The sequence below is a fragment of the Enterovibrio qingdaonensis genome (assembly GCF_028683135.1).
GTDB lineage: Bacteria > Pseudomonadota > Gammaproteobacteria > Enterobacterales > Vibrionaceae > Enterovibrio > Enterovibrio qingdaonensis.
The window spans coordinates 230,685-288,355 of sequence record NZ_JAJUBB010000002.1 but is presented as its reverse complement, the minus strand read 5'-3'; the positions used below and the strand labels follow the sequence as shown (position 1 = coordinate 288,355).

At 44.6% G+C, this 57,671-nt stretch carries 43 protein-coding genes and 1 pseudogene (2 of these 44 cut by a window edge); 18 read left to right on the top strand and 26 right to left on the bottom strand.

Features of this window, described 5'->3' with window-relative positions; all coding sequences use genetic code 11:
- The 5 genes from LRP49_RS25355 to LRP49_RS04180 all read left to right on the top strand — a co-directional run.
- Positions 1-2,519, top strand: the final stretch of a protein-coding gene (locus LRP49_RS25355; RefSeq protein ID WP_274140450.1) for a non-ribosomal peptide synthetase. 15,055 nt of this gene lie to the left of the window's left edge; the window shows 2,519 of its 17,574 coding nt (coding positions 15,056-17,574); its start codon lies beyond the left edge, outside the window; its stop codon occupies positions 2,517-2,519.
- A gap of 21 nt (positions 2,520-2,540) precedes the next feature.
- On the top strand, positions 2,541-7,394 hold the full coding sequence (locus LRP49_RS04195) for an HAD-IIIC family phosphatase (RefSeq protein WP_274140449.1): 4,854 nt from the start codon (positions 2,541-2,543) through the stop codon (positions 7,392-7,394).
- A gap of 17 nt (positions 7,395-7,411) precedes the next feature.
- A complete protein-coding gene (locus LRP49_RS04190) occupies positions 7,412-8,182 on the top strand; it encodes a thioesterase II family protein (RefSeq protein ID WP_274140448.1) in 771 nt (256 codons plus the stop codon).
- Between the two features lie 76 nt (positions 8,183-8,258).
- Entirely contained in the window at positions 8,259-9,812 is a 1,554-nt protein-coding gene (locus LRP49_RS04185; protein WP_274140447.1) for a pyridoxal-dependent decarboxylase, read from the top strand.
- A 25-nt stretch (positions 9,813-9,837) separates the two neighbouring features.
- A complete protein-coding gene (locus LRP49_RS04180; protein ID WP_274140446.1) occupies positions 9,838-10,575 on the top strand; it encodes a 4'-phosphopantetheinyl transferase family protein in 738 nt (245 codons plus the stop codon).
- Between the two features lie 240 nt (positions 10,576-10,815).
- On the opposite strand, the gene LRP49_RS04175 is transcribed toward LRP49_RS04180, so the two are convergent.
- On the bottom strand, positions 10,816-12,012 hold the full coding sequence (locus tag LRP49_RS04175) for an acetate/propionate family kinase (protein ID WP_274140445.1): 1,197 nt from the start codon (positions 12,010-12,012) through the stop codon (positions 10,816-10,818).
- 233 nt (positions 12,013-12,245) lie between these two features.
- Positions 12,246-12,707, bottom strand: coding sequence for a TetR family transcriptional regulator (locus tag LRP49_RS04170; RefSeq protein WP_274140444.1), 462 nt, complete (start codon positions 12,705-12,707; stop codon positions 12,246-12,248).
- 471 nt (positions 12,708-13,178) lie between these two features.
- Here LRP49_RS04170 and LRP49_RS04165 point away from each other — a divergent pair, with 471 nt between their 5' ends.
- Together LRP49_RS04165 and LRP49_RS04160 are read left to right on the top strand one after the other, a co-directional pair.
- Entirely contained in the window at positions 13,179-14,825 is a 1,647-nt protein-coding gene (locus LRP49_RS04165; RefSeq protein ID WP_274140443.1) for an AMP-binding protein, read from the top strand.
- Positions 14,826-15,029: 204 nt separating this feature from the next.
- Positions 15,030-15,326, top strand: coding sequence for a DUF406 family protein (locus LRP49_RS04160; RefSeq protein ID WP_274140442.1), 297 nt, complete (start codon positions 15,030-15,032; stop codon positions 15,324-15,326).
- Between the two features lie 52 nt (positions 15,327-15,378).
- Here the strand turns inward: LRP49_RS04160 and LRP49_RS04155 are convergent, their stop codons facing one another.
- Positions 15,379-19,440 carry a hybrid sensor histidine kinase/response regulator gene (locus LRP49_RS04155; protein WP_274140441.1) on the bottom strand — a complete coding sequence of 1,354 codons (4,062 nt, stop codon included), beginning with the start codon at positions 19,438-19,440 and terminating at the stop codon, positions 15,379-15,381.
- A gap of 252 nt (positions 19,441-19,692) precedes the next feature.
- Between LRP49_RS04155 and LRP49_RS04150 the strand changes: the two genes are divergently transcribed.
- The gene (locus LRP49_RS04150) at positions 19,693-20,571 is read left to right on the top strand and encodes a DMT family transporter (protein ID WP_274140440.1); all 879 of its coding nucleotides are present in this window, start codon (positions 19,693-19,695) and stop codon (positions 20,569-20,571) included.
- Between the two features lie 35 nt (positions 20,572-20,606).
- On the opposite strand, the gene LRP49_RS04145 is transcribed toward LRP49_RS04150, so the two are convergent.
- The 3 genes from LRP49_RS04145 to LRP49_RS04135 form a co-directional block, all read right to left on the bottom strand.
- Entirely contained in the window at positions 20,607-21,215 is a 609-nt protein-coding gene (locus LRP49_RS04145) for a DNA-J related domain-containing protein (RefSeq protein ID WP_274140439.1), read from the bottom strand.
- A 365-nt stretch (positions 21,216-21,580) separates the two neighbouring features.
- The gene (gcvT, locus tag LRP49_RS04140) at positions 21,581-22,699 is read right to left on the bottom strand and encodes a glycine cleavage system aminomethyltransferase GcvT (RefSeq protein WP_274140438.1); all 1,119 of its coding nucleotides are present in this window, start codon (positions 22,697-22,699) and stop codon (positions 21,581-21,583) included.
- A gap of 70 nt (positions 22,700-22,769) precedes the next feature.
- Positions 22,770-23,402 carry a helix-turn-helix domain-containing protein gene (locus tag LRP49_RS04135; protein ID WP_274140437.1) on the bottom strand — a complete coding sequence of 211 codons (633 nt, stop codon included), beginning with the start codon at positions 23,400-23,402 and terminating at the stop codon, positions 22,770-22,772.
- 558 nt (positions 23,403-23,960) lie between these two features.
- Here LRP49_RS04135 and LRP49_RS04130 point away from each other — a divergent pair.
- The 4 genes and pseudogenes from LRP49_RS04130 to LRP49_RS04115 all read left to right on the top strand — a co-directional run bounded on the left by LRP49_RS04130 (position 23,961) and on the right by LRP49_RS04115 (position 30,143).
- Complete coding sequence (locus LRP49_RS04130; RefSeq protein WP_274140436.1) at positions 23,961-25,361, top strand: L-serine ammonia-lyase; 1,401 nt, start codon at positions 23,961-23,963, stop codon at positions 25,359-25,361.
- A 99-nt stretch (positions 25,362-25,460) separates the two neighbouring features.
- A complete protein-coding gene (gene gcvH, locus LRP49_RS04125) occupies positions 25,461-25,838 on the top strand; it encodes a glycine cleavage system protein GcvH (protein WP_274140435.1) in 378 nt (125 codons plus the stop codon).
- A gap of 15 nt (positions 25,839-25,853) precedes the next feature.
- Entirely contained in the window at positions 25,854-28,718 is a 2,865-nt protein-coding gene (gcvP, locus tag LRP49_RS04120) for an aminomethyl-transferring glycine dehydrogenase (protein WP_274140434.1), read from the top strand.
- A gap of 304 nt (positions 28,719-29,022) precedes the next feature.
- Positions 29,023-30,143: pseudogene (locus tag LRP49_RS04115) on the top strand (IS3 family transposase).
- Positions 30,144-30,344: 201 nt separating this feature from the next.
- On the opposite strand, the gene LRP49_RS04110 reads toward LRP49_RS04115, so the two are convergent.
- From LRP49_RS04110 to LRP49_RS04090, 5 genes are all read right to left on the bottom strand, one after another.
- Complete coding sequence (locus LRP49_RS04110; RefSeq protein WP_274140433.1) at positions 30,345-31,448, bottom strand: hypothetical protein; 1,104 nt, start codon at positions 31,446-31,448, stop codon at positions 30,345-30,347.
- A 108-nt stretch (positions 31,449-31,556) separates the two neighbouring features.
- Positions 31,557-32,153 carry a condensin complex protein MksE gene (locus tag LRP49_RS04105; protein WP_274140431.1) on the bottom strand — a complete coding sequence of 199 codons (597 nt, stop codon included), beginning with the start codon at positions 32,151-32,153 and terminating at the stop codon, positions 31,557-31,559.
- Positions 32,140-33,570: a hypothetical protein gene (locus tag LRP49_RS04100; protein ID WP_274140430.1), complete on the bottom strand. Its 1,431-nt coding sequence runs from the start codon at positions 33,568-33,570 to the stop codon at positions 32,140-32,142. The genes LRP49_RS04105 and LRP49_RS04100 overlap by 14 nt, the downstream gene beginning before the upstream one ends.
- Complete coding sequence (locus tag LRP49_RS04095; protein WP_274140429.1) at positions 33,563-36,478, bottom strand: DUF1749 domain-containing protein; 2,916 nt, start codon at positions 36,476-36,478, stop codon at positions 33,563-33,565. The genes LRP49_RS04100 and LRP49_RS04095 overlap by 8 nt, the downstream gene beginning before the upstream one ends.
- 10 nt (positions 36,479-36,488) lie before the next feature.
- Positions 36,489-37,253 (bottom strand): Wadjet anti-phage system protein JetD domain-containing protein, encoded by a 765-nt coding sequence (locus LRP49_RS04090; protein ID WP_274140428.1) that lies wholly within the window; start codon positions 37,251-37,253, stop codon positions 36,489-36,491.
- 141 nt (positions 37,254-37,394) lie between these two features.
- Between LRP49_RS04090 and LRP49_RS04085 the strand changes: the two genes are divergently transcribed.
- Positions 37,395-38,270, top strand: coding sequence for a BrxR family helix-turn-helix transcriptional regulator (locus LRP49_RS04085; RefSeq protein WP_274140427.1), 876 nt, complete (start codon positions 37,395-37,397; stop codon positions 38,268-38,270).
- A 363-nt stretch (positions 38,271-38,633) separates the two neighbouring features.
- Here the strand turns inward: LRP49_RS04085 and tnpA are convergent, their stop codons facing one another.
- Positions 38,634-39,068: an IS200/IS605 family transposase gene (gene tnpA / locus LRP49_RS04080; RefSeq protein WP_274140426.1), complete on the bottom strand. Its 435-nt coding sequence runs from the start codon at positions 39,066-39,068 to the stop codon at positions 38,634-38,636.
- Between the two features lie 349 nt (positions 39,069-39,417).
- Here tnpA and LRP49_RS04075 point away from each other — a divergent pair, with 349 nt between their 5' ends.
- Positions 39,418-39,777, top strand: coding sequence for a hypothetical protein (locus tag LRP49_RS04075; RefSeq protein ID WP_274140425.1), 360 nt, complete (start codon positions 39,418-39,420; stop codon positions 39,775-39,777).
- Between the two features lie 150 nt (positions 39,778-39,927).
- On the opposite strand, the gene LRP49_RS04070 is transcribed toward LRP49_RS04075, so the two are convergent.
- The 11 genes from LRP49_RS04070 to LRP49_RS04020 form a co-directional block, all read right to left on the bottom strand.
- Positions 39,928-40,167, bottom strand: a complete 240-nt coding sequence (locus LRP49_RS04070; RefSeq protein WP_274140424.1) for a hypothetical protein — start codon at positions 40,165-40,167, stop codon at positions 39,928-39,930.
- A 68-nt stretch (positions 40,168-40,235) separates the two neighbouring features.
- The gene (locus tag LRP49_RS04065; RefSeq protein WP_274140423.1) at positions 40,236-40,565 is read right to left on the bottom strand and encodes a hypothetical protein; all 330 of its coding nucleotides are present in this window, start codon (positions 40,563-40,565) and stop codon (positions 40,236-40,238) included.
- A 78-nt stretch (positions 40,566-40,643) separates the two neighbouring features.
- The gene (locus LRP49_RS04060; RefSeq protein ID WP_274140421.1) at positions 40,644-41,036 is read right to left on the bottom strand and encodes a VOC family protein; all 393 of its coding nucleotides are present in this window, start codon (positions 41,034-41,036) and stop codon (positions 40,644-40,646) included.
- Between the two features lie 177 nt (positions 41,037-41,213).
- Positions 41,214-41,591, bottom strand: a complete 378-nt coding sequence (locus LRP49_RS04055; RefSeq protein WP_274140419.1) for an SEL1-like repeat protein — start codon at positions 41,589-41,591, stop codon at positions 41,214-41,216.
- A gap of 101 nt (positions 41,592-41,692) precedes the next feature.
- Positions 41,693-41,944 (bottom strand): hypothetical protein, encoded by a 252-nt coding sequence (locus LRP49_RS04050; protein WP_274140418.1) that lies wholly within the window; start codon positions 41,942-41,944, stop codon positions 41,693-41,695.
- A gap of 534 nt (positions 41,945-42,478) precedes the next feature.
- A complete protein-coding gene (locus LRP49_RS04045) occupies positions 42,479-43,090 on the bottom strand; it encodes a hypothetical protein (protein WP_274140417.1) in 612 nt (203 codons plus the stop codon).
- Between the two features lie 130 nt (positions 43,091-43,220).
- Positions 43,221-43,721 carry a GNAT family N-acetyltransferase gene (locus tag LRP49_RS04040; protein ID WP_274140416.1) on the bottom strand — a complete coding sequence of 167 codons (501 nt, stop codon included), beginning with the start codon at positions 43,719-43,721 and terminating at the stop codon, positions 43,221-43,223.
- Between the two features lie 132 nt (positions 43,722-43,853).
- Positions 43,854-44,213: a DUF2750 domain-containing protein gene (locus LRP49_RS04035; protein ID WP_274140414.1), complete on the bottom strand. Its 360-nt coding sequence runs from the start codon at positions 44,211-44,213 to the stop codon at positions 43,854-43,856.
- A gap of 280 nt (positions 44,214-44,493) precedes the next feature.
- A complete protein-coding gene (locus LRP49_RS04030) occupies positions 44,494-45,639 on the bottom strand; it encodes a sulfotransferase domain-containing protein (RefSeq protein WP_274140412.1) in 1,146 nt (381 codons plus the stop codon).
- Between the two features lie 439 nt (positions 45,640-46,078).
- Positions 46,079-47,611: a maltose/glucose-specific PTS transporter subunit IIBC gene (gene malX / locus LRP49_RS04025; protein ID WP_274140410.1), complete on the bottom strand. Its 1,533-nt coding sequence runs from the start codon at positions 47,609-47,611 to the stop codon at positions 46,079-46,081.
- Positions 47,612-47,654: 43 nt separating this feature from the next.
- Complete coding sequence (locus LRP49_RS04020) at positions 47,655-49,409, bottom strand: class I mannose-6-phosphate isomerase (protein WP_274140408.1); 1,755 nt, start codon at positions 49,407-49,409, stop codon at positions 47,655-47,657.
- 205 nt (positions 49,410-49,614) lie between these two features.
- On the opposite strand from LRP49_RS04020, the gene LRP49_RS04015 reads away from it, so the two are divergent.
- From LRP49_RS04015 to LRP49_RS04000, 4 genes are all read left to right on the top strand, one after another.
- Entirely contained in the window at positions 49,615-50,610 is a 996-nt protein-coding gene (locus LRP49_RS04015; protein WP_274140406.1) for a LacI family DNA-binding transcriptional regulator, read from the top strand.
- Between the two features lie 136 nt (positions 50,611-50,746).
- Positions 50,747-51,205: an exoribonuclease R gene (locus LRP49_RS04010; protein ID WP_274140404.1), complete on the top strand. Its 459-nt coding sequence runs from the start codon at positions 50,747-50,749 to the stop codon at positions 51,203-51,205.
- Positions 51,206-51,700: 495 nt separating this feature from the next.
- A complete protein-coding gene (locus tag LRP49_RS04005) occupies positions 51,701-52,258 on the top strand; it encodes a hypothetical protein (RefSeq protein WP_274140402.1) in 558 nt (185 codons plus the stop codon).
- A gap of 409 nt (positions 52,259-52,667) precedes the next feature.
- Positions 52,668-53,117: a GNAT family acetyltransferase gene (locus LRP49_RS04000; RefSeq protein WP_274140401.1), complete on the top strand. Its 450-nt coding sequence runs from the start codon at positions 52,668-52,670 to the stop codon at positions 53,115-53,117.
- A gap of 69 nt (positions 53,118-53,186) precedes the next feature.
- Here LRP49_RS04000 and LRP49_RS03995 read toward each other — a convergent pair whose 3' ends face one another.
- The 3 genes from LRP49_RS03995 to LRP49_RS03985 all read right to left on the bottom strand — a co-directional run.
- Positions 53,187-55,718, bottom strand: a complete 2,532-nt coding sequence (locus LRP49_RS03995; RefSeq protein WP_274140399.1) for an FG-GAP repeat domain-containing protein — start codon at positions 55,716-55,718, stop codon at positions 53,187-53,189.
- Positions 55,719-56,123: 405 nt separating this feature from the next.
- A complete protein-coding gene (gene sigZ / locus LRP49_RS03990; protein ID WP_274140397.1) occupies positions 56,124-56,663 on the bottom strand; it encodes an RNA polymerase sigma factor SigZ in 540 nt (179 codons plus the stop codon).
- A gap of 63 nt (positions 56,664-56,726) precedes the next feature.
- Positions 56,727-57,671, bottom strand: partial view of a glutathione synthase gene (locus LRP49_RS03985; protein WP_274140395.1) — the 3' portion only. The gene runs 516 nt beyond the window's last position; the window shows 945 of its 1,461 coding nt (coding positions 517-1,461); the start codon falls outside the window, past its right edge — the gene reads right to left on this strand; the stop codon is at positions 56,727-56,729.

Here is a 57,671-nt window from a genome sequence, read left to right as displayed (position 1 = left end):
GCGATAACATTCTTTTTAATTTGGACGAAGCCCTCTCTGCGTCATTGAGAAAACTGGCGGTAGATAATGAAACAACGCTTTACACTGTATTGCTTGCGGGCTTTGCTAACATGCTCAAAACGTTGTCTGGCCAGTCCGACTTTGTTGTAGGCACACCTTCAGACAATCGCGATCACCCGCAGTTGCACAACCTGATCGGTTTCTTCGTAAATACGTTGCCACTTCGCATCTCTGTTGCGGAAGAAACTTCAGCACGTGCGCTCATCGGTGCACTCCACCATACGTTAGGTGAAGCCAAATCACATCAAGCACTGCCGTTTGAAAAATTGGTAAGCGCGTTAAATGTGCCTCGGGACACATCCAGACATCCGTTGTTCCAAACAATGTTCAGTTTGCAGTCGTTTGGCCGTCATTCAGGAAATCATGGCGACAGTCAGTTTGGACAAATCATTCCAACGGGTTCATCGACTGAATCGGTCGCCAGATACGATCTAAGCCTGTTCATGGATGACAGCGAATCAGCCATTCAAGGACGGTTTAACTTTGCCGAATCGCTTTTCCGCCGCTCGACGGTTGAACACTTCGCACAGCTGTTCGTTGAATCGCTAAAAACCCTCGTTCACAGCCCTGACTCAAGTTTGTCTCAGCAGGCTGTTTTAACGGGCTCTGACAAAGAGATCGTTTTCCAATATCAGAACGCTTCCGCTAAAACTGAGTACTCTTCTTCGTTGAAAGCAAGATTCGAAGAAATGGTCGCGGAAAACCCTGACGCCCCTGCAGTGGTTACCTCCGAAGGAACCTTGTCATACGGACAATTGAACGAGAAAGCCAATCAGTTGGCGCATACGTTGATTGAGGCAATGGCATCTGAGAAGCAAGCGTCGAGATTGGTTCCTCTTATGCTTTCACCAGGCGCAGATGTCCTCATCAGCATCATTGGCGTGTTGAAAGCAGGTTGTGCCTATGTGCCCGTCTCTCCCGATTATCCGAAAGAGCGAATCGCATTCATTTTGGCGGATACGGGCGCAAGAACCATCGTCACTGAGTCATCATTTGAAACGCTGTTGGCGTCAGTGTCAGATTCCACGACGCTCACAACAATCTTGATGGACGACCATCGTCGAGACACTGCCTCTAAGGTAAACCCTGATTGCAGCCTGCAAAGCGATGATCTCGCTTATGTCATTTACACCTCAGGTACCACTGGGAAACCTAAAGGCGTTATGGTCGAGCACCGCAATGTTGAGAACTACCGTCAGGCTGTCTCTCCATGGATGAGCACCGTGAACAATGTAGATTTCTCTACCAACTACTGCTTCGACTTAACGGTGACGACAACACTCATCCCTCTTCTGAGCGGCAAATCAGTTTGTGTCTACACAGGCGATATATTGGACACCAAGGCTTACCAACACCATTTGATGGCCAACCGGATTGAGATGGTAAAGACCACGCCAAGTCTGGCAAAAGCCTTGCTAAATGAGTATGACGGACAGCCTCTTTCCGTTCTCATGCTCGGTGGTGAAGCACTTGAAACCTCGACGCTGGAGAGCTTATCAGCGACAGCTAAGCTAATTCTCGATGAGTATGGACCAACAGAGACAACCGTTGGCGCGATGATTTCTCAGGTCCATCCGAAAAAAGATAAAGGCATCGGGTTTGCGTATCCGAATGTCAGTCTGCATAACCTCTCTCCATCAGGCATGCCTTTGCCAGTCGGTGCAAGGGGCGAACTCTATATCGGCGGAGCATCTGTCACCCGAGGCTACTTGAACCAGAAGACGCTGACAGAGAAAAGCTTCTCAATGCATCCTGTTGGTAAGGATGGCGGCATGGTCAAGCTCTACAAAACAGGTGATGAGGTTTCTTGGAACAAGGATGGATCGCTGCGTTATCTCGGTCGTGTTGATGAGCAGGTAAAACTGCGTGGTTATCGGGTAGAACCTGCTGAGATTTCTGCTCACATACTTGCTCTTAAAGAGGTCGAAGATGCCGTTGTAATGCCTATTGGCAACCCAGCCAGCCATCTCGCGGCATATATCGTCAAATCGCCAGAAATAGGTTTATCGGAAGATCGCCTAAAACAGGTGCTTCGCGATGCGCTCCCAGAATATATGGTTCCAACATCCTTCGTGTTTATGGATAACCTGCCAAAAACGGCTAACGGGAAGTTAAACAAGACGGCTTTACCTCAGCCTTCAAGAATCCAATCCCGAGGCCTGGTGCACCCAGTTACAGAAACCGAGAAAAACATCGCGCCTATTTGGCAGACGTTATTGAAATTGGAGGAAGTCTGCATTGAAAGCAACTTCTTTGAACTTGGCGGACATTCACTCCTTGCTGTTCAATTGGTCAATGAAATCAACAATGAACTGTCGCTTAGCCTATCGGTTAGAGAGTTCATTGAACGTCAAACCTTGCAGGACGTTGCTAAACGGGTCGATGAGCTACAACTGGCAAATGCGTTAGAGCGCGATCTAGACGATCAAGACGTCTTCACGGAAGAAGATTTCTTCTAACCGCAGGTTTAAAGGATAGTTATGAATATTGCGCAACACATTGAACAATGGCGAAAAGCAGGGATAGTGCTATTCGTCAAGGATGGAAAATTGGGTGCTCGGTCTAAACCGGGTGCCATGACGCCAGACATTTCGCAACACATAAAGGCGAATAAAGACGCCATCATTCTGTTTTTAGAACAACTTGATACGGAGAAGTTGCTGTCTTTTGACGCTTCAGATGAGCTGCATGCCGTCGCATCTTTTGCACAGCAACGTTTCTGGTTGCTCCATCAAATTACAGGGGGTAGCCCTCACCACAATATGGCGTTTACACTCCCACTGGCCAGCGATACACAACTGCCCTTGGTTAAAGAGGCGATAAGCATTTTGGTCTCGCGACACGCCAGCCTTCGGACATATTTCTACGCCGAGGAGGATACGCTGTTCCAAAAGATTGATGATCATTGTGTCCCAGGGCTAACCATCAGAACCGTGAGTAATGACACTGCGCTTTTTTCAGCCGTGAATGCTCACCATCAAACCACGTTTGACTTATGTCAGGCTCCGCTCATCAACTTGGCATTGTTTAAATCTGACGAAGGTCGAATCCTACTCTCGGTAGTCATGCATCATGCCATCGGGGATGACTGGTCAACGGCAATCCTCGGCAAAGAGTTTTTGGCAGCCTACCAAGCATTGGAGAACAACCGTCCTCCTGCCCTGCCTGAGATTAAGCATACATATGCCGACTACGCGCGCTGGCAACACAAAACGTTTTTTGACAATGGAAAGCCCTCAAAAAGGCTTCAAGAGCATCTTAATTTTTGGCGACATGAGCTGGCAGATGCGCCGCGCGCGATACGGTTCCCCGTAGATGAACAAACAGACAATTATCAATCCTATCAGGGTGAAAGAGCGACCCTCACCGTTCCCGACGCGTTAAGTCTCAAAGTGCGTAATTACGCAAAGCAAAACGGTGTCAGCATGTTTGAGTTAATGCTGGCATCACTCAGTGCACTGATGTTTAAGTGGGCAAACACGCACGATGTTGTCATTGGCTCTGTCGAAGCAGGAAGAGAGCAGCAAGAAGTGATCAATATGATTGGCTGCTTTATCAACTTTCTGGCCATACGCACGCAATACCAAAACGATGACACTCTCGCTTCACTGCTTAAAAATGTACAAACTACGTTTAGTAAAATACGAAAGTATCAAACGTGTCCCTTTGATTTTATTGTTAATGAAATCAACCCAGCACGAGGCGGCAAAAGTCCGCTCTATAACGTTTCTCTTCGTTATCAAAACATCCAGTTGCTGGACACTTCATCCATCAATGGCGATACCGCACTGGACGATCTTTTGCCGGATGCCGTTAACGCTCAACTCGACCTAATGTTTTCGTTTATTGATATTGGCGAGAGTACCGCGTTGTGTTTGGACTACAACACAGCGATGTTTGAGCCAACGTTGGCGAAGGCTCTCCTTGAGGACTACTGGAAGATCATTCTCACTTTCGTCGATAGCGACAACACGACAATCAGTAACCTCGCGCTAAGCAATAAATTACTGGCCTACTCAGAGCCATCAACCTATCTTCTGGGTAATTTTTCCGTTGAACCGATGCAACCTTCACTCGCGTTTTGGCACGATAAACTCGATTTTGTGCATCAATGGAAATTTGGACCTTTCAACCAGATACAACAAGAGTTGCTAAACCTAAATAGCGCGTTGTACTCAGACTTTACGGCAAACAGTGCCATTTTACTTAATTGGGAGAGTTGGCTCGTGGGCGGCCAACCGCTAGAGTTTGCTCAAACACAGAGCAGGCAGCTTCTCCAAATCATCACCCAGCAGGAAAAGCACTTAAAGCCTTGTCATATTGTATTTGGCCCACTGTCATCAAAAGTGGCTGAGGCATACAGTCAGCAGATTGCTGAGCTCGAAAACGAGTTCGTCAGCCAATTGGCAAACATTAGTCACATTTCGGTCACCCCAAATTCAACGTTATCAGCGTTATATCCTGTCAGTAATGCGTTTGATGAAGACAGCTTCAAGTCCGCCAACATCGCCTACACACCCGAAGGCTATGCCGCACTTTCAACGACTATCATTCGAACCTTGTACCGTCCGAAAAAGGAACAAACCAAAGTTCTGGTTTTAGATTGTGACAATACTCTCTGGCAAGGTGTTGTAGGAGAGATTGGCGCAGAAAAACTTGCGGTCACCGAACCGTTTAAAGCGATTCAAACACTGGCATTATCGCTGAAAAAGAAAGGTGTTCTTCTCGCTTTATGCAGCAAGAACGAAGAAATGGACGTGTGGAATGCCTTTGACCACACACCCGACATGCTTCTGGTCAAAGAGGACATTACCACTACCCGAATTAACTGGGCATCTAAGTCCGAAAACATCCGCGCTATCGCGGCTGAACTCAACCTTGGTTTAGACAGTTTTGTATTTATTGATGACGACCCAGTGCAGTGTGCTGAAGTCACCGCAAACTGCCCAGAAGTCCTCGTTTTGCAAAGACCCAAGCTGGACACCATTTCAACGTGGCTCGCCCATTTATGGGTATTTGATGCCGCATTGGCTGATGAACTCGCGTCTGATCGCACCACACAATACAAACAAAACCAGAAACGAAACAAATATAAAGCAGCGGCAAAAACCTTCGCGGAATATCTCGCGTCACTGAACACTGTTATCACTTTCTCGCCAATCGAAGAAGGTAATTTGCCACGCGTGTCGGAGTTGAGTCTGAGAACGAACCAGTTTAACACCAGCTTACGACGATATGACGAAGCAACATTGGCAAAACGCTTCAACAGCAATCAGCTAAAAGGGTTTGTTGTCAGAGTCTCCGACATATTTGGCGATCTTGGCATTGTTGGTGCAGTTCTTTGGGAGAAACAAGACACCCAGTTTTGCCTCGACAGCTTCCTGCTCAGTTGTCGTGCTATGGGCCGTGGCGTCGAGCACAAAATGATGGCGTACTTTGGTGCCATCGCCGGCCACCACACATGCACTATTCCCGTCGCCGTTGGAGAGCGAAATACGCCAGCACGAAACTTCCTTTCACACATCGGCGTTTATCCCGAATCAACAGGGATCAGCGGAGACACCCTCGCACAAATTGAGTTCGATGCAACCAAAGCATCGAGCGACGCTTCAACGACGGCTAAAGGCACTAACGAAAACCAAAACGTAAAAGAACTAAAACTCCCCCTCTCTTCTTGGTCTGCAAGTGCCCTTCATTTCGACATGGCTAAAATTGTTGAAGCAAGCGGAACTCGCGCATCAGCGTTGGGGACATCTAAAACGTATGTTGCGCCAACGACAGAAATCCAAAAATTACTGTGCGACGAAATCGCGGCGTTGCTGCAAATACCAAAAGTAGGGCTAAAGGATAACTTCTTCTCTTTGGGGGGAAATTCAATTCAAGCCGTGCAATTTCAATCCATCCTTACCAAAAAAGGCATAAGCTTCGCGTTACCTCTCTTGTTCGGCGAACACGATTTAGCATCTCTGGCGGTAAGTATTAAAGACGAGTCAAATCAGAACGCTCTACCGTCGGCCACGAACAATATTGCCTACGATATCGGCTTTAATGATCACTGGCTATTTAGGCGGCCACAGAGGAACCATTGGAACGTGTCTGAGCTTTTTGTCGTGCGCGAAGACTTTGACCCAACCAATGCCAAAAAGGCCATCGTTGCCATCCTTCAACATCATGAGGGTCTGCGACGCGTATGGCGATACGAAGACGGAACTTGGCACCAGCACTATCAATCTTTGGAGGACATGAAAGACTGGTGGCTTGAATACGACTTTTCACATCTGGACTGCATTTCCCAAACGGTTGAATTGGAACAAGTCTGTACAGCATTGCAAAAGCAATTAGACATTGAAAAACAGCTGTTTTACGTCGTTAGATTTAAACTAGGCAATGAAACCCCTGGCAGGATATTTCTCGTTTTTCATCACCTAGTTGTTGATGGCTATTCACTAGGTGTTCTCAAAGAAGATCTTATGCTGGCCTATGGTCAACTGACAGCGAGGCAACCCGTTTTACTCCCGCGCACACAAACACAATTAAATCAGTTTATAGAACACCAGTTAGCACGAGCGAAAGCATCAGCTCCTGAGTATATCGAGAACTGGTTGAGTAAAGATTGGACGACGTGCGCGAACATCGATGACGTGTCGCTTCGCAATGCGAACGAACATAGCCTTGTAGAGCCCGAGTTGATTACTACGCAATTTGATGACGAACTCTCGGACCTGCTTGAGAAAGTCATCAAAAAAAACCGTTTCGATATAGAATCTCTGGTAATAAGTGCCCTCTCTCTTGCCTATCAGACTTGGACAAAGGGAAACAAAGCCTTCCTCTGTATTACACGTAACAACAGAGCGCACGAAGGTTTCAATTTAAGTCGCACCGTAGGTTGGATCTCCCGATATGATTTCGTCTACCTTGACCAACCGCAGTCTCATTGCATAGAAAGCTACCTGAGCGTCGTATCGAAGCAGATTTCGCAGGCTGAAAAACCAAGTCAGGCTCTGCAATACGCAAGATTTAAAGACCCACACTTAGCAAAGATGATTGCACCCATTCCCGAACACAATATTGAATTTAACTATGTGCCAAAAGCAAATTCGGTAGAAGATGCCCAAGATACGCTGGCACCTGAAAATAAAGGTAAGGAAGAAGGTCTGCATCCACCGACATTCGCGCCGTTTGGAAAACTGAGCTCGGAAAATGGCAAGTTAACCTTAGTGTGGGGATACAGCCCTGCCATGTATTCCAGAGAGGACATTCGCTTGTTCTCTTCACTACATATTCAACAAATTAGAAAACTCGCAAGAACGCTGCTAGATGGCAGCCATAAGTGATAAAGAAGGAGAATCGCTTGAAATCAGTCAACGCAGGGACGCTAACGAACAGTGATTGGTTTGTTATTCCATCACCAAATGCCAACGCGACAATGAGATTGGTTTGCTTCCCTTATGCGGGGGGAAGCGCAGCTAACTATCAAAGCTGGGTTAAACGACTCCCCGAATTCGTAGAGCTCGTCATTGTGCAACCTCCAGGGAGAGCATCAAGATTGTTGGAGCCAGCCATTTCAACAATGCCTGAAATGATGAAAGCACTACTGCCATTTGAACGCGAACTTACCGAGAAGCCTTACGTCTTGCTTGGGCACAGTTTAGGGAGTCGAATAGCGTTCCAGTTTGCAATCGAAGTCATTCAAAGAGGGGGAATGCCTCCTCTGCATTTTATTGCCTCCGGAAGCCGTGCGCCTCATACCCCAAAACTCAGCGAGCGGATTTGCGACCTGCCTGATGACGTATTTCTTGAGAAAATAGAGGCAATGAACGGCACACCAGTAGAAGTCATGCAAAACAAAGAATTGATGTCATTACTGCTGCCAATGTTAAAAGCCGATTTTACCATTGCGGATAACTACATCGCTGCCAAAGAAGCTTTACCCTGCTCTATCACTGCATTTTCAGGTGACTCTGATACGCAAGTTACCAAGGAACAATTGATTTCTTGGTCAGACCTAACGACACGTGATTTTAATTACGCATACTTTGATGGCGGGCATTTCTTCATTAATTCGGATTATAAAAACGTTACAAATCTCGTTAGTGAAATTTTAAAAAAAGTCCATTTTTGAACAAAACTGATAAACACATAAAAACCCACAAATCAAATAAAAATCCATTGCATTAAATTAGCCATTTAGGATCGACATGAACAATAAGTACACCCAATTATTTGAGCCTAAAACAAACTTAGATAGAATAAAAAACAAAGATGACCCATCAACTCAGTTAATCCAAGATTTCGCTCATCTTGAAAAAAGTTTACTTGACCAAGCTCAAATTGGTGTAGAGGACTACTTCCAATTTCTAGATAATAACGTGATACCTTTTACTATCGATGTGTCGTCACCACGATATATTGGCCACATGACATCCAGACTTCCCAACTTTATTCCTGAGATAGCCAAAATTATCACTAGAATGAACCAAAATGTGGTGAAAGTCGAAACATCAAACATTCTGACAAAGTTAGAAAGACAGGTGCTGTACACATTTCACAAACTGTTTTTTGATTTACATTCATCTTGTTACCCAAGCAATATTCATGATGAAGCTTCAGTCTATGGAACGATCACCAGCAGTGGTAGCATTGCTAATATGACCGCAATGCTTTATGCAAGAAACAGAAAGCTCATTGAGTTAGGCATAACAAAACCCGAATTAAAGAAAAAGGGATTTCATAAGTGTCTTCAATTACTAGGGTTTAAGGAAGCCGTTATTGTTGGAACTCGGCTAATGCACTACTCATTCAAGAAATCCGCCAATATACTAGGCATTGGCGAGGATGGAATACTGTATGTAGACACAGACGACAATAATCGTATGTGTGTTGAGGATTTAAAGTCAAAACTCGAGACATGTAAAAAAGAGAATGTCTTCGTGATATCGTTGGTCGGGATAGCAGGTGCGACAGAGACTGGCGCAATTGACCCTCTTCATTCTCTTCGTGAAATTTCAAACTCATATGGTATTCACTTCCATGTTGATGCAGCCTGGGGTGGCGGATTTATATTTTCTGACAAGTACAAACATAAGTTCTCAGGCATTCACTCATCAGACTCCATCACTTTTTGCGCACATAAACTGTTATATTCAGCTCAAGGAGCAAGTATGTGCTTATTCAGAAACATGAATGATGCAGACTGTTATTCAACTACTGCAAGCTATCAGTCACAACCTGGAAGCTTAGATCTAGGTCAATTTTCTTTAGAAGGATCGCGCGCAGCTAATTCACTTCTTATTCACGCTCTACTTAGGATTGTCGGCAAAGAAGGCTACTCTTATCTCATAGAAAAGTCGATGCAGAATACCGAACACTTAAAAAACACGATAAAATCAGAAGTATCTTTCCAATTATTAAAATCATGTGATTTAAATATCGTAAATTTTAGGTATATACCATCCAGATTACAAAACACTTGCCTTTCAGAAACTGACAATGCTGAAATCAACAAAATTAATGAGAAGATACAGGAGAGGCTATTTAATTTGAATGGCTGTTTTGTATCAAAAACTTCGCTCACTGAGCATAATATTTCGAAAGAGCCAATTACTGTTTTCAGGGTCGTCATATCTAATCCACTAACCACTACCGAGGACATCGACAGAGTCGTTACGGCCATATTAAATGCTGCTAACGTTTTTGATCAGGAAAGCAAAGCCAACAATGTCGACCATTTTGTCGAGGAAAGTGCTGTGTGAGTTCATCGTTCATTTTAGAACGCACATGAAGATAGTCTTCAAGAAGGAAACAGGAAGAGAACAATCAAAAATGAGTGAGCGTCTAATTGAAGAAATAGGTCTTTTTCAGGAGCATCGAGATATTGGAGTTGAAGTATGGTGGTGTCGATTTAACAGCCATCATCTAACCCAAAATCTGGGTTGCTCACTGAATATAGATATACCTGATGACATACGCCGATCAGTGCCAAAACGGCAAGCAGAATATATGGCCGGGCGAGTTCTTGCGCGACAAGCCTTAGCCTCTATAGGTTCAAATTCTACTGAGGTCATACGAAACGTGGACAGGTCACCAGGATTCCCTAAAGGCATTTCTGGTTCGATTTCACACACTCGTGATCAAGCATTGTGTGCAGTAACAAGTAATAATGCTATCAACTTCCTGGGCGTAGATATCGAAGATCTCTTATGCCACAAAACAGCAGACAACCTCTCCCGCCACATCATGAATACAAGAGAAGTGAAGTTTCTTGACGAGTGTAAGCTGTCTTTTAGGCAGTTTGCGACTCTCGTATTTTCGGCCAAAGAAAGCGTCTATAAAGCTATTTACCCCTATATCAAAGATGTTATTGGTTTTGAAACGTCAAAGGTAATTGGAATTAGCGAGAATCATATTGAATTAGCATTAGATGAGAGAATTGGAAAGCAACTACCTCAGTACTCGACATTTGAATGCCAGTTCACCATGACAGAGAATCAAATCATTACACTTGTTGCCCAATAAGCGTTTGTTATGTATTACATCGACATCAGGTCTGAACTGAGCACATTAGCGATGGCAGTCCACGGATAGGCGAATATTGTCTAACTCAATTGTATCTATCACGTCATTGGCTATTCAACGTTACTTTCCCAACGTTACTTTCCCAACGTTGTCTTTCCAAGATGAATAACGTTCGGAAAGCACAGAAAAAGCCGCTGACTCTCATCAGCGGCTTTTTCAATTCAGTTCAGCGTTTGTTGCTTACTTCGCAAACTCAGCAGCTTGTGACGCAATAACGAATTCTTCGTTGGTTGGTACGACGATAGCCACTGCATCCATCATTTCTGATTTCGCGATAATGCCGCCGTTACCGAAACGTGCTGCTTCGTTGCCCGCTTCATCTTCAACAAAGCCCAACAGTTTCAGGTTCTTCAGGATTTCACGGCGGATTGGCAGTGAGTTTTCACCGATGCCACCCGTGAAGATGATTGCATCAAGGCTATCTAGCGGGATCAGGTAAGAACCGATGTATTTCGCTACGCGGTAGGTAAATACTTCAAACGCCAATTTCGCGCCTTCGTGACCATTTTCCATTGCTTCTAGAATGCCACGCGCATCAGAAGTCAGGCTAGATACGCCCAAGAAACCTGATTTCTTGTTCAGAGCTTCAAATACTTGCTCTTGGCTCCAGCCTTTTTTCAGCAGGAACTCAATGATACCTGGGTCAAGGTCACCACAACGTGTGCCCATCATCAGACCTGACAGTGGGGTGAAGCCCATTGAGGTATCAACAGATTGACCGTTACGAACAGCACATACAGACGCACCATTACCTAGGTGAACTGAAATGAAGTTTGCTTCGTCGATATTCTTGTTCAGTTGCTGAGCCGCTTCACGTGTTACGAAGTAGTGGCTGGTTCCGTGGAAACCGTAGCGACGAATGCCGTAGTCAGTGTATAGCTCACGAGCAATTGCGCCAGTGAACGCTTTTTGAGGCATGCTTTGGTGGAATGCAGTGTCGAAAACAGCAACTTGAGGAAGACTTGGGAAAGCGTTCATAGCGGCACGGATACCCATTACGTTTGCTGGGTTGTGCAGAGGAGCCAAGTCACTCAGAGCTTCGATTTCTTCGATAACAGCGTTGTTTAGCAAGGTCGCATCGTTAAACTTCTCGCCACCATGAACAACACGGTGACCGATAGCAACTAGGCGTTCGCCAACGTTCATGCTTTCAACCAGCTCAACGATGATGCCGACTGCTTTCTCGTGGTGGTTGCCACCTTCTTCCAGCATCAGCTCTTGTTTCTCGCCGTCGCGTTTCCAACTAATGCGCGCATCTTCAAGACCGAAGCACTCGCCAAGACCAGAAAGAATGGCTTCGCCCGTTTGTGCATCCATCAATGCGAATTTAAGAGAGGAACTGCCCGCGTTAAGGACAAGTACTAGTGAATTGCTCATGAAAAATCTCGTTGGCAAAGGGGTAAATTGTATGACCAGAGTTCAGATACTCATTATTAAATTATTTTTGAATAATTCAACAATTAATTGAAAGATTAAACAGTTTTTGTCGTTTTACTGTTTCAGATCAAAAACGAGTTAGGTGTGGGACAAACTGAAAAATGAAGTCACTGCGCTAAAGCGGCAAAAAGCGCCAAATAGGCGCTTTTTCTGAGGGGGATTGTAGCACGTCTTTATGCCATTGTGAGCAGGGATTTTCCTACTAGCCACTCAAGGTCTTTCTCAAATTCTTCACCGTATCTATCACAGCACACATCATGCAATTTACGGCTCGCATGGCTGGTGAAATCTGCAGCGTTCTCTGATGATACTGTGTGTAAGAAAAATAGCCGTAAAACAGCTGTGAATCGATTGTCAGAGCGCAGTGCTGTCAGCCAACTTTCGATGAACATGCGCTTGTCCCCTTCCAGATCGAGCTTCTCAATTAAAATTCCCAGCAAACGATCATCCAAACGGGTTATAAAGTCCGTTTTTTTCGGGAAATGGTGGCTAATGCCAGTGCGTGATATCCCTGTCTGTTGGCTCAGCGTGGTATACGACATTCTGTCATAACCCAGCGTCACTAATTGATCGACCACAGCGTCAAGAATCAACCGAATTGTAACTTCTGTATCTTCTTTGCTTCTCTTTGGCATAACAATGTCCCTGGTTCCTGGCTTCCTTAACCTGCAACTGCAAGTTTAGTGATTAAATTTCGCTGATCTTTTATGGAGTTTTCGCACTCGTTTTTTTACTTCAGATGCAGCGAATCTCGGTGCTGATAAAAACACGGGTTTTACCGACCACCTCTCCCTTAATTCAGCAATCTTAAAGATAGTACAAGTGCACACTTTTCGAGCAGCTATTGCGCAAATTTGTAAGAACCGTGAACGGGATTCGGTTTGTTAAAAAAACTTTGTTACCTTGCGCAGTAATGTAATGAATACAGGATGTTATCCTGTATTTTTTGATAGGTTATAAAACCTAAATGTCGTTACCGACATCAAAATTTGAACAAGTGTTTGAATATTTATCTTGACCCAAGCCCTATTCAACACCTAATTTAACACTTTAATAACATTCGCAAATTTATCGTCCTTTTCCCTACAGCTATTACGGGGTCCTACATGGCTCAACCAAAACCATACCAACAAATGATTCGCTGGGCCGAAGAGCGTCCTAACGAAATCTTCCTCAGACAAATCATCAACCGAAAATTTCAGGACTTAACTTACTCCGATGTCATGGATCAAGCCCTCAGGATTGTGACAGGTTTAAGGGGTATGGGACTGCAACCTGGCGATAAGGTCGCGCTTATTTCTAAAAACTGTGCCGAATGGTTTATTGCAGACCTTGCGATGATGTTAGGTAGCTATGTCAGTGTGCCTATATTCCCAACAGCGGGTGACGACACCATCGGTCATGTCCTCGATCATAGTGAAGCAAAAGCCATCTTCGTCGGCAAATTGGACGACACCAAAGCATTGAAAGCCGTGTTGGATAGCCGCGATAAAATTCCATCAATCGCATTCCCTTATCCAACCATTAACTGTGGCTACGATTGGGCAGACTTGGTTAATCAAAACTCTCGCGCTGACGTTGCCCCCGAACACCAAGACGATGACTTAATGTCGATCGTTTATACGTCCGGCACATCAGGTTTACCTAAAGGGGCGATGTTAAGCCATGGTGCGTATGCGTGGTCTGCACAGCGACTGATCGACCATATCGGCATGAAAGACGGCGAGCGTTTATTTTCTTACTTGCCATTGGCGCACATTACCGAACGCGTTTACATCCAAGGCTCGGCGATGATGGCCGGGATTTGTACCGCCTTTCCTGAATCTCTGGAAACCTTCATTGATGATGTGAAAATGCAACGCCCTACGCTGTTCATTTCAGTGCCTCGACTCTGGACATTGTTCCAGCAACGTATTCAAGAAAAGCTGCCAGACAGAAAGCTCAACATCCTGTTGAAAATTCCGTTCCTGTCTGGCGTGATCAAAAAGAAAGTCGCGGTAAATCTTGGGTTGGATCAAGCACGAGTATTAGGTTGTGGCTCCGCACCTGTTTCTGCGGCATTGCTCCGCTGGTATGAGCGCTTAGGATTGAACATCACCGAAGCATGGGGAATGACAGAAGCTTACGCCTACACCACACTAAACTACCCATTCCGCAGTGATAAGATTGGCTCAGTCGGCAACGCAGGCCCAGGTATTGAAATCAAGATCGCAGCGGATGGTGAGATCTTGGTCAATAGTAGAGGCCTATTTAGCGGCTACTACAAAAATCCAGAAGCCTCGGAAGAAACCGTGATCGACGGTTGGTTACACACCGGGGATATTGGTGCCCTAGACAGCGAAGGCTACCTGACAATACAAGGTAGAAAAAACGACACGTTCAAAACGGCCAAAGGAAAATTTGTTAGTCCGGTACCGATTGAAAAGCGTCTTTTCGAACTGAGCAATATTGAAATGATGTGTTTGGTTGGCTCGGGATTGCCAGGGCCGATCTTAATCGCCTTACCACACCATTTCCCTAATTTTGACCGCACGCGATACGAGCGCAGAGTCAAACATGTTATCGACACCATCAATGGCGAATTGGAATCTCACGCCAAGATCAAGGGTGTATACATGATTAAAGAGCCTTGGAGTATTGAGAATGGGTTGCTTACACCCACATTGAAAATACGTCGCCACCTGATCGAGAAGAAGTACCATGATATTGGTGCAAACTGGCCGTCAGGCACTCTCGTTCAATGGGAAGACTAGCCGTGCTTCATTGAGCAAAAGCGGACATCATGTCCGCTTTTTTATTGTCGGTATTTCAGTGGAACAGACAAAACTTGCGAATAAGTCATTTTCAACTTGCCAAGTAGCCCTACTTTTTGCACCATTATTTGTAGTAATATTACAAAAATTCCTACAAATCCGGCCTGCATTCCAATTCAAGGCTGGTGATTAAGAGAGTAAGTTATGAGCCAAGAAGAATATCAAGTTTGTGATGCTTGCGGTGTGACCGCTGAAATGGGCTTTGTGATTGGTGAAGGCGATGACGTCGCGGAAGTAAGCATTTTCGCCGCTGATAAAGATGCCGCTATTGCAGAGTTCAAAAGCTACCTTGCATTGGCAAAAGAAGTTAACGAAAACGTTGTGCATGACCTAAATGAAAGTGCAGAACTTTCATCAGACCCACTGACTGTACGACTGAAATTCGAATGCAGTGCTGAGAAATTAATTTTCGAATTACGTAGCCGTTCACTGGCTAAGTAATTGAAAAAGGCCGCTTAGCGGCCTTTTTACTGTAATATCGTATGCTCAAAAATCAGAATAATGTGGGCGTATTTTCTTCCTCATCTACTCCTAGCGACTCCAACACGACCTCGAGTTTCTTGCCAGCAATTTCATATTCAAATTTTCGAATGGCATCTTCCACATCTGACAAGTCCACATCCATGCTCTTCGAGCTTTCTTTTATTCCAGTGATAAAGTCCACGGCTTGCGTATCAAAGTTACTCAACAAGATTTTTAGTTGCTCGAGTTCAATTCTAAACTCTCTCGGTGTGTAACCTGCAAATCCCTGCTCCACTTTTGGTTCTTCGTCTTCCGGTTCTTTTGTTGGAATATAACGTTGGATTTCTTCTAGGCTTTCTTTAATTTTATCTAGCAGGCTCGCTTCCATTTTCATGTCACAACTGCCCGCTTGGTCTTCCAAGTTACCCGCAAGCACCGCAAGTCCTTTCGCTGACACATTCGCTGCAGCACCTTTCAGAGAGTGTGCAAACAATTCAACATCATCTCGCTCATCGTTTGCCAACGCCGCTTTCATCTTATCAATCATAGACAGTTTGGTTTCTGTAAATGCAGTAATGACTTTCCAGTAAGCCTCTGAATTTCCGCCAATGCGCCCAATGCCTTCATTGGCATCCAACACTAACGGATCTATATCAACGATGTTCAGTGCCTTAGATTCCGCCGCTTTTTGACCATTAAGGACAACGGAGGATTTCACTGTTTCTTTTGACGCATTCGTCCAACGAGATATCGCCGAAATAAGCTCGTCTACATCGATAGGCTTAGAAACGTGGTCATTCATGCCCGCTTCTTTACACTGTTTAACATCGCGCTCCATTGCGTTTGCCGTCATCGCAACAATGGGCATTCCCGCTAACGATTCGATTTCACGGATTTTCTTCGTTGCGGTTACGCCGTCCATGACGGGCATTTGCATATCCATCAGGACAATATCGAATGCTTTCTCTTGAACCATATCCAGCGCGATTTGGCCATTGTCAGCCACTTCAATGGTTGGATTGAACTGCTCCAGAATGCCTTTTGCTACCTCTTGGTTAATCATATTATCCTCGACCAAAAGGATATTCAGTCCAGTGAAATCATGATTTTCTTCCTGGTTATCTGCTTCGTTGTCTCTTTGATTAAGCAGTTTCAATTCTTCTTGGCCAAAGGCCTCCATCAACGCATCAAACAATGAAGAAGGGTTAATGGGCTTAACAAGTGCAGCATCGAACAGGTTTTGAATATCGTCGTTTATTAACCCCGCATCTTCGCCATATGCACTGGCAAGGATCACCATCGGCATCTTGTTTAACGACAGAGCTTGGATTTTCATCGTCGCTTCGTCACCATTGATACCTGGCATTTTCCAATCCATTACGACGACATCAAAACCATCATTACTCTTATCTGCGCTTTCTACTTCGTATACTGCCTCCTCGCCGTTTGATACGGCGGCAACGCGCAGATCCAAGTTATCCAGCAGCGCATACATAATGTCACGTGATGCCTGATTGTCATCAACCACCAGCACGCGCTTATCGTTAAGTACAGTGGACTTGGCAACTTGTTCTTTGATACTTGATTCACTGCGTCCGCAGCGAATAGTAAACGAGAAGGTAGACCCTTTACCTGGCTCACTCTCTACCCAGATCCGCCCACCCATGAGCTCGACAAAGCTCTTAGAAATGGTCAAACCTAAACCGGTACCGCCATACTTACGCGTTATCGAGCCATCCGCTTGCGAGAACGACTGGAACAAGCGTCCTAGTTGTTCTTCCGACATCCCTATACCAGAGTCTTGGATGTCGAACTGAATTTCGACTATGTCGTTTCCATCCGTCACTTTTCTTGCGCGAATGATGATTTCACCACTGTCAGTAAACTTCACCGAATTACCGGTTAAGTTGATAATAATTTGCCCAAGACGAAGCGGATCACCGACCAAATCATCAGGTAAATCCGGGTCAATATCAAAGATCAGTTCCAGCTCTTTTTCTTTCGCTTTAACAGAAATGATGTTGCTGATGTTATCCAGCACTTCACTGAACTTGAATTCAATGTGCTCAACAGTCAGCTTACCCGCTTCAATTTTCGAGAAGTCCAAGATGTCATTGATAATGCCAAGGAGAGACTTACCTGCTTTCTCGATGTTTGCTATATAGTTTCGTTGCTTGTCGTTCAAATCCGTTAACAACGCAAGGTGAGACATCCCCAAAATCGCATTCATTGGTGTGCGAATTTCATGGCTCATGTTTGCCAAGAATTCGCCTTTCGCTTTACTTGCCTCAGTCGCTTGGTCTTTCGCCGAAATAAGATCTGTTTCCAGTCGTTTTTGTGTCGTTACGTCTACAAACAAACCAACAATACCAAGTGGCTCGCCCCCACCACCGTAGTAAGTTGCTTCATAAACGGTGATGTTACGCACATCTGCATTGGCATTTTTAAGCTCAATGTCGTAGACCTGAGAGCCAGGGTTATCCAACAATGCCTGCTCTTTATGAGTAAACATGGTGGCGACATCTTCTGGAAATAACTCCACCGGAGTTTTGTCGACCACATCCACATAGAACAAACCAAGGAAGTCTGTGAAGGCATCATTGACCCCAATATACGTGCCTTCAGTGTCACGGAAATAGGTAGGGTTAGGAATGGCATTGATAATTTGTTGATTTAATTTGAGCTGTTCAGAAACACGATGTTCCGCTTCCAATTGCAGCTCAGCATTGATGGTTAATTGAATACCGACAGCCAAATCTTCACGAATTTCTGTCAGCCAATCAATTTCCTTATCTGACAGTGTTCGCACTGAACCCAATTCAAGAACGCCCACCATGTCACTATTGACCATAAGCGGAATGAAGTACATTTCTCCCAGTAAGAGATTGCCGAAAGGCAATGCTAACGTGAACTTCTCATCTTCATTTCGAATACGCAGGAATTCTTTCGTCAACATAATGGTGCGATGGAAGGAGACCGTCGAGGCTTCCATCTCTTTGCTTTGTTCATCAATACCAACACCGCCTACAAGCGTGAGTTTTTCATTTCTATTTACATAGATCGCAACGTAAGGGAGTTCTAATTGTTGGGAAAAGAAGTTCGCCACTTGTTCGCCAAGATCTTTTGTATCCACACAGCCTCGAATTAAGTCGGAGAAGGCTTTAATTTGACGGCTAAATTCAAAACGCTCGGCGATTTCCGCTAACACTTCATTTTGTGCTGCAGCCAAATCTTTCAATTCCCCCTGACTCTCAACATCAAGTTTAAACTCGAACTCTTTGTCTTTGACCTTACTAACAATATTGCTGCGAATGTTATCGAGTGGTTTCAGGAAGCGATACCAGAGCAAGATAGTCGTGGTGACGACCGTAATGATTAATGCAAATGCCATAAATATGGCAATGCCATCCATGTTCCTCTTTTCTTGAATTAACGATTCGAGTTTTAAGAAGGTATCTAACCGATTCGCTTCGTAAAATGCACCTATCGGCCCCATTATCCGGTTTCGCTCGTGGATGTATTCAGGCCCAAACAGCATCTCCTGCGCCAATAAGGGATCTGGGATAATCCTTTCAATTCCTCTGGCCGTGCGCTTTTTGCCCTGAATAATATCCATGGCGTCTCGCTCGAATTTAGCGAGCTCTTGGGAGCGACTCATTGCGGTATCGAGGAAAGCGATTTGCGTTTCGGATGTTCCAGCCTCTCTCATACGGCTAAGAATGGATAAATATTCCGGCCTAACGGGTATATCTGGTTCTTGCACCACAAAGTTGGGATCAGACACTTCGTACCAATAATCTAAATTGTAACCATTGGGCATTGGTAACAAGCCTTCACGGATTGCGGCAACCCTGTCATAGAGATACCGCCACTTTTTATTTGATGTTATGGCGTAGTTTCGTGCAAAGCGTGTTAAAAGATCAGAGCTCGTTTTCAACTCAACAGCCAAAATGTATTGCTCATGACGTTGTTCATGCAGACGATTAATATCTTCGCTCAAGACGCCGGAACGCAAATTAGCAAAAATAATTGAAACGCCGAGGACGAGGATTAGCCCCATTAATGCAAAAAAGACATGGCGAATAGATCTCATTTTGTCTCCACGATCCCAATATGGTGACACTCATATCAGTTAAGCGTAGACCGCTACTTCTCGTTGATAAAGTGAGAAAAAGCAAAAGCCTGATTACACTTAGCTCAGTTTCCATTGCCATCAAGGCCTACACCACCCTATTATTTTTTTGACTCGCATACTCGGAAAGTTCCGACGGCGCACATTTGACAATGGAAAGTCAGACAAAACGAACACTTCTTAAAAAAACAAAATCCTTACAGGGAGATAGGGATGTCGCCGATTTACAAAGGAACAATCACCATGATCATTGGTGTGTCGATACTCAGTGTCGATGGCCTTTTGATCCGCCTTGTTGAAGCGTCAGGCTGGACGCTGCTTTTTTGGCGCGGGCTATTCTCCGCATTGGTTATTCTGCTGATCATGTTTATCAGAAAACCAAAAGAAACATATCGCTCCTTGGTCTCACCTACACCTCTCCTCTTGCTAGGCTCACTGGCATTTTCGATATCGACAATCTGCTTTGTTCTCTCGATAGACCATACGCAAGTGGCAAGTACCTTAATCATCATTAATATCAGCCCACTTATTTGTGCAGCTCTTGCATTTGTTTTTTTAAAAGAAAAGTTGGAAACCCGAACACTCATCGCCATCCTTGCAGCGGTCTCCGGTGTCATGTTTGTTTTTGCAGGTAAAACCATGCCATCTGCCTCTTTTGGAAACCTGATGGCCCTTATTACCGCATTTATGCTCGCCACTTACTTTGTTGTACTGAGGAAAAGCCAAAGCGAAAATGCGCCCATGTATTTAGTTCTAGGGGGAATAAGTACGGCAATCATTTCTTTTCTGGCAGGCGCAGCACCCTTTGAGCTGACCTCGCAAGAATGGATTTATACGCTAATCCTCTGTGTTGGGGTCGTTCCCATCTCTTTTCTGCTCATTTCTTCCGGCCCTCGCTACTTACCTGCAGCACATGCCAACTTATTCATGTTATTGGAAGCTATCTTGGGGCCTTTGTTTGTCTGGGCTGCGCTTGGAGAAGTGCCGAGCCAAAATGTGCTTATCGGTGGGGGGATTATTCTAGCTACACTATTACTCTTCACCTTGTCGGCCGCTCAAAGCAAAAAGAAACTCAATAAAAAGCCCAGCTAATTGCCGGGCTCAAAACGTTGATTAAGGCTTAACCCTCACAGTCTCAGGCTTTGCCAAGCCTCACACATTGTTCTGAATTTTGCCGCATCACCTTCGGGACGATCTGGGTGCCATTTCAACGCCATTTTCCGCCATTGTCGACGAATCTCATTGTCGGACGCTTTTTCGGAAAGCCCCAGCGCAGCCAAGGCGTTTCTTCGCTCAACCGTTGTTTCGCTGCAATGTCCAACGTGACTTTGATAGCGTTTCCAAAATGAGGAGAGTAGCTCTCTGACATCGTCAATCTGAGCGTCATAGTTTTTCCAATCCATGTAGTACTCTCGCAAAGGGTCGTCACGATTAACTTCATGTTGAACAAAACCGGAGCCGAATCCGCGAAGCATTAACTTAATGTCCATCGACTCAACTTGAAGCCATTGTTGAGGCAATAGCATTTCCTGAAGTTGATATAACGCATTCATAATGAGAAAATTGCGTTTGAACAAATCGAGTTGAGGATCATCATCAAGGTGGTCCATGATGGTTTTCTTCTGAAGCTCAGCCATCAAGTAGTGTACTTTCCAACTTTGAGTCGACGCTTCCAATACGCTTAATATCGGCCAGATCAGAGGGTTATCAATCTCATCGTGTTGTTCTGCTAGCATACAACCATTTCTCCTATCGACCCCATGTCGTACATATAAGACATTAATCCATAATTCCGTGATCTGCCTGAGAATTTCCATTCTTATGCACTAATTCACGCTGTAGCTTTCTGCCTCCAGCGCGGAATACACACCTAATGACAAATCGCTCAATTATTTTGAGTGCATAAGCAATGCCAATTTATGATTGCGCGAAGCAATACTGGCCAACCCTCGCAGTGTTTACGCATCTATCATCATGATAAAAATGAAAAAGAGCTTGTGGTATACCACAAGCTCTTTTCTTCATACCATGATGCGTTACCGCATGATATTTCGGCAGCCATTTGCATCGCGCTTATGGCCACCTTCTGATAACAAGTTGTTTAACCGCGATAATATCGTTGAGGAACAAACGGCATTTTTTCTACGGTCATCGGCAATTTTTTACCACGGACTTCCGCAAAGACTTCAGTGCCTATCACAGCCAGCTCAGTTTTCACGTAGCCCATTGCAACAGGCTGGCCTTTCGTTGGGCCAAATGTACCACTGGTTACAATACCGACTTCGTTATCATCCGCATCAAACAGCTTTGCGCCTTCGCGAACCGGAGCCTTGCTGCTGCCGATTAAGCCTATGCGTTTACGTGAAACATCTTTCGTCGCGATTTGATCAAGAATGATATCGGCACCAGGGAAACCGCCTGCACGTTCACCATCCGCGCGGCGAGGTTTACTGATAGCCCAAAGAAGGCTTGCTTCAACAGGCGTGGTCGTTGTATCGATATCGTGACCATAGAGACACAAGCCACACTCAAGGCGAAGTGAATCACGAGCACCTAAGCCAATCCATTCCACTTCCTCTTTAAGCAGTAATCGACGCGCGAACTCTTCGGCTTTCTCGGCAGGAACCGAGATTTCATAGCCATCTTCACCGGTATATCCAGAACGGCTAACCAAGCACTCAATACCCGCCAATTCGATAACAGCGGCATCCATAAATACCATCTCGGCTACCGTTGGGTTTAGCGTCGACAACACAGCAGCGGCTTTCGGGCCCTGCAACGCGAGCAATGCACGATCCTCAATCTCTTCGAGTTCTACATCTTCTGGCAGATTAGCCCTAAGATGCGCAATGTCTTGCTCTTTACACGCCGCGTTGACCACGACAAAAAGGTGATCACCAAAATTTGTCACCATCAGGTCGTCCATCAAACCGCCCTGCTCATTGGTAAAAAGCGCGTAGCGTTGCTTGCCTTGAGGTAGGTCGACAATATCGACAGGCACCAAGGCTTCAATGGCTTTCGCGGCGTTCGGGCCGTGAAGCTTCAGTTGCCCCATGTGTGAAACATCAAACAATCCCGCTTGCTCACGGCAATGGATATGCTCTTTACGCACGCCAAGCGCATATTGAACTGGCATGTCGTAGCCCGCAAACGGCACCATTTTTGCGCCCATTTCAACATGCAGCGCGTGTAGAGGGGTTTTCAGTAGATCTTGTGACATGTTTCACTCCATGATGTCGGCACAAGCCGTGTTACAAACGTTCCGCCATCCGACGGGGAAATGTTGGATATTATGATGCCGTTACCCAAAGAATAAGTGCATCTGTCTCGCTGACCGAGGTGAGCATATGCCCCATCGCCGCGTCGTAATAAACGCTATCACCCTCGTTAAGCTCGATCACTTCATAGAATTCTGAATAAAACGCAATGCTCCCTTCAAGTACAAGCAGGAACTCTTCGCCATCATGGCGGATCCATTCGTCGTACTCTTCGAAGGAGCGAGCGCGCACGCGTGATTTAAATGGGAACATTTTCTTGTTGGTCAACTGTGTGGCCAGCAGTTCATGTTCGTAGGTGCCCGTTGGCCGAGCTTTACCTTCATCGACACGCGTTATGTCTCTTCGCCCTGTCGCTTTTCGCGATTTAGGTGGCGCAAACAATTGAGGGATATCGATTTTCAAGCCAACAGCAAGCTTTTGCATCGCCTGAAACGTTGGCGATATTTGCTCATTCTCGATTTTAGACAAGGTTGAACGCGCAAGGCCAGTTAGCTTGCTGGCTTCTTCAAGCGTCAAACCACTGTTGGTTCTGATTTCCTTAAGACGCTCGCCAAGTTTCAGCGGTGCAATGGGCACGTCCGATGACGCGCCTGACCTTTCCACCGTCACTGACGGATACACATCCTGTGCTTCTGAATTCGACATAGTTCCTTCCACTCGGTCACATAAAGGCCCCTCAACGGGAAAGTATTCTTACATGAAGAATGCTTCTCTCGATAAGAGCAAGTTAACATTTTTAACAAAAAGTTTCCTATAGGAAACTTTTCGAAAATTCCAATCTCGTGCGTCTTCTTTTTTTCGTTACGTCAATTGGCGTCGTAACCCACTTGCATACCACCCTCACATTCCCGGCTATCGTGATTTTTATTTAACCATTAAATTACAACAACTTAAATTCATCATGAATAATCCGCATTTGCAATCTTTGTTGATACCAAGTAAAAAAGCAATCGTTTGCGCAAAACCGCGCCTACGCAATGGTTGCAAGGTGACTCTATTTCCAGAAATGACGACCATGTCACATCGTGAGTTTCCTATAGGAAATTTTGTTTTGCAGGTCGCAAATGGGTTTTGTATGTTACGCAAATGTTGACCACGAATTTATGAAAACGCCAATACTTCTAATGAGAGGCTTCGTTCGTCAACCATACCGCTTCGTTTTCGGATTGAAGCGCGTAACTTAACAAAACAAGGAGACGTGCAATGAGTCATAGCATGTTTGACCTTTTTAAAATTGGTGTAGGTCCATCAAGTTCACATACTGTGGGTCCCATGGTGGCCAGTGCCAGATTTGCTGCTGAATTACGTGAACACGCGTTACTCCACGGTGTGGAAAGCGCAAAGTGTGAACTTTATGGTTCACTCGCTTTAACAGGTAAAGGCCATGCAACTGATGTGGCGTGTGTGATGGGATTGATGGGTGAATGGCCTGACAGTATTAATCCCGATGACATACCCACCATGTCCAGCATGGTTCAAGGAAGCAAAGAGCTTCCCTTAGATGGTCATCGGTTCATACCGTTCGATTGGGAGAAAGATGTTGTCTTTCATTTTGATCAAGTGCTCCCCGAGCACCCTAACGGCATGACACTGACGGCATACGGAGCAAATGGCGAAACGCTACTTAGCCGCACTTACTTCTCTGTGGGTGGTGGCTTTGTGGTGGAAAAAGGCGAAACCGATGCATTGGCCTCGGATTTTGCGCCGCCATTCCCGTTTAATAGTGCTCAAGAACTGCTTTCGCATTGTAAGAGCGAAAACAAGACTATCGCCGAGCTTATGTTTATCAATGAGTTAGCCCGCGCAAAACACCATGATAAGCAAGCAACAATGCAAACGGTGGACGACAACGTAGATGCTATTTGGCACGTGATGGCGGCATGCATTGAACGTGGCATTGAGCAAGATGGTGTATTACCCGGCGGCTTGGAGCTGAAACGACGCGCCAAGAAGCTGCACGATTGCATAAAAAAGAAAGATTCTGATGGATTGCCCGTCGATTCAAACGATTGGGTCAACATGTTCGCCATGGCCGTCAACGAGGAAAACGCCGCGGGAGGCCGTGTTGTTACCGCTCCCACTAACGGTGCAGCGGGTGTCATCCCTGCCGTGTTGGCGTATTACGACAAGTTTGTCGCGCCAAACAATGCAGATGGCATTCGAATTTTTCTCGCAACGGCGGCTGCCATTGGCTCTTTGTATAAAACCAATGCATCTATATCCGCCGCAGAGGTCGGGTGCCAAGGTGAGATCGGCGTGGCCTGCTCTATGGCCGCAGCGGGACTTGCCGCCGCGATGGGTGCGACACCTGCTCAAATAGAAAATGCGGCAGAAATTGGCATGGAACACAATCTTGGACTGACTTGCGACCCGATCAACGGGCTGGTTCAAGTGCCCTGCATCGAAAGAAACACCATGGGTGCAGTGAAAGCGATAAACGCAACACGCCTCGCCCTTAACGGCGACGGTGAGCACCATGTTTCGCTCGACAGCGTTATCAAAACCATGCACGAGACAGGTCTCGACATGATGAGCAAGTACAAAGAAACATCGCAAGGTGGATTGGCGACTAACGCTATCCCTATCAATGTGGTGGCTTGTTAGAACGAACACAATCAAAACGCCTTATGGCGTTTTGAGAACGGATTCATCTGGCCCAAAAGGGTTGGGAACAACTGTTACGTTTCACACGGAGAAGTAAAAATGGATGCAAGCATGAAGTTCGCACAGAGTCACGAATGGGTAAAAGACAACGGCGACGGCACAGTCACAGTCGGCATTTCAGACCATGCACAATCACTGTTGGGTGATGTTGTGTTTGTCGACCTGCCAGAAGTAGGAAGCGAAGTGGAAGTCGGTGAAGGATTCTCTTTGGTGGAATCTGTAAAAGCTGCATCCGATATTTACGGTCCGGTTAACGGCGAAGTTGTAGAAGTAAATGAAGATCTGGAAGACAGCCCAGAGCTTGTTAACGAAGAGCCATTCGAAGGTGGCTGGATCGCAAAAATCAAGCTGGCTGAAGACAGCAATCTGGATCACCTAATGAGTGCTGACGCTTACCAAGAAACCATTGAAGACTAATTCAGGAAGAAGGTCATGACAGAATCACGCTTACTGGATCAATTGCTCCCCGATAATGAATTTGTAACGCGCCATAACGGACCAAGAGAGTCCGAACAACAAACAATGCTGGATGCCATTAGTGCCAACAGCCTAGAGCACCTGATTGAAGAAACTGTCCCTGCGGCAATTCGCTTACCTGAGCCAATGAAGCTCGACGGTGCGAAAAGCGAAGTGGATATGCTCGCGACGTTGAAAGCTATCGCCAGCAAAAATATCATCAAGCGCAGCTTGATCGGCCAAGGCTACTACGGCACCCATACGCCGCACCCTATTCTTCGAAATGTATTGGAAAACCCAGGTTGGTACACGGCGTATACCCCTTACCAACCTGAAATTTCGCAAGGCCGTTTGGAATCGCTTCTTAACTTCCAGCAAATGGTCATGGACTTGACCGGCATGGAGCTTGCGAATGCGTCTTTGCTTGACGAAGCAACGGCAGCGGCAGAGGCAATGACGCTGTGTAAGCGTGGCGGAAAAAGCAAAAGCAATGCGTTCTTCGTCGCTGACGATGTTCACCCGCAAACCTTGGATGTCATCAACACACGCGCTCGATTTATGGGTTTTGATGTCGTAACTGGCCCTGCGGATACACTGACCTCTCACGATGTCTTTGGCGCATTGCTTCAATATCCGGGAACAACGGGTCAAGTCAGAGACCTGTCAGACCTGATTGCTGCTGCACAGGCGAAAAAGACACTGGTCACTGTTGCGTCCGATCTGCTTGCTTTGACCTTACTGAAATCACCGGGTGAAATGGGTGCTGACGTGGTGATTGGTTCCGCGCAGCGCTTCGGTGTCCCAATGGGATACGGTGGCCCACACGCTGCCTTTATGGCGACGCGTGACAAACTCAAACGCACCATGCCGGGTCGCGTTATTGGTGTGTCTGTTGATACTAAAGGCAACCAAGCCCTTCGCATGGCAATGCAGACCCGCGAGCAACATATTCGCCGTGAAAAAGCAACATCGAACATTTGTACTGCTCAGGCGTTGCTGGCAAACATGGCCGCCTTCTTCGCGGTTTACCACGGCCCTGAAGGCTTGAAGAAAATTGGCCGTCGCGTGCATCACCTGACCGCATTGGCTGCTGCTGCGTTTAACCACGCCGGCATTTCTCTCGCGTTCCATGATTTCTTCGACACCATCACCTTGAACACAGGTGACAAAACGGACGCTTTGTTTAAAAAAGCCGATGATGCAGGTTTTAACCTTCGTAAGTTGGACGGTCAACTCGGTATCAGTTTTGATGAAACCTCCACACTCGAAGAAGTGAACGCGCTTATTACAGCATTGACCGACGAAACGGATGTCAGCCAATTCGCGTCTTCTATAGAAGCCGACGAGTTCGCCGCGATTCCTGAGTCTTGCCGTCGTACGAGTGACTACCTCACTCACCCAGTTTTCAACACGCACCAAAGCGAAACCCAATTGATGCGTTATATGAAAAAACTGGAAAACAAAGACTTCTCGCTCACCCACGGCATGATCCCGCTTGGCAGTTGCACCATGAAACTCAATGCCGCCGCTGAAATGATCCCCGTGACATGGCCAGAATTCGGTGCATTGCACCCCTTCGTGCCAGCTGAACAAGCGCAAGGCTATGCAGAGCTTGCAGACTCGTTTAGCAAAATGCTGTGTGAAATCACGGGCTACGATGCGATGTCTTTACAGCCAAACTCCGGTGCGCAAGGTGAATACGCAGGCTTGATCGCCATTCAGCGTTACCACGAGAGTCGTGGCGACGCGCACCGCAATGTATGCCTCATCCCTAGCTCTGCGCACGGCACTAACCCTGCGTCTGCAGCCATGGTATCGATGAAGGTTGTGGTGGTTGGCTGTGATGAAAACGGCAATATCGACGTTTCCGATCTCAAGGCGAAAATCGACAAACATCGCCACGATCTGTCGTGCATCATGATCACCTACCCGTCAACGCACGGTGTGTACGAAGAAGCAGTGCAGGAAGTCTGTGAACTGGTTCATGAAGCAGGCGGTCAGGTTTACCTTGATGGCGCAAACATGAATGCACAAGTTGGCCTAACCAGCCCAGGCTTTATCGGTTCAGATGTTTCTCACTTGAACCTACACAAAACCTTCTGTATTCCACATGGCGGTGGCGGCCCAGGTATGGGTCCGATTGGTGTGAAATCGCACCTTGCGCCGTTCTTACCAGGCCATGTTGTTGACGGTTCAAACTATGCCGTTTCTGCTGCACAAATCGGCAGTGCGTCTATCCTCCCTATCTCTTGGGCATACATTGCCATGATGGGCGAGCAAGGCCTGACAGAAGCCACCAAGGTCGCGATTTTAAGTGCAAACTACGTGATGGAGCGTCTGCGCCCCTACTACCCTGTGCTGTACCGTGGCACACATGGTCGTATTGCGCATGAGTGCATCATCGACATTCGTCCACTCAAAGAAGCGTCAGGCATCTCTGAAGAAGACATTGCTAAGCGCCTGATGGACTTTGGTTTCCATGCACCAACCATGTCGTTCCCTGTTGCTGGCACACTAATGGTTGAGCCAACAGAAAGTGAAGATCTGGCTGAACTCGACCGTTTCTGTGATGCCATGATTGCCATTCGCGAAGAAATCGCCAAAGTGCAAGATGGCGAATGGCCGTTAGAGAACAACCCGTTGGTGAATGCGCCGCACACGCAAGCAGACTTGATGTCTGTTGAGTGGGAACGCCCATACAGCCGCGAACTGGCATGCTTCCCAAGTGTACAAGCCAGAGATGCGAAATACTGGCCAACGGTTAATCGCGTCGACAACGTTTACGGCGACCGCAACTTGATTTGCTCTTGCCCGAGCATAGAGAGTTACATGGAAGAGTAAGCCAAGTGATCTCAGATAACCAAGTTGGAAACTGTGATAACCGAGTTGGAAACCGATAACTAAGCTGGAAACTAACTTGAATAACAAAAGGCGAACCATTTGGTTCGCCTTTTTAATTACCTTCAACATTTATCAATTCAAGAAGGGAGCACTATAGGGTTGCTTCTATTCATATCATAGGACTCAGATTTACAATTCAAAGGCGATGCACCCTGCAAGACATTGATATTTAATAGATATCCGAATGACCACTGACTTGATAGACACCCCTGAGTTAGACATGATGACTAACAGAGAGGTGTTTATGAGTGGTAAGAGATTTCCAGAAGAATTCAAAATTGAAGCGGTAAAGCAGGTCACCGAAAAAGGCCACCGTGTCGCGGATGTTGCCCATCGTTTAGGGACAACAACGCACAGCCTATATGCGTGGATAAAACGCTACGGCCCTGATGCTTCTCATCATCAAGCCAAGTCTGATGAAAGCGAAGAAATTCGTCGCCTCAAAAAGGAGCTGAAACGCGTCACAGAAGAGCGCGACATATTGAAAAAAGCCGCGGTGTACTTCGCAAGCCAGTCCGACTGAGGCACGCCTTTATCCGCGCTCACCAAGCGATTTGGCCTATCAGATTGATGTGTCAAGTCCTCGGCATTCATCCCAGTGGTTATTCCGCCTGGGTTCAAAACCCTGATTGCCAACAGGAGCAGCGGCGGAAATATCTCATCGGACGTATTAAACAGTTCTGGCTTGAGTCTGGTGGTGTCTATGGCTACCGGAAAATTTGCAGTGACTTGCGAGATGACGGAGAGTCCTGCGGAATTAATCTCGTTCATCGTTTGATGAAACGGGAGGGTTTGCAGTCTTAACGAGGATATAGAAAGCCTCGTCCTCGAGGAGGTACTGAAAATATTGTCGCCGCCAACAAGTTGGCACGGGAGTTTAATCCGACTGCACCGAATCAATCGTGGGTAACAGACATTACTTACATCAAAACACATGAAGGCTGGTTATATCTGGCTGTTGTCATCGATTTGTTCTCAAGACGCGTGATTGGGTGGTCGATGAAGAGTCGGATAACCAAAGAGTTGGTGTTGGATGCGTTGCTGATGGCGATTTGGCGTCGTTCCCCGAAAGAGAAAGTACTTGTACATTCTGATCGGGGCAGTCAGTACACCAGTCATGATTGGGATAAATTCCTGACTTAGCATGGCTTGGAGTCGAGCATGTGCAGCAGAGGTAACTGTCATGACAATGCTGTTGCTGAAACCTTCTTCCAGTTATTGAAACGAGAACGTATCAAACGAAAAATCTACTCAACGAGAGAAGAAGCACGGATGGATATCTTTGAATATATTGAGATGTTCTACAACGTAAAACGCCGGCACGGTTCCAACGATCAGATGTCACCTGTAGAGTATGAAAAGTAGTACGAAGAAAGGCTCAAAAGTGTCTAATGAGTCGGTGGCTATTCAACTGAACTTCATGTTAAGAGGATCAAAGCAATCAGAGAAACCATTTTTAAAAGACGTTTTGAAGAAATAGAGGCAAGGGGCTTTAGTGAGCGTCAGAATTGGCTATACCAATTCAATTAAAAAAACTGTTTATCAAAATTTCATGTAAAATATTATTTACTGAGATAAAGATTTCACCCAGTTAAAGTAATCAACGGCTAGCCTCGCAGCAAGTCCGTAATTGATATGAGGGAGTGCTAACAATAATAGCACTAGCGTAGTTAGCACTCCTGCAAACACAATCCCCATAGCTGTGTAGAGTTTTGAAATCCCGATCTGACTTTGGTATTGCTGATGGAGGTCTAACTTACTTTGCTCAAAGCTTTCCTGCTTCTCAAGCAAGATACTTTGGAAGGATTCCAACTCTTGGTTTTGCGAAATCTTTAGCTGCTCCACGTATTGCTTATAGCGAGCCGATTCCCTTTCTAAGAGTGTAACATTTCTAGTGACACGACTCATTTTGTCGTTAGAACTATCTAAAGTATCTTTCAGTTTCTTGATGATTGTTCTTGAGTATTGAGTCACAAGTGGATTGCTCAAAATCTTCGCAAAGACTTGTTGACTTAATTTAACGCGTAGTTTCTCAAAGTAGTCCTCTAAGTCCTCTGGCGTAAAAGGCTGTTTGTTCAATTCTTTGCGAAACCTAATGCTATCGTTGATCTTTACTTCCAAGATAGGAATATTGTGGGATTCGAATACCTTCACCTTATCGGGTTCGCAACAGTGAGTGACAAAAATTTCTAACGCAACCTTTCCTCCCCACTCATCGTACATCAGAGAGTCTTTAGACAGATAACCAATGGCATCAGGATAGAAATACTTGTCGCTGCCAAATTGGAGCCGAGTAGATTGATAATCCTTATCAAAGTAGTCAAACTTTAGCGGAAGGTCTTGGTTTCCGATCTTAAAAGGAATCGTACTTAAAGACGTTAGTGCTTCTATTGCTAACTGATGCGATAGACTCTCTCCATCACTATCACCCTGTACTTCTTTAGCTGCGTTTTTAGGATTATATCTAAAAAAGCCATTTTTATTTGGATGCACAGGCTTCCGGTCTTTTGGATCTCTGTGAGTGCTCCACAGAATATATTTGTTAAATTCTGCCCCATGATCCCGTTTCAATTTGAGAGCTTCCCAAATATACATCATGAGTTGACTATGGCCTTGCTTACCTGGGATAGGTTTTTGATTGTTATCTGTAACATACGCCCAAATTTTCATCAAACTTCCTTCAAGTGTTCTCAATTGTATATCCACGGAGCATTGCTAAACAAAAAAGCTCCGTTGTATACCCTAGGTAAGACTCTAATTTATTCAAAAAATAAGAGATTAGCCGATCGATTCTTCGTATTTTTTTACATGGTGTTGAATAAAGAACATGCCCGCAGAACTCACTACATAATGCCCTTCACCGCATCGGTACATGAAGTTACGATTCAAGAGAAAGCGCAAGCATGCATCCCAGTCATCTTTTGGCATTAGTGCCCTTCGAATACGGTCATACTGCTCATTTCGTTTGATCTCATCTACATGTTTAGCTTTAAGGCCAAAATGTTCATTAGCTAAATCATCTAGATCGAAACTCTTATCAGTCCAAAACCTAGCTATCACTAACAGCAATGCTTGTACCTTAGTGGCGTTTTCGTCCGCATCTTCTGAACTATCATCTTTACGAATGTGAAAAAACTCACCGCTTGAGTTAAAAACCAGCTCAAATCCGATATGCTTATAAAGGAGGCTATAGTGGCTATCCAAATGCTTATAAAGCTCAGTATACAAAGGGTTCTCAATAAACTGCTGAGTATATGTTTCATATACACGCCTAGTGATCACTTTACCAGACGAGAACTGAGCGTAGACTTGCTGACTGAATTCGAGGTCAGCATAGTCGAAAGTGTTAGAGATTAGGGTATTAGTCGTATGCATAAGTCTCTCGTGGCTCCAATTTTATTTTTCTGTACTTAAACACATAATCACCTACCGTTATCTCATTAAAAATATTCGTAACTCTTGGAAGATGATTGTTAAGGTTTAGCTGGCCTACTGAATTAAGGGTCATTAGGGCTTCAAGAAGGTCAAGTATTTGGTAGTCATTCAACAAGCCCTCTAGCCTATCGTTCACTACTTTTATCAAATCATCACAATGCTCGAATCTCATCAGATACATTAGCTGCTTAACCTGTTTCACCCTTTCCAAGCGCATGTCTAAACTATTATCTTTAGAGCTCTGTAAAAGAGATAAATCAAGCTGATTGACTAATTTGTAATCTTCAAGCTTCGTGGTGATATCCGTGGTTATATTGTTAAAGTACGACTGTGAATCACTCAGTCTGAGGTCTTTTGGACGAGGCTGGTTCATCAAGCCACAAAACAAACCTGATGTTAGAGCAAAGTCTGAACTGATTCTTTTACGCCTTAAGTCCTGTTGTGTTTCTTTTAAATATTCCACTAACTCAGAAAATGCCTTTTCGATTGCATTAAACTGGGTAAGCCTTTTCCTTGAGCGAGCTAAAAACTGATCAATAGATGTAGATATACGACTTATGTCTTTATGATAAGCATTGAATGAAATTGCATATCGAAGCATGGTTGAAGCTTCACTGTCTAAACTATGTACTTCAAACAACCTTTTAAGCTTTTCAAGACATGCCAATAAATTTAACCCATCCCTAAGTACCACTTTCTCATCCAGAAAAGCCCTAGTAGGTAGGATATGTCTAACAAAGAGGTTTGATATATGTTCAATATTGTCTTTTTGTAATGCCTGCACGACATTAGGATTGGTTGTCTTCAAGGCTTTCTCACTCTGTTCGCTCAAGTCCTTATTCACATCTTCCATGCGAGTAAGGTTTCTACGAATTAGACTTTGCAGGGCAGCCAGAGATCGAAACAACGCCCCCAATGCCTCCCTGTAGTCTAAGTCTTGTGGATTAAAGTCAAGGCTACCGCTATCAAACTCATCAGTTAGTTCCCTTAACGCAACAAGCCTCGTGTTTAACTCTATATGAGTAAGTTCTTGAATTAAGCTTCTATCAAAAAGTCTAAAAATGTCCAGTACCGCTTTATCGAAAAACAGCCGCCCAGCACCTTCGAAATGATCAAAGTCAGACAAAATATGCGAGTTAATCAGACTATCCTTTGAAAAAGCTACTCTGACAGCATTTTGCTGAGTTGCATCTCCTTCCAACGTTTTGAGACACCTAAATACAGCGGTATTAAAATCGTATTCACGTACATACGATTCACCATATGCATCCATAGACCTTATCGACTCAAGCATGATGACTTTATACTCCATCATTAACTTAAATGTCGGAAGTGTATCTAGAACTTGGCTATTCATCAGTCTCTCCAAAAATACACATCTGATCTTCTTTTGCTACGCTTGGTTTAATGATGTACTCAGGTTCACTAGTAAAGGCAATCTGACGCTCAGGATGATAGGGAAGACTTGTTTTTATCGAGTCAATTTTGAAGTAGTAACCAAAGAGTAGTATCAACTCACTAGATACTGAATGAGTAGATGCACTTAGTACTCTAAAACCTGACTCATTGAGTTGTGGCAACAACCACTGAAACTGCGAGAGATCGACAGAAGCACCCTCATCTATAATCAATGGGAAAAATACTTTACAGCTAGATTGCTGGACAGATTTTAGTAGCACTTCAACTAATTTGATGTTTATTAGCATTACTGTCGAAGTTGACTGAGATTTTGTCTCAAGACTCTTCGCGCCTTGTTTTTTAACATGGTAGTTAATTCCTGTGAGTATCTTTTCCATGGTTAAGGTTGATACCACACCTTCATCAAAAAACTCTTTACTAAAGGTCTTAAGTCGATCTACAAACTCACTTGAAAGTCGGCTATCGGCATATAAATCAATGTGTGCTACCTCTGCCAATAGTGCCTCAAATCTACTATTGACACCGATTTTGGCTTTTACTTCCGATAAATCATTAATAGTGACTTTCTGAAACTCGCGGTTAATAAACCCTTCAAAGCTATCAATTAACTGTCGATTTTTTTCAAGTTCAGTAATGATTCCATGAATCTCACTCTTAAGGGCAATGAACTGCCTTTTCAGGTTGGCTATCTCATCATTTACATGTACAAATTTTGACTCAATCTGTCTAAACGTATGACGAATTTGCTCCTCAGAAAGAGTTGCGGTAAACAAGTCGTCATCATTGTCAATCACACCTTCATTTACCAAAAAATGTATGGCGGATACGACACCACTACGCGCCTGCACTTTTTCTAACAGCGCACTTTCCAGGTTTTCAAAAGACTGTTCTGACACTTTAACTCTTTCACCGCTTAACTTTTCCAGTGGAAGATCTGCCAATTTATGTCGTACTAAACTATTCTTTACTCTAACATTTAGGGCTTTGAGCTTTTCTAAATTTGAATTAAAACTACTTAAACTCTCCTTTGAATCAGCTAACTCCCTCTGAGACATGTCTAAGCTACGTTGCGCTATAGCTAATGACTGTTCTGCCTCTTCAACTTGTATAGTTAAAGCTTGTATTTCCTCAGAGGTATCATTGGCGGTTTTCAGGTTGAACTCATAACTCTTAACTATGCTCAGTTCGCTATCGTATCGGTTTAGTTTCCGCTGCAACTTAGTTATTTCTGCTTGTGTAAGGATTTCGCTTTGATTGCTGATCTTTTCTAGGGATTGCAGTTCATCCTTCAAAGCACTTAAGCTCTGAGTTCTCTGTTCAAGCTCTTCTTCCGTTGAGTGCTCTTCTACCAAACTGGCAATATTTAGAGTCCTATCAAAAAAACGATATTGCTGATTATCTCTTTCAAAAAGAGCTAAAAAGCCTCGAATACATTCTAACTCTGTTGCTGCAAGTCTACGACCAGGGTTTGCTTTGGAAATGGCTTTATTTATCGAAGCTAATACTTGATAGTCACCTACCTCCAACTGCTTTGATAGGAAAAACTCTTTTAACTCTAGACTTTGCCTGAGTGCCGTTACACATTTGGTCTCAACTAATATTGACGTCTGCAACTCGTCAATACGCATTCTCCTAGCTGCTGCATCTTTCAAATTCTCTAGATTAGCTGTTTCTTTATCCAACTCATCAGAAAGAATCTCTTCAATTTCAGAGATAGGCTTTCCGAAGTAATCATCAATGACCCTTTTTGCCGTATCTAACTGAGGCTGTAGTTTCTCTAATTTCGCACTTTCCTTTTTAAGAACTCCATTCAACTCATGGAGGTGTTGTTGCGCGTCATCGCGTAACTTTTTTCTACTATTGTTGTGTTCAAGTGCCAAATGCACTCGCTCTGCAAACAACTTGCTTTCTTTAGCTTTAGATTCCAAGTCATTTCTAAGCAGATGAGCAAATTGCAGCATTTTAGTCTCTGCACTTTGGTTTTCTTTTAAAGTGGCGTATGCGATAGAAAGCTCTTCAAATTTCGGTTTTAGGTTTTTTACTTTTTGAAGATGAAGTTCCTTATCGCCAAGCATCTGGTTCCTATTCAAAAACTCATTGATATCAAGGCTTAGTTCATCTTTACGTTCTTTCTTAGAGGACTCAATGATGTTGGCAATAGCCAGCCTAACGGCATCAGAACCAGTCTTCATATCAAAAAGAAGCTTAACTAATGCTTTAAAGGAGTTAATGCTAGCATCATCTAACTTGCTCAATGGAAACAAACAATAACGCATGGCATTTACATCAAGTAAATCATTTGCATACAACGCTTCTTTGATTGCCTGAGGGCGCTCAATAGTCTTAAAGTACTTAGGATCTCTTTCTTTTAATGCCTTCTTCACATAATCAATCGATAGGTTTTGTACTGCTCCTCCAATACCATCTTCTCCAATACTTGAATCCCAAAAGAGATCTTTTATGTTTTGGTACGGAAGAGATGTAAACATTCTTTTGTAAGATTTAGATTCACCTCGATAAAGAATCTGACAGTGCGGAGCTGGGCCACCAAGAAAATTCTCACACTCTAAAATCAAGAAACTCGATCTACTCGGGAAATAGTGTTCAAAACTCTCATCGTCCGTATAGGGTTCACCTTTATTATTCATGAATCCAAACTTCTGAAAGCTCTTCTTGAAGTTTGTCTCTGGCAGTAGAAACAACCGAATCGCGTTAAGTATTGATGTTTTACCAACATTACCCTTCGCAATTATGATCCCACCGTTTCTAAGATCAATTTCTGCAATAGCTACCCCTACGGAGTCGACGACAATCAATCTTGAAATACTTATGCGAAAATCTTCCATCATCCCATCCTTATGGTAGTAGGGCTTCTTGTTCCAAAAATGCTCTATGTGTATGTAACAATTGTTTTTCTTTTTCTAGATTTAACTCACTGGCAATAGAAATCGCTTGTTGCCATTCCGCAACAGATTTGGGCTTCAAATTGAAGAACGCTTCAAACTTGGCCCAATCAACAGGGGAAAGCCAATGGCAATCTGACACGTTCATTGCTAATGTTTTAAAAATCTTCAGACCGCCTAGATCTAAGTCTCCCGCTACGTAGATGCGTTTATAGTTCTCAAGAAAATTCAAATTTAGGCTGTTATTAATTTGTGTCCCTGCACCAAACAAAAAGTCAGTGTGCTCAATCAAGTCTTCACGGTCTATGCTTTCCATAAAAGAAATGTACCGATAAAAATTCTCTATGTTCTCAATGACAACGGCTTGATCGCTCAGCTTGGGTAAAGAACTAATTACCCCAGCTTCTGATGAAACAATCACATATGGAGTATTTGGAAAACTAGTCGTATTAAGTAAGAGGATATGGGAAAAACTTGTACTAATGACGTGTGATTTACCTTGTTTCGCGCCATCTATTCGACTTGAAATATCCTTTGTATAGAACGATGAATGACGTTCTTCATCTAACACCTTCAGCACATGTCCTGTGCGTACACACTTTGCCTCATAAATGGACATCCACTGTTCAGGGTCTTTCAAATCAAGCTTCTCAATAAACCTCCTCAAGTTTATCGGCAAACCTTCTTCGATCTTCGATAAGTAATCATTGACGTTCATTGTAATCCTCAAAGTCAGAAATTTACGCCGTAAGTAACGCGTCGAGCAACATAGCTTTAATCAACTGGTCTCATTTTATACTGGAATCAAATGATTCGTTAGAGTAAATTAGTACAGTTCATTTTGATAAGGGTAATCATTATGCGTTGTGTCGAATCTCCGCAAACCAAACGACTAAGGCTTATTGATTTCTATCTCTGCTTCTTTGGGAAAGTGAATCGCTCCGACCTTATTCAGCACGGTGATATTGCCGTTGCTACAGCTAGCCGTTCTTTTAATGCTTACAAAGAACGTTTTCCCGACAACACGGTTTTCAACGAAAGCCTGCGAGCATACATGAGATCTGCATCGTTTAGTCCAGCTTTTGAGCATGACCCAGAAGCAGCTCTGAGATTAATAGCATGGGGTCAGGAGCTTAACTCCATTCCAGTAACAACTTATGGTGTAAGCAGCTTCGCGACAGTGTTGGATTCACTATCCATTGATATCGTCTCTCAAGTCACAAGGTCGATCCTGAATAAGCACTGTATTTCTGTCCTGTATAGTTCCTCAACTAGCACCGAGACTAGAACCCTGACGCCTCATTCTCTATTTAAAGGGCTTGGGGCTTGGCATATCCGTGCTTGGGACAGTAAAAGACGCAAGTTCCTGTGCTTTAGAATCAGTCGAATTCTTAAGGCTGAACAAACTGACAGCTCATACGACAAGACTATAAAGGACGATACTCTTTGGAATCGTGACGTTGTCCTAAGTGTTGCACCGCACTCTAAGCATGAAAATAGAAATGACTTAGCTATTGACCTTGGTATGGAAGGTCAATATGTGCGAAACATTACAACCAACGAAGCATTAGCTGGCTACGTGCTCAATGACCTCCACGTAGACAGCACGCCTGATGCTTCTTTGCCGCCGCATGCCTTCAACTTGCAGTTGATGAATAGACACGAGCTGGAGCATGTTGACTCTATTCGAGTCCTAGTACCTGGATTTATTAGGAACAAAGATGATAAAGCTTGAGGTAAGTGAGCCCTGAGCATATTGAGTTGTTTACACAAACAAGCGGCTGGTTCATTACAAATTCGCGGTTCGTAAAACGCGGTTCGCAAAGTACGGCTCGGGTTTTACGAACTGAGTTATTACTCTAAAGAAGAAGCTGTATGAGGTGATAGTTTCCAACTTAGTTAACCAAACCTACTGCCTTTATTAACCATGAAGAACTGGAGTTTCCAACTTGGTTATTTTTAAAGAGTACTCCAGATAATTGATTTAGAAAGCTAGCAAGTTTCCATCTTAGTTATCTGTGATCACCAAGTGCACCAAGTAAACATCCACCTTCTAAAGAAGGTGGCTTTCAATGAGCCCCCTAAAAGGGGCCTTTGGCTAGTCCAGCTCTATCTCCAATTGATTTTGCCTTTCCACCTTTTCTTGGTGTCTTACATATCGGCGAATGATTTCTTCATTGATACCGACCGCATCGACGAAATAGCCCCTTTGCCAAAAGTAGCTTCCCCAGAGTTTATTCTTGCGTAAGTAAGGAAACTTGCTGAACATCTTAAGAGCTATTTTTCCTTTCAATGCCCCCATCAGTTTCGAAATTGATAGCTTCGGTGGAACCTTGATTACCAAGTGAACATGATCAACTTGAACACTCAACTCAACAACCTCGCAGCCTAGTTGACTACTGTATACGTGAATGCAGCGATACACTTCTTTTCCGACTTTGTTCTTTAATATCCGAAACCTATACTTTGGCGTCCACACTATGTGATATTGACACCGCCAGTACACATGCGATGCTTGCTTGTATCTACTCATGCTTTATGTCCTCTTCGACTTCGCTAAAAATCGAGAGTTCGTTTAGCATGGGTAGATAGTCAGGCAAAGCCTACCTGAATGATAACCACCTACTGAAGTAGGTGGTTTAGGGCTGAAAACAAAAAGCGAGCCAATTGGCTCGCTTTTTTATTCGCGGTTTACAGAAGGCTGATGACTTGAGGAAGCAGAAGCGATTCGATTTCACACTTTCTTGCGTGATTGGAGTGGATAAAAAATAACCACTCATATAGAATCCCCGCTCCTTGGGTAACATGACTTACCTTAACCTTTCAGACAGTGCATCAGGAGACCGTTTCTGTCTGCGTTTACACAAACACAGGCAATCCTCATGCACATTCTAAAACTTAGCGGCACGCTCGCAGTAGCAACGCTTTGTATCCAACTCGTCAACATGATGAGTGTCCGCTACCTTGATACATCCAACATATTAATGTCGGCAGCGAAGATTTGCCTTGTCGCGATTCCGTTTATGTATGTTGGCAGTGTTGGCTTCTCTGTCTATTACGGTAGCGGCGCACTGAAATTTCCCTACGTATCTCTCGTGCTCATGGCTGCTGGGTTTTCTACCTTATTTGGTATTGTTCTGACGTTATTTTTTCAAAAAATCATCCCCTCCCCGCAACAGCTCGTTGGCTGTGTACTGCTACTGGCTGGGATTGCTGTCACGGTACTGGGCAAAAGCACATAATTGCGTGGGTTAAGCGAACAATGTCTTATGCCCTGTCACACGATTGGCGGGGCACGGTGAGAGCAAATAAAAGGGGCTACCTGTGTTTACCGTAGGCACTGACTTAACGGCGAAATTGGCATTCACATATACTGTTGATACCAATAACGACTATACCTCTGGGAAGATTAAGAAGTAAAAACCGCCATAAAAGAATAAAAAAAGCAGGAATGCAGTAAAGCCAGCCCAGAAATGCGACCTATTTTCATAGTAATCAATCCAACCGCCGGCGAAGAAAATAGATTTATACACAATGGCATGTAAGAGATTCAGTGCCGATATTACTGCTGCAATAAGAAAAATCACTTCCACAAAAATTCTCACATCTCTCTTAAATGCAAAACGTCCCATTAAGCAACCTACTGAGTGCCACTGCTATGCTGGAGAAGCCGAGCCGTCCCCGCATTACTGGCTCAGGTTCAATTAACTTGTTGTAGCTCCGGTTGGCTGGCTATTTGAATGTAAATGACTTGTGGAGTGCTATCGAAGACGCTTGATACAACGTCTTTCGCGACTGCTTTTAGGTTTTCTACCGTTTCCCCTCGGACTTGATCTGCGAACAGCATGACGGTTACTTGAGTGAGGGTGCCATTATTAATTCTATAGCCAATCTGAGAATCCCAGCCATGCTTGGATTTAATCAACGCCTGAGCCAATTCTGGCTGCTCGAACATGCCCGTCATGTCCTCTACAGCGTCGCAGCCCTGTAGAAGAACAAGAGCAAGAAAGATGGTGACGATACTACGCATACTGACGACTCCTTTAGTCATAGCGGCAAGCTAAGCCGCACGTAACCCAATAAAAGAAGTCTTCGAAATCCCAAAGACTTAATTACAGCGGTACATCCCACAGATTTTATGACCGTCAGGATCCAAGAAGTAGCACAGATGCTTTTTGCCGGTAGAGTTATCACGTAAGCCCGGAGGCCCTTCAATGCTAGTAGCCCCGTTCGCGATAGCAACAGAATGAAACTCTTTCACTTGCTCAGGCGAGTCACAGGCAAATCCTATCGTTGAGCCATTTGCCGTCCGTGTTGGTTCACCATTTATTGGCTCGGTAACAGAAAACACTGACCCATTGTGAATGTAAAACAACCGTTTTTGCCCTGTGTCATTCACATTCTGCACGGGTTCATTGATGCCCAGTACGGCTAATACCGTGTCATAAAATTTCTTGGAACGTTCAATATCATCCGTTCCGATCATAATATGGCTAAACATTTCCAATATCCTTTTTCAAATGTTCAGTGGCTGCTCTCATTTAACACTAAGTTAATGAAAAACTCTGTGGGTGCCAAGGAGACCAACGTTAGCATAAAGGGGGCTTACTCGCCCAGAGTGATTGAAATGGCTAAACCGCCACCTTTTGAAAGATGCGACGTGAGTAAACAACACTTACTATCTTCGATGTGTACTATTTCTTTTGTTTTTTGGGGCCATATAAGTAATTGCATTTTTACATCCTAAGTTTGCAGATTCTGCAAACAAAGAATTGGCAGCATCAATATCTTTATGTACGCCTTGTCCGTAATAGTACATTACGCCTAGATAATATTTTATCTCAGCAAGTAACGCAGACATGAGTTTATCACTCGCTTCAAAGTACTCGTACTTCCCCAGTACTTCGAAGGCCTCTCTGAATTTGCCTGAATCGTATAACCTAGATCCTTTTCCTAAATCTGCACTCGAAATGAACAGAAGTGAGGTCTTTTGGAAAATGCCAACCTTCAAACATCCTTTACAAATAAAGATCACGGCTCTTACAATGAATCGCATGCTAATCCCTAGCCATAAACTTAGAATATAACGTCGGCTTAACCGATATTTACTAGCTCAAATTGATTGATCGTCCCTCGTTAATTCGCTTGATAGGTGCATTACAACTTAAACCAACGGTAAGTGATTACAGCAATATCAACCACACCTAAAATAGCCACCATTTTGAAATAATAATAATTACCACTATGCTTGCCATAAATAGCTGCACCAATGATGACTGCAATCAAAATGACAAGATTTATAAACATTCTGTGCCTTGCATATTCTTTGCCATATACGAACGTCGATACTGAGCCTGTAGCCGTATCATATTTGGCTTTATATTTTATATAGAATTCGAGTCCATTCATCACTTTCACATCACGTTGAAATATTGGGTGCTTACTAACCCAAGCTTATTGAAACGCCTGAATCACAGCGATACTCCGAAAAATACGCCACGAGTAAACGTCCACGTTTATTATTTTAATACTCATTGAGCCTTCTCCATCTACTTAACCTTCTGGCTAACCTGAAAAGCGACGAAACCATATAGGAGAATACTCAAACGAAACTTTATAACACGCAACATGACTATTTCTGCGGTATGGATCTGCATACGCGTATTCTTTATGTCTGTATCCTCAATTCTGCGGGCAAGAAGATAGTTTAAAAGCAAAGACGACGAGTTTACTTCATGCGGAGAAAAACTGTGTTTCATGAACGTCGCTGACTGAGTTTAATCGGTACTAAACCGGATGGTCAGCTGTGCCGATTGTTGTCCAAGCCCTTTTTGCTTTGATTCGCCCCCCATCGTTGCCTAACACAACTCACAACAAAGTTGCTCATGCGTCACATGATTGACAGGCTCCGGTGAAGCCGCAGTAAGAGACCTTCTATATGTGTTAGGTTTGTGTCACCAGTTCCCATGAATGAGCCCTTTGGTTTTTCACCAAGTTTTGCCCTCTAACTATTCGCGCCCCACTTTGCAAATTTATCCATGCGGGGAACGCAAAAGTGGCACCAGAAATACTAAGCAGTATTAAAAGGTCAACTGGCGTAAAGTCATACCAATAACTTAAAATTAATGGACTCCCGACTAATAGAGAAAATATGACATACCAAGATATATACCAAATGACTAGAGCAAGCCTTTTCCTTTCCGATTGATATTTAGCTTTAAACTGTAACTGTGTGTTTCCCCTTGATTCAACTTTCTCTAAGTATGCGCGAGCAAGTCCATAGTCTTTTAAGCACTGAACCGGATGTTTTAAGGTTAATATATACTCAACTTCCTTCACGGAAATATCTGTAGAGCCCACTAGCGCTTGATAACCTTTTTCTTTAGCGTAAGGGTGCAACACCCCTGTACTAATGTCGCTAAGTAGCTCTTTAGAAAACCTATATTCTTCCCTTAGTTTTGAACGTTTGCCACTCGCCACGTCATAAAGAAACTTGCTTAAAACGACAAAAGCAGATAATGCCGCCGGAATCTTCAACCAATCCGATATGTCCATACAACCTCTATAAAACCTAACGTCAGCATAACGGGCGTTTACTAACCCAAACTTGCAGAAACACCTGAATCACAGGGTTTCTATGAAAAAATGCGCCACGAGTAAACGTCCACGTTCATTCTTGTTAGGCTTAAACTCGCTTGACCATCAATAGATCAATAATAACTGATCCTTCAAATTCTTCGGACATAAAACCATCTGCGAATTCAAAGCCATTTTTAGAGTAAAACTGAATTGCGGCTTCATTATTGTCGAGCACATAAAGTTTGATCATTGTTGTCCGTAGAGTTTGGGATTCTTGCTCTAAATGAGTTAGAAAACTGCTACCCAGCCGTTGACCATAGACACTAGGACATAAGTAGAGTTTGCTTAGTTCTATAGTGTCTGGATTTTCAGTTGGAACAAAATACGACATAAAGCCAACAACTTTATTGCTTCGTTCAGCGACAACTACTGTCTCGGTATTGTTTCTTATTGCTTTCTGCCATTCATCTAAACGGGATGAAACAGTAAAACCATTAATGTAGTCTGCTGGCATAAGCCCATCGAATGCAGATTTCCACGAGCTCACGTGAATCTTTGCGATTTCCTGAGCGTCCGTATCTACTGCTTTTCTTAGATTAATTTCCACTGATTCTTCCTTGAAGCCTAACGTCGGCTTAAGGGGCAACAACAGAAACTTCCCGCAAAACTACCACCTTAACCACCAAAACTTAAACAGACAAAAATTGCGCAACTGTTTTTGTCCACCTTCAAGACCTTGTTAGCTGCTCGTTAGAGCTTTCGCGACATCGATTGGCTCTTTCTCTTGACCGCATAGATTCGCATCCCAGTTTAAACCTACTAGATGACCATCTGAGTGGAGCCCCTTAAGCCAGTTACCGATAAACGAATCTAAATGTATTTTTGTAGGTTGATAGTCACTCCATTCTCCCACTGCAACTCGATTTGCATATGCTTCATCAGACCAAAATACATAGACTGAAGTGCTTTCATATTGATTGGATCGACAAATCGCCCAACCTCCGTCGGGATGTTGAAGCCCCCAAATGGATAAACTCTCACTGACTCGCGCAAGGAATCTTTCGTAGTTCTTATTTGATGTTGCTTGATCTTGAATCATTACTTCCTCTGAGCAGCTAACAGTGTATTAGACACCTAAAGTGTCCAATAATAACGGGGCACTTTACCTCAAAAATCCGTTTATACACTGATTTTTCTAACATTTCTTTGCTGTTACACACATCAGCTTGTGAAAATACACCTACATGGGTTCCTCTCATCATTATGCGACGGCTGTGTTTGTCGATAATGGTAACCCTTGTTCAGAGAACAAAAAGAAAAGTGCGAGCAGTTCACAAACAAAAAGCGAGCCATACAGCTCGCTTCTCGCTACAGACTGGTTATGCAGTAGGCCGTAATTCTTCAGTCGCTTCTATAGTAGGCTCTTGTTTTACTACATCTGGGTAGTAGGTGTTGAGGGGGTAATCGCTCTCAGAAAGATAGTCAGAAACGAACGTGTTAATTTTCGTCCTTTCGTGCGGTTGTACCTCTTGGTGACGGTTTGATTTCCCGCCGTTAAAAAAGTGTGTTTTAGACATCACCGTGTTTACAGAAGGCGGTACCATTTCAAAGTATTCTTCCCTTTCGCGCATATAGGCAAAGTCGATCTTAACGAGGATTTTTTCAAGCTCTTCATCAGTGATTTTCACATTCAGGAAGCTCGCTATCTGTCTGACCACATTTTCAGGGTTTGCCTTCAATTCTTCGAAATGCACAAATGTGACATTGTCACGTTTTTGTGACCAATCCCACCAACCATTCACGTGATGTGGCCAACTCGTCCAGAAGAAGCCATCACTGCAAAACCAATCGATAAATTGATGAGGTGGCGGTGCGAAAGGCCCTGCTATCGAAGAGACAAAATCATGCACCGAGGCATAACAACTGACGGGGTGTCTTGCCACGTAGATATATTTGGCTTTTTCGTTGTATGGACAAAGTGAAGTAGGAAAGTGGGTTTTCAACACGCGCTTTTGCGCATCACCCAGTTTGGGTGAATCGGCCAACGGCACGCCAGTATGTTGGCTGCACTCTATCCACGCGCTGGCGGAGTTGAGGTGTTTGTAACCCGTGTCGGTTAAGTCTCCCTCACCTTTATGGAGGAGTTCAAACACGATCTGCTGCATCCACGTTGTCCCACAACGCATTTGCGTAGCAACAATAATGTCGTCTTCCGTTGGCTTATATTCAGAGCCCGCTTTAAAGGAATCATTACTGGAGGTGATCATCGGCCCGGTCACATTCTTATACGTTGTTTTAGGCATTTTTTCGGGGTTATACGCTGCCAGAGCCAAAAAACGCACAAATGGACTAACAAATGGTGCGTGCTTTATTATTTTATTTTTAATTTCACGTCGTTCTTGAAGTGTTTTACCGAAGTACGCATTCCCTTGCGTGTTCATAGAGTGCCAACGCATAAAACGTCCAACATATAAGACATAAAGCACAAGGACGGTTAGTACCAAAACCAATGTTGTTACAAGCATATTGCTTCACCTTCTAAACGGATATGTTTACTGCATCAGGCCAAGAAAACCAAGGAACCATCAAGTACATATAGAGTAGTAGTGTGATATCTCGAAGTGCATTTTTGTACAAAATGGCAGACACATTTTGAGAGGCATTCATGTGCTGATATTGAATTCTCACCACATATTTCAATGTTTGTGTTAACTCTATCCCACCAGCAATAAAAAGGCGTTTGAGCGGTAATTTCGTGAGGAGAATGGGTGAATGAATTTATGAGACTTAAGACGTAACAAAATATAAATACATCTTTTTTTATAACGTAATTTTTATTTACATCACTAAGTATTGATTAAGTGCTTATATACACTTCTTACGCTTGGTTATTTATTTAGACACGAGACAAAGAAACAATCAGCCAGTGTTGCGTGTACAACACTGGCTGATCACATTGTTGTATTAACGTATCAGCTTGCTCATTGAATTTTTCAGCATATGTACCTGCGGCCCAATCACGACCTGCAATGCTTTATCATCGAGCTTCACCACACCAAGCGCACCGAGCTTTTTCAACTCATCGTCAGAGACTTTTGTCATATCCTGCACTGTCATACGCAGTCGGGTGATGCAATTGTCTAAAGAAGCGATGTTGTCTTTCCCGCCTAGAGCATTAATGAATTGGGTTGCTTTAAAGTCTCCGGCCTCTTTGGTAGATGAAATCGTCTCCATCTGCGCGCAGTCTTCGTCTTCTGCACGTCCTGGCGTCATGATGTTCCATTTCTCAATCGCCCATTTGAAGGTGAAGAAATACAGCGCAAAGAACAAAGGACCTACCCACAATAGATGCAACCAACCCGTGTGTGTCCCTTGCAAAATACCAAAGGTAAAGAAGTCGATAACGTTACCGTCAGTATTACCGATGGTGTGGTCAAGTAAGTTCATCACCATAAAACCCAAGCCATAGAAACACGCATGTGCAACATACAACGCAGGTGCAATGAAAAGGAACAAGAACAGAATCGGTTCGGTAATACCGCCAACTGCAGACGCGATAATGCCCGAGATAATCAGGCCTTTTACCGCAGGGCGGTTTTTCAGCTTGGCAGACATATAAATCGCGACAGCCGCACCAGGAAGGCCAAAGATCAGCGTTGGCATTTTGCCACCAGACAGAAACGCAGTGGCTGATGATGAAATCGCTTCGTTTGCGCCTAGCTGTGCATAGAAAATACTCAGCGCACCATGAACCACTTCGCCGTTAACAACCTGTGTGCCGCCGATTTCAGTAAAACGCACCATGGACGTGACGATGTGATGCAAACCAAACGGCAGCAGCAACATTTCACTCAGGCCAAACAAGAACGGTCCGAATGGGCCTGACACCGCAATAAGATCGCCAATGGTATTAATTGCTGTTTGGACAGGCGGCCAAATAAACGGCACTGCTAAACCCACAATCGCCATCACTGCTGTAGTCACGATTGGAATAAATCGCGCACCGCTCCAAAAGGCGAAGGCATCAGGAAATTGCACTTCGCGGTATTTCTCATGCAACTTGTAAACGATGATACCCGTGATAACACCGCCCAATACACCCGTATCAATGGTTTCAATACCCAAGATGTTTTTGATCGTTGCCCCTTCAATACCGCCAGATACCGTCAGGTAGGTATTGATAGCAAGGTTCATTACCGCATAGCCAACAAAACCCGACATTGCAGCAACGCCCTTGTCTTCTTTTGCCAACCCGATAGGAATGGCCATCGCGAAAAGAATTGGGAGAAAAATAAACGCGACGAGGCCAATTTTCACCATAAAGGTGAACACAGCCTGCAACCAAGGTGCCGCTAAAAACGGCAATGCTTCTTGGACGGCCTGACCACCGAAACCTGCCCCGATACCCAGCAAAATACCTGAAAAGGCAAGAAGCGCGATCGGTAGCATGAACGTCTTGCCGAGAGATTGTAAGAAGACCCAAATAGACTTATTCATTTCATATTCCTTGTACTTAATATGCACTTCAGCAGGAAAACAACTATCTGACGTAAGCTTTAATCGTTGCGATGGTTTGCCCTTCGCTTTCTCCATAAGGTTGAATAACGTATTCACCCACACTCGCAGGGATGATGAAGGTTTCGGCGTAGTGAACAACGAAGGGGTCAAACGCATCCTTCGGACTTGATACCAACGCTTCTCTACCCTCAATCAAATTGAGAACGTTGACGTTGCCATCGGTTTGGTGAGCCACAGGCTTACTGAACCAATGACGACGCGTTTCAATAAACTCTCTTTCATGCAAACCGGTGCGCTCTTCACGCCATCCATCACCCTGTTCAATGAGCGTGATGTCATTAATGAGGTTCTTTTCAACCCACTCAGTATTGCGATCCCATTGGATCACTTCTTTGCCATGATCGAGGTGAACAGGTCTTGGTTGACCGTCCATACCTAAACGTCCCCAATCCCAGAGCTTGAAGGTAAAGATGTAAGGCGTGGCACTGATCTCCAACACCATTGAATTGCTGCCAGAGCAATGAATGGTGCCCGCAGGGATCAGGAAGTGATCGTGTTTTTTCGCGGGGAAGCGATTAATGAATTTCTCATCGTTAAATGCTTCGCCCGTCTGCTGCGCAAGCGCGAGTTCACACAACATTTCATCAGGATCAATGCCCGTTTTTGTGCCGAGATAAACACACGCATCATCACCCGTATCAAGCATGTAGTAACTTTCATCTTGGGTATAATGCATGCCGAATTCTTGCTGGATATATTCCGTTAACGGGTGAACTTGCAAGCTCAAATGCTGCCCTTCCATGGTATCGAGGAAGTCGAAGCGGATTGGGAATTCTGCGCCAAATCGTGCATGCACGTGTTCCCCAAGTAGTGCTTTAGGTTCCAACAGCACAAGATCCTGCGCGGGAATTTCTACGTGGACACCTGCATAATTCAGAACAAGGCTGTTCTCTTCCGGTACACAGTCAAAACACCAGGCGTAATTCGGTTTGTCGGCATCAAGATCGCAGACCTCTTTCATCCACTGCCCACCCCAAACGCCGGGGTCGAAAAAAGGTACCAATCGGAACGGTTGTTGTGTGGTCTGTTTTAACCCAGCCAATAACGCTTCGCCGCTTACCAATTTTGGCTGTTCTAAATTATTTGTATCGAGCAGGAAGTCGGCGTGCGGCAGCACCTTGGTTTTGTGGCGGTCGAACACACGCCATTCAATAAAGAAGGCGCGTTTATAGCGGCGCAGAATGTCCTCGTCGGCATTTTCTGCCCCCCAATTATCCAATTGATAATGACGGAAACGGTGCTGGATTTCCCAACGGGCTAAATCGGCGTAAATCAAGGTGTCAGCGTTGCAAAACAGGCTTGCCGCGGGGCCGTAAACAACGATTGTCCCAACCGCTATGGCATCTATTTCTGCCGATAGGCGAGCAATCGCATTCGTATCAAAAAATTCGTTAATCTTGTGTGGCGCGAGAATACCGAACACGCGGTCGTCGGTTATATGGCGTTCCAGCATGCTGAAGATATGTGGTTCTGGGAACTTAGCATCTTGTGTAAAGAACGTCGCTGCGGGAGCCAGCTTATCGATAAAGTCACGCTTCAATAATTCATGATCGACACCGTGATAAGTATCTATGACGACGATATGTTTATTTCCATCCAGACGCGTTTTTACCGTGTCGAGAATGGCAGACCACCCTTGCCACGCGTGATTGTCATACCCAGTCACAGTGACGCGAGGAGATTTATCGTAATTTGATGAAAAAGATTGGTACTTCAAAACGGTTCCTTCGATACAGCATTTGCGTTTATCCACATGCTAATGAAGGACAGTCCGTCACGACAAACTGGTAAACTCGGTTAACCCGCCATTTTCCCTACAGTAATCAGGGATTAGTGAGGAAGTGATTACTGGATCACAGCGAGACGGCAGGAATTAGCGAAAATAAAGGTTAATCGATTAATCACGCAGAAATTAGCCGTAAATGACCACAATTTATGACGTTGCAAAACGCTGTCAGGTATCCACTGCAACCGTCTCTATGGTGCTGACAAACAAAGGTCGAATCTCTGATAAAACCCGAAAAAGAGTGTTAGATGCCGTTAGCGAATTGGGCTATATCTACAATCAAGCCGCCGCTAACCTTCGTCATAAGCGCAGTAATTCAGTAGGCTTGCTTATTCCCGATATCGTCAACCCTTTCTATGCCGAGCTCATAGCTGGTCTTAGTGGTTATCTGGAAGAAAATGAGGTGCTGCTTTTTCTAGCCCACACGGAGGAGAATGTCGCGAAGCAAAATCGCCTCATCGAATCTCTGATCAGCCAAAACGCAGGCGGGTTAATCCTGTGCCCTGCGCCTGATACCGATAAGCAGTTTCTGAGCTCCGTGAAGCACCGAGGTATTCCCATCGTTCAGGTCGTGCGCCAATGCGACGATGCCATTTCAGATTATGTCGGCACGAATAACTTTCTTGGCGTGCAAATGGCAACTGAGCATCTTATTCGCCAAGGGCACCGTCATATAGCGTTCGTTGGCGGTTCGCTAAGCTCTCAAACCCGCGCTCACCGCATTGGCGGCTATATGGCAAAGCTGTTAGAACACGGTATTGCACCCAATGAACATTACATGGTGAGCTGTAAGGCAAGCCGCGCAGACGGAGCTTCCGCTACGCATACTCTGTTAGACGCGCACCCTGAAATTACAGCCATTATTGGCTATCAGGACATTGTGGCTTTTGGCGTAATGAGAGCAATTAAAGATCGCGGACTTCGCGTTGGAAAAGACATCGCTGTTATTGGATTCGATGACGTGCCTGAAGCGAGTGACAGCTCCCCTAACCTCTCCACTGTCTCTGTGTCGGCGCGCAAAATAGGCGAAGCTGCCGGTGAATGTGTACTCGCCAGAATGCGTGGTGATAGTGCCAACATAAAAAGCGTGATTTTCCCGCCGCAGCTTTGTATTAGACGATCTTGTGGGTGAGCGCGGTTTTTGCTCTGTTCGCTATTGCTGTGTTCGTTTTGCACCTTGCGCGTCAAGCACAAAGAAAACAGTGGTAAATGACACCTTAGTAATTAGAATGCGTGAATTGAAATTTATAACGAATTAGAGTGACTTTATGATTCGCGATTACTCCTTTGAATGTCTCGTAACCATGCCACGTCATGAACTGGAAGAGTTCAGTGCTCGAATGATCAGTAGAATGGTACCTGAAGATGTAATGAGTGAAATTTTCACCTTCGAGCAAGAAGAAGTAGACAGCGAAGAACGCCTGCTATCAGCACGTCTTGATGCCATGTTACGCATGACGGCAATCGCTCTGAGTGAAATTGGGCAAGCATTTGAAGACTCAGAAAATGCAAAACAAAACAGCGAAAGGATGACGCGTTTAGTCCTTTGGCATTTCTATGCAATCTCGTTTCGTTTGGAACAAGCGATTACGCTTGAAACCCACTGCGAGCATGTAGAAACCATACTTAACAATCCTCCTTCAGATGTATTTGGTTGGGTTAAGACGCTGACAGAACTTCTGCACACCTATGCAGAGATCAGTGAAAAGGAACATCCTCAAGACTAAATCAGATTTTGTCTGACACCGGAACTACGTGAGTAAATTGAGCCCGCTCAATTTGCTCACCGTTTTTAGGTTCTATAAGCCAATATTCCCACTGCACAATCCGTCGTCCCTATTTTCTCCTCTCGACAACCAAAACCTTCGTGTGAAATTTCCGTAGATCAGATTTGACCGAAGTGAGTCTGTCTCATTTTCGTCACGTTATTGTTACGGCTCCCTTTACCATACTTGTAGAAGATCGAACCTTACGCTTGCTGCGTGGCTAACCAATAACGTCTTTATGGCAGAGGCTTACGAAACTGCAATGGCGAAAGGAAGTTGCCTTATTATCTACAACAAAATAATTGATTGAATACAGTTTACGTAATTAGGCCATATGCGGTGTGCTTTGTCGCCACGAAAGTTTTAAAAAGTAGCTCGAATACAAAGGATTGACGTGGTTTTAGGCGAACTGATACCCCCCTTCATTGCAAGGTTAGGGATTATGGAGGTTCAATCGTGAATAACAAGACAAATGACTTGGATGATGTCACGGTCACACAGTTATTAAAAGCAATAAAGCCGGCTCACTTAGTTATAACAACAGGTGTAGTTTTCTCGTTAATCGGAGGGGCATTTAGCTTTGGTATTCGCTGGGAAAAACATCGATTTGACGTTGAAATCACGCCACTTAAACAAGCGAATGCCGAATTAATAGCTAAGAACAATGAGCAGAAAACACAAATAGAATTTTACCGAGAAAAAGATAAATTCATATCTCTAACTTCTACACTACAGTTCCAAGCAATTCTTCGTGGCATCGACCATGAGAAGCTTTTTACTTGCAGTGGTAAACGCCAAGAAGTCAGTGATTCCCATTTACAGGAATTATTTCAAGAATACAGCACTACACTCGAAAAAATCACAAACCCGCAAAATGGTAGAGATCCAATCGCTTTCTATGGTCCAAGGTCTAGAGCATGTAAACCTCGACTAATTAATTTTGAAAATGATCAAAGTGCTGCGTATTTAATAAATAGCTTTGCACCTACCAGCGCAATCAATAACACGCGATAAGCTAACTAGGGATATTATTAATCTATTTTTGAGAATACTTCGAATTATGGGACGAAAATAGAGGTCTCATAACAAGCAACTATGACTACATTGGATGACCAGTAGGCACTTATCCATTTACCTACCCTAACCAGTGCGAGACTTGCGGCTTTGAGCGTAAACGCTGAGCCGCTATTATCCCAACGTAAACCTCGTACACTTCAATCTCTTCCTACACTTCCAACTATTCAAAACCCATCTCCACGGGAAATTTCGTGAAGTCTGTAGAAGTCCTCTGCGTTGTGGCATTCCTTCGCTCGCAGCAATCACAACCTTAGTGATATTCTTGTTAAAACATCGTGTTAAGCTTGCCTGAAGTCAGAGATATTCCCCACAAAAATCCAGAATGTACATTCAATAAGGACGTGAAATGAACATTAGAACCATATTGTCAGTTGGTCTTCGTATATTTGCACTTATGTTGTTTTTAGAGGCGATATTTACAACCCTGTCTTTTTTGTCCGTCAAAGATGTTGCGCGAGAAAATGTTGAGCTGTTGACCGTAAGCGGCCTCTACGTTCTGGTCGCCTTTATCACATGGAAATTTCCTTTAACGATTGCTAAAAAGCTGACTCCCAATGAGGTTGGCGATGAAAAGATCGGTCTCAGCGCGTTCGATCTATCACGCGTTGGCATCGCGCTTTTAGCACTGAACGTGATAATAAACAGCCTGTGGTCAGTGATACCTGCCATTGTCGCACTCAAAAGTGACTATATGGGAAACCCACCCGTTGCATTCTCCGGCGTCATTATGCTGGTATTTGGAATAATTTTGCTTTTAGGTAACGGTAACGTGGCACGTCTGGTGATAAGGTCATAACCGAGCTAATTACAGGTATGCCTCTATGAAGGATATATCCATCAAGAGGCATGCCTTATTGCTTATCGATTACTGTGTCACGTTGAGATGCATCGAAGCATGTGGATTCACACCGCTTTTTTTGCTTTGGAAGAAATCGATTTTCCCATCACCATTGAAGTCGCCAGGATGAAGTGTTCCACCTTGCGTGAGAATAGGTTTCTCTGCGTAGATTGCCCCCTTCTCGTCAGTGAAGAAAATCCTATTCTGATGGTCTGAACCCAACGTGCTTAGGATGATGTCCAAGTTGCCATCATTGTTCATATCGACAAGAGACACTGCATATGCACTCACTACTTCAGTGGTATCAATTTCCCCACCATTTCTAAAGGTGCCATCACCGTTATTGAAGTACATCAGGCTTGGTCTATTTGCACGGCCATAAACGATGTCTTTAAATCCATCGTGGTTGAGATCGCCTACCGCTAACGACGTGTAGTTGTAAATGTATCCTTCTCCTGTCGGAATTTCGATATCCACAACATTGGCACTACCCTCGCTATCTAGCAATAGGACGGCCTGTTTAGGGGCTGATTCATTCGCATTAAACGAACACGTGACAGCGACATCTAGAATTCCATCGTTGTTTAAATCGGCCAAAGCAAAGTCACTAATAGATTTGTTAAGTCCGCACGGCATACTCCAACCCGGCATATCTTTTTCAACAAAGCTTTGATTGCCTTCGTTTGCGAAATACCCCATTGAGGTACCGTCACTGAACACAAGATCGAGATTTCCCGTGCCAAACAGGTCCGCCATTTCCATATCTACAGGCCAGTATTTCTCCGCTGGCTTCAGAGAAATCTCAGGATTACCTTGGAAACTTCCGGTCCCATCGTTTCGATAAACTCTGGCAGCTGTCCACGCCGACAATACGAGATCGAGATGGCCACTCCCGAAAATATTGCCCACCGCAGCGGCGTTTTCTCTGCCGTAGGAAACGACATGGTTCGTGGTAAATTGGCCAGTACCGTCGTTAATCCAAATAAGCGTGCCTTCGGTATCACTTGCAGGGTCGTTGTAGAATTGCACCTCGATGACATCCAAATGACCGTCATTGTTCATGTCGGCGATAACGGTATCTCTTGGATCCACGGAGACTAACTGTTGTCCCGAATCGACAAACGCCAATTCAGTTGGTGCGCCTTGGTCGATCAAGGTTACACGCTTGTTCACAACACTTAACGGCGCTAACGTTAATGCCGAAGTATGGCCAAAGTTGGCTTTTTCCACTTTGAGCGCATAGTCTCCCGCCACTTGGTGTGTTTTTAATGAACCACTTTGATAGCTCGCCCCTGTTAAGCCAACCAACTTGTCATTGAGGTAGACTTCTGCACCTGTCGCTGGCGCACCATCTTCTGTTGCCACATTCAGCATCAAGGTGCTTAGCAGACGACCACTCACCACGCTGTTTCTCGCTAATTCGAGCTTACAACCCAGAACTTGAAGTGTTTCAACACTGATGGTGGTTGAGCAGCTGGCGTAAGGCGCATCACTGTAAGCGTTCAATGCAGCAGACGCATCGTAGAAGGCAAGGAAGGCCGTCAGTGAGCTTTCACCATGCGTGGCGAAGTTATCTGATGCAGAATATTCACCGTTAGTGTCGACAACCGTAAGGGCTTTTTCCTGCACAGGGTTATTGCCCGCATTCAGGCGCACGACCAGTGAAACATTTTCCTCACCGCCAACTTCGTTAACAATGACAGCAGGCACGTTAAAGACGAATTCACCGTTCATGGTGACACGCTCAACGGTAAAATCGATGTCAGCCTGTAGCGGTATGATGTCCACAACCACATCTTCATTGTTACCCAAGTTTACTTGAGTATTACCGGTGTTCTGGCCGACAAGAATGCGGCCCTCATAGAAGTTAAGACCCAGCTGATATTCACCCGCGTCCACGTTCACAGTCACTTCCGCGACACCCACGTCTTTGTTGATGTCGAAAATTAGCTCGTCACCAGCATTTAGCGACATGCCAAACTTTGGCTCGGTGAACGCTGCCAGATCTGAAGATGGGTATTCAAACGTCATTGTGGAGAGGTAATCCACATCTTCAATGTTAACAATGGTGTCGCCGAGGTTCGGCAGAAGCGTCAAGTCGATACTGAAATTGCCATCAGCCGTGACCTCTTGCGCCAATGACTGAGCAACGTATTGGTTGCCATTGCGCGCCAACATCAATACAAAGTCATAAACCCCTGGTGTAAGGGTAATGGTGCCATGTGAGTCAACGGTACCATCTGCCCTTAGCGTCACCGACCAATCCAATGTCTGAACGGCCTGCGTGCTCACATTGGTCACTTCTAACTCGCCGACGAATCGTTGATCTTGCTTGTCCTGTCGAACCACAGCATCTCGGGAAACGTCGAGACGTTGTGACGATTGAGCCGCGACTTTTTGAGAGAACACCGCGGCAAACTCTGGGGTTAACCTTGTCTGGATTTCTTTACTTGGGAGGGATGTGTCGGGTGCAGAATCACCACTGCCACCACCACATGCTGCGAGGAGTGAAAGCAGGCTAACTGCGCCCAACCTTCTTATATAGACACTTGTTTTCATTCGCTTTTCTTCTGGTTAAATAAAGCGCGAATGCTAGGGAATTGAATGTGTGATCACCATCTAAAAAAACGTATTCCTGACTGAATATCACATATAAAAATTACTAAAAATTAATCACTTAGGTGTAGATGGCGTCATCACTGGACAGTGTACATGACGTCCTATCGCCGCCAAGTCCCATCCAATATGGGCTTACAATTGCCATTTCTAAAAACACAATGAAGACAGGCACACCACTCCGCGTGTCTAACTGTCTACCAACAAACACAGCAGATTTTTATATAAACAGATATTTCGAGGCAGAAGAGCCTCATTCACCGGCGGGTATTAAATAGCGTATTAGAAATTTGACGTGGTTTGTATATGTTGAGTGAAAAAGGGAAAGGGCTTTATGAAGCCCCAAAATCAACAACCACGCCCATTTCCCCTCGCCTCATAATCAATCACGTTGCCGTTTTTATCGAGTTTTAGCTCACAGCATTCGTTGAACAGAGAGTTAACGCGTGAACGGCTTTTCTGAAGGCGTGATTTTAGTGTGGAGTAGTTGATGCCATGTTCGTCGGCATACTCTTTTTGGGATTTACCGTGAAGCTCGATTGCGGTCAGCATATCGGCGTCATCTTGCGGCAATTCCTGAATGAAAGGCAGTACACAACTCGCAAGCTCTTCCCTCACTTCATCTTTGTCGTTTTCAAACCAAAGGTCGTCTTGAGAAAGTTCTTTCCCTTTTCCCTTCTGACGATAAAAATCGATGATAGCGTTGTTGGCCACCTGAAATAGCCAAGACTTCACTTTGGTGTTGTCACGAATTTCTTCAAGATGCAGATAGGTTTTCAAAACGATGTCTTGAAGTAAGTCATCTACATCATCTGGGTTCGAGACTTTCGCATGAAGAAAGGCTTTTACGCTAGATTGATATTCGCTCCAAACAGCTTCTATTGTCATCGTCTTACTCGAATGCAAAGGCCGCGAAATCCGCGGCCTTGATGGTTATAGTGTGAAAGTATATCAGTCAACCAGCGTAATGGAATCCAAGATTCCTTTCCCACTATGAATGCCGCCTTCGTTTTCTTTCGCGGGCTTACTTCGGACAAGGTAGCCTGCGTAACCGTCGAGTTCAGTAACCGGCTTACCATTGAAAAACGCGGTAAACAAACCGATTTCACTAACTAGGTCATCTACCTGAGTTTGTTCACCGTTACGAACCGCCACCGTTGGACGTTCGCGTTCATGCGGGTACAAACGCTGCATCAATGCCCATGCATCGTAGTCTTCAGGTTTGAGCGATTGCAGTGTAACGCTGATATCCTCGCCAAAGACACAGTGACCACCGCCCTCACCTTGGTTTTTCAACACCCAATCTTGTTTGATGGCGTCGTTTTCAAACCATTCAATACGCTTCTGGGAAATCGGCAACATGTCTGCGAGTACGCTGTTTACTAACACCGCCTCTTCCTCGGTCAGTCCCCATTGCGTCAAAGATTGGGTTTCCATCATAGTCAGCAACATTTGCATGGTTTTGCTGGTTGCCAACTGTTGGCTGACGGTCGCATTCACTGCCACATTGTGTTGTTCGATAAACACACGAATTTGGCTCAAGGTCGCGCAGCAATTTGGCTCCATCAACTCTGGAGCAAAGTAATCAAGGAACTGGTAACCCGCACGCAAGTAAACCACATCCAATGCACCCACATTTTCCAACATCAAGCGTTTGTTCTCACCCGATGAAAGCTGCGTTGATAGCTGATGGAAGGTACGACGCACGGTGCGGATCCCGCGTGCCTGCAACGCCACTTCCAGTAAGTGCTGGTCATAAACATTGTCTTCGTCTTTTTGTACGACCATCAGGAAGGTAGGCTTCCCTTCTTCACCAAATTCATCGCGGACTTTCTGCCCAGCGGTAGTGATCGCGTGGGCCAATTGCTCTAAGCATTGGTTTTGGGCTGGCATTGC

Excerpts from the sequence above, each read along its gene's own strand:
- LRP49_RS04195 (WP_274140449.1), top strand. The coding sequence starts at position 2,541 with ATGAATATTGCGCAACACATTGAACAATGGCGAAAAGCAGGGATAGTG.
- LRP49_RS04185 (WP_274140447.1), top strand. The coding sequence starts at position 8,259 with ATGAACAATAAGTACACCCAATTATTTGAGCCTAAAACAAACTTAGAT.
- LRP49_RS04180 (WP_274140446.1), top strand. The coding sequence starts at position 9,838 with ATGAAGATAGTCTTCAAGAAGGAAACAGGAAGAGAACAATCAAAAATG.
- LRP49_RS04175 (WP_274140445.1), bottom strand. The coding sequence starts at position 12,012 with ATGAGCAATTCACTAGTACTTGTCCTTAACGCGGGCAGTTCCTCTCTT.
- LRP49_RS04170 (WP_274140444.1), bottom strand. The coding sequence starts at position 12,707 with ATGCCAAAGAGAAGCAAAGAAGATACAGAAGTTACAATTCGGTTGATT.
- LRP49_RS04165 (WP_274140443.1), top strand. The coding sequence starts at position 13,179 with ATGGCTCAACCAAAACCATACCAACAAATGATTCGCTGGGCCGAAGAG.
- LRP49_RS04160 (WP_274140442.1), top strand. The coding sequence starts at position 15,030 with ATGAGCCAAGAAGAATATCAAGTTTGTGATGCTTGCGGTGTGACCGCT.
- LRP49_RS04155 (WP_274140441.1), bottom strand. The coding sequence starts at position 19,440 with ATGAGATCTATTCGCCATGTCTTTTTTGCATTAATGGGGCTAATCCTC.
- LRP49_RS04150 (WP_274140440.1), top strand. The coding sequence starts at position 19,693 with ATGTCGCCGATTTACAAAGGAACAATCACCATGATCATTGGTGTGTCG.
- LRP49_RS04145 (WP_274140439.1), bottom strand. The coding sequence starts at position 21,215 with ATGCTAGCAGAACAACACGATGAGATTGATAACCCTCTGATCTGGCCG.
- gcvT (WP_274140438.1), bottom strand. The coding sequence starts at position 22,699 with ATGTCACAAGATCTACTGAAAACCCCTCTACACGCGCTGCATGTTGAA.
- LRP49_RS04135 (WP_274140437.1), bottom strand. The coding sequence starts at position 23,402 with ATGTCGAATTCAGAAGCACAGGATGTGTATCCGTCAGTGACGGTGGAA.
- LRP49_RS04130 (WP_274140436.1), top strand. The coding sequence starts at position 23,961 with ATGAGTCATAGCATGTTTGACCTTTTTAAAATTGGTGTAGGTCCATCA.
- gcvH (WP_274140435.1), top strand. The coding sequence starts at position 25,461 with ATGGATGCAAGCATGAAGTTCGCACAGAGTCACGAATGGGTAAAAGAC.
- gcvP (WP_274140434.1), top strand. The coding sequence starts at position 25,854 with ATGACAGAATCACGCTTACTGGATCAATTGCTCCCCGATAATGAATTT.
- LRP49_RS04110 (WP_274140433.1), bottom strand. The coding sequence starts at position 31,448 with ATGAAAATTTGGGCGTATGTTACAGATAACAATCAAAAACCTATCCCA.
- LRP49_RS04105 (WP_274140431.1), bottom strand. The coding sequence starts at position 32,153 with ATGCATACGACTAATACCCTAATCTCTAACACTTTCGACTATGCTGAC.
- LRP49_RS04100 (WP_274140430.1), bottom strand. The coding sequence starts at position 33,570 with ATGAATAGCCAAGTTCTAGATACACTTCCGACATTTAAGTTAATGATG.
- LRP49_RS04095 (WP_274140429.1), bottom strand. The coding sequence starts at position 36,478 with ATGGAAGATTTTCGCATAAGTATTTCAAGATTGATTGTCGTCGACTCC.
- LRP49_RS04090 (WP_274140428.1), bottom strand. The coding sequence starts at position 37,253 with ATGAACGTCAATGATTACTTATCGAAGATCGAAGAAGGTTTGCCGATA.
- LRP49_RS04085 (WP_274140427.1), top strand. The coding sequence starts at position 37,395 with ATGCGTTGTGTCGAATCTCCGCAAACCAAACGACTAAGGCTTATTGAT.
- tnpA (WP_274140426.1), bottom strand. The coding sequence starts at position 39,068 with ATGAGTAGATACAAGCAAGCATCGCATGTGTACTGGCGGTGTCAATAT.
- LRP49_RS04075 (WP_274140425.1), top strand. The coding sequence starts at position 39,418 with ATGCACATTCTAAAACTTAGCGGCACGCTCGCAGTAGCAACGCTTTGT.
- LRP49_RS04070 (WP_274140424.1), bottom strand. The coding sequence starts at position 40,167 with ATGGGACGTTTTGCATTTAAGAGAGATGTGAGAATTTTTGTGGAAGTG.
- LRP49_RS04065 (WP_274140423.1), bottom strand. The coding sequence starts at position 40,565 with ATGCGTAGTATCGTCACCATCTTTCTTGCTCTTGTTCTTCTACAGGGC.
- LRP49_RS04060 (WP_274140421.1), bottom strand. The coding sequence starts at position 41,036 with ATGTTTAGCCATATTATGATCGGAACGGATGATATTGAACGTTCCAAG.
- LRP49_RS04055 (WP_274140419.1), bottom strand. The coding sequence starts at position 41,591 with ATGCGATTCATTGTAAGAGCCGTGATCTTTATTTGTAAAGGATGTTTG.
- LRP49_RS04050 (WP_274140418.1), bottom strand. The coding sequence starts at position 41,944 with ATGAATGGACTCGAATTCTATATAAAATATAAAGCCAAATATGATACG.
- LRP49_RS04045 (WP_274140417.1), bottom strand. The coding sequence starts at position 43,090 with ATGGACATATCGGATTGGTTGAAGATTCCGGCGGCATTATCTGCTTTT.
- LRP49_RS04035 (WP_274140414.1), bottom strand. The coding sequence starts at position 44,213 with ATGATTCAAGATCAAGCAACATCAAATAAGAACTACGAAAGATTCCTT.
- LRP49_RS04030 (WP_274140412.1), bottom strand. The coding sequence starts at position 45,639 with ATGCTTGTAACAACATTGGTTTTGGTACTAACCGTCCTTGTGCTTTAT.
- malX (WP_274140410.1), bottom strand. The coding sequence starts at position 47,611 with ATGAATAAGTCTATTTGGGTCTTCTTACAATCTCTCGGCAAGACGTTC.
- LRP49_RS04015 (WP_274140406.1), top strand. The coding sequence starts at position 49,615 with ATGACCACAATTTATGACGTTGCAAAACGCTGTCAGGTATCCACTGCA.
- LRP49_RS04010 (WP_274140404.1), top strand. The coding sequence starts at position 50,747 with ATGATTCGCGATTACTCCTTTGAATGTCTCGTAACCATGCCACGTCAT.
- LRP49_RS04000 (WP_274140401.1), top strand. The coding sequence starts at position 52,668 with ATGAACATTAGAACCATATTGTCAGTTGGTCTTCGTATATTTGCACTT.
- LRP49_RS03995 (WP_274140399.1), bottom strand. The coding sequence starts at position 55,718 with ATGAAAACAAGTGTCTATATAAGAAGGTTGGGCGCAGTTAGCCTGCTT.
- sigZ (WP_274140397.1), bottom strand. The coding sequence starts at position 56,663 with ATGACAATAGAAGCTGTTTGGAGCGAATATCAATCTAGCGTAAAAGCC.